Annotated in this window: 63 protein-coding genes (1 of these 63 only partly in view); 19 read left to right on the top strand and 44 right to left on the bottom strand. The window is 65.3% G+C overall.

What is annotated here, in order from left to right; translation table 11 throughout:
- Positions 1–326 carry the 5' portion of a hypothetical protein gene (locus tag WAS25_RS01290; RefSeq protein ID WP_422309535.1) on the bottom strand. It extends 196 nt beyond the left edge of the window, so 326 of the gene's 522 nt are visible here — the first part of the coding sequence; it begins with the start codon at positions 324–326; the stop codon falls past the left edge of the window.
- Between the two features lie 63 nt (positions 327–389).
- Between WAS25_RS01290 and WAS25_RS01285 the strand changes: the two genes are divergently transcribed.
- From WAS25_RS01285 to WAS25_RS01270, 4 genes are read left to right on the top strand one after another with little or no spacing between them, the layout of a single operon-like run.
- On the top strand, positions 390–1,133 hold the full coding sequence (locus WAS25_RS01285) for an ABC transporter ATP-binding protein (RefSeq protein WP_422309533.1): 744 nt from the start codon (positions 390–392) through the stop codon (positions 1,131–1,133).
- Positions 1,124–2,776: a hypothetical protein gene (locus tag WAS25_RS01280; RefSeq protein WP_422309531.1), complete on the top strand. Its 1,653-nt coding sequence runs from the start codon at positions 1,124–1,126 to the stop codon at positions 2,774–2,776. The genes WAS25_RS01285 and WAS25_RS01280 overlap by 10 nt, the downstream gene beginning before the upstream one ends.
- On the top strand, positions 2,773–3,594 hold the full coding sequence (locus WAS25_RS01275) for a hypothetical protein (protein WP_422309529.1): 822 nt from the start codon (positions 2,773–2,775) through the stop codon (positions 3,592–3,594). The genes WAS25_RS01280 and WAS25_RS01275 overlap by 4 nt, the downstream gene beginning before the upstream one ends.
- Before the next feature lie 27 nt (positions 3,595–3,621).
- Positions 3,622–4,971 (top strand): serine/threonine-protein kinase, encoded by a 1,350-nt coding sequence (locus tag WAS25_RS01270; protein ID WP_422309527.1) that lies wholly within the window; start codon positions 3,622–3,624, stop codon positions 4,969–4,971.
- 61 nt (positions 4,972–5,032) lie between these two features.
- Here WAS25_RS01270 and WAS25_RS01265 read toward each other — a convergent pair whose 3' ends face one another.
- The 4 genes from WAS25_RS01265 to WAS25_RS01250 all read right to left on the bottom strand — a co-directional run bounded on the left by WAS25_RS01265 (position 5,033) and on the right by WAS25_RS01250 (position 11,337).
- Complete coding sequence (locus WAS25_RS01265) at positions 5,033–7,234, bottom strand: multicopper oxidase family protein (RefSeq protein ID WP_422309525.1); 2,202 nt, start codon at positions 7,232–7,234, stop codon at positions 5,033–5,035.
- Between the two features lie 322 nt (positions 7,235–7,556).
- On the bottom strand, positions 7,557–8,960 hold the full coding sequence (lpdA, locus tag WAS25_RS01260) for a dihydrolipoyl dehydrogenase (RefSeq protein WP_422309523.1): 1,404 nt from the start codon (positions 8,958–8,960) through the stop codon (positions 7,557–7,559).
- Positions 8,961–9,019: 59 nt separating this feature from the next.
- Positions 9,020–10,060, bottom strand: coding sequence for an HDOD domain-containing protein (locus WAS25_RS01255; protein ID WP_422309521.1), 1,041 nt, complete (start codon positions 10,058–10,060; stop codon positions 9,020–9,022).
- Between the two features lie 125 nt (positions 10,061–10,185).
- Entirely contained in the window at positions 10,186–11,337 is a 1,152-nt protein-coding gene (locus WAS25_RS01250; protein ID WP_422309519.1) for an acyl-CoA desaturase, read from the bottom strand.
- A gap of 283 nt (positions 11,338–11,620) precedes the next feature.
- Here WAS25_RS01250 and WAS25_RS01245 point away from each other — a divergent pair, with 283 nt between their 5' ends.
- The 7 genes from WAS25_RS01245 to WAS25_RS01215 all read left to right on the top strand — a co-directional run bounded on the left by WAS25_RS01245 (position 11,621) and on the right by WAS25_RS01215 (position 19,010).
- Entirely contained in the window at positions 11,621–12,076 is a 456-nt protein-coding gene (locus WAS25_RS01245; RefSeq protein ID WP_422309517.1) for a cache domain-containing protein, read from the top strand.
- A 98-nt stretch (positions 12,077–12,174) separates the two neighbouring features.
- On the top strand, positions 12,175–13,770 hold the full coding sequence (serA, locus tag WAS25_RS01240; protein WP_422309515.1) for a phosphoglycerate dehydrogenase: 1,596 nt from the start codon (positions 12,175–12,177) through the stop codon (positions 13,768–13,770).
- Between the two features lie 19 nt (positions 13,771–13,789).
- Complete coding sequence (locus WAS25_RS01235; RefSeq protein WP_422309513.1) at positions 13,790–14,440, top strand: HAD family hydrolase; 651 nt, start codon at positions 13,790–13,792, stop codon at positions 14,438–14,440.
- Entirely contained in the window at positions 14,440–14,955 is a 516-nt protein-coding gene (moaC, locus tag WAS25_RS01230; protein ID WP_422309511.1) for a cyclic pyranopterin monophosphate synthase MoaC, read from the top strand. Before WAS25_RS01235 ends, moaC begins: the two co-directional genes overlap by 1 nt.
- A 142-nt stretch (positions 14,956–15,097) precedes the next feature.
- Positions 15,098–16,141, top strand: coding sequence for a LysM peptidoglycan-binding domain-containing M23 family metallopeptidase (locus tag WAS25_RS01225; RefSeq protein WP_422309509.1), 1,044 nt, complete (start codon positions 15,098–15,100; stop codon positions 16,139–16,141).
- 110 nt (positions 16,142–16,251) lie between these two features.
- Complete coding sequence (locus tag WAS25_RS01220; protein WP_422309507.1) at positions 16,252–18,180, top strand: hypothetical protein; 1,929 nt, start codon at positions 16,252–16,254, stop codon at positions 18,178–18,180.
- Positions 18,181–18,194: 14 nt separating this feature from the next.
- Positions 18,195–19,010, top strand: coding sequence for a purine-nucleoside phosphorylase (locus WAS25_RS01215; RefSeq protein WP_422309505.1), 816 nt, complete (start codon positions 18,195–18,197; stop codon positions 19,008–19,010).
- A gap of 75 nt (positions 19,011–19,085) precedes the next feature.
- On the opposite strand, the gene acs is transcribed toward WAS25_RS01215, so the two are convergent.
- Together acs and WAS25_RS01205 are read right to left on the bottom strand one after the other, a co-directional pair.
- Positions 19,086–21,038, bottom strand: a complete 1,953-nt coding sequence (gene acs, locus WAS25_RS01210) for an acetate--CoA ligase (protein WP_422309503.1) — start codon at positions 21,036–21,038, stop codon at positions 19,086–19,088.
- A 301-nt stretch (positions 21,039–21,339) separates the two neighbouring features.
- Positions 21,340–23,001 (bottom strand): MFS transporter, encoded by a 1,662-nt coding sequence (locus WAS25_RS01205; protein WP_422309501.1) that lies wholly within the window; start codon positions 22,999–23,001, stop codon positions 21,340–21,342.
- Between the two features lie 496 nt (positions 23,002–23,497).
- Between WAS25_RS01205 and WAS25_RS01200 the strand changes: the two genes are divergently transcribed.
- Positions 23,498–24,238 (top strand): metallophosphoesterase family protein, encoded by a 741-nt coding sequence (locus WAS25_RS01200; protein ID WP_422309499.1) that lies wholly within the window; start codon positions 23,498–23,500, stop codon positions 24,236–24,238.
- 3 nt (positions 24,239–24,241) lie between these two features.
- Positions 24,242–25,699, top strand: a complete 1,458-nt coding sequence (locus WAS25_RS01195) for a serine/threonine protein kinase (RefSeq protein WP_422309497.1) — start codon at positions 24,242–24,244, stop codon at positions 25,697–25,699.
- Positions 25,700–25,808: 109 nt separating this feature from the next.
- On the opposite strand, the gene rplQ is transcribed toward WAS25_RS01195, so the two are convergent.
- From rplQ to WAS25_RS01025, 34 genes are all read right to left on the bottom strand, one after another.
- Positions 25,809–26,201: a 50S ribosomal protein L17 gene (gene rplQ / locus WAS25_RS01190; RefSeq protein WP_422309495.1), complete on the bottom strand. Its 393-nt coding sequence runs from the start codon at positions 26,199–26,201 to the stop codon at positions 25,809–25,811.
- Between the two features lie 9 nt (positions 26,202–26,210).
- Positions 26,211–27,182 carry a DNA-directed RNA polymerase subunit alpha gene (locus tag WAS25_RS01185; protein ID WP_422309493.1) on the bottom strand — a complete coding sequence of 324 codons (972 nt, stop codon included), beginning with the start codon at positions 27,180–27,182 and terminating at the stop codon, positions 26,211–26,213.
- 9 nt (positions 27,183–27,191) lie between these two features.
- Entirely contained in the window at positions 27,192–27,824 is a 633-nt protein-coding gene (gene rpsD, locus WAS25_RS01180; RefSeq protein ID WP_422309491.1) for a 30S ribosomal protein S4, read from the bottom strand.
- A 15-nt stretch (positions 27,825–27,839) separates the two neighbouring features.
- The gene (gene rpsK, locus WAS25_RS01175; protein WP_300714986.1) at positions 27,840–28,247 is read right to left on the bottom strand and encodes a 30S ribosomal protein S11; all 408 of its coding nucleotides are present in this window, start codon (positions 28,245–28,247) and stop codon (positions 27,840–27,842) included.
- 12 nt (positions 28,248–28,259) lie between these two features.
- Positions 28,260–28,628: a 30S ribosomal protein S13 gene (gene rpsM, locus WAS25_RS01170; RefSeq protein WP_291204271.1), complete on the bottom strand. Its 369-nt coding sequence runs from the start codon at positions 28,626–28,628 to the stop codon at positions 28,260–28,262.
- Between the two features lie 9 nt (positions 28,629–28,637).
- A complete protein-coding gene (rpmJ, locus tag WAS25_RS01165; protein ID WP_243288424.1) occupies positions 28,638–28,754 on the bottom strand; it encodes a 50S ribosomal protein L36 in 117 nt (38 codons plus the stop codon).
- A 13-nt stretch (positions 28,755–28,767) separates the two neighbouring features.
- A complete protein-coding gene (gene infA, locus WAS25_RS01160; RefSeq protein WP_026852734.1) occupies positions 28,768–28,986 on the bottom strand; it encodes a translation initiation factor IF-1 in 219 nt (72 codons plus the stop codon).
- Positions 28,983–29,642 (bottom strand): adenylate kinase, encoded by a 660-nt coding sequence (locus WAS25_RS01155; protein ID WP_422309486.1) that lies wholly within the window; start codon positions 29,640–29,642, stop codon positions 28,983–28,985. Before WAS25_RS01155 ends, infA begins: the two co-directional genes overlap by 4 nt.
- Entirely contained in the window at positions 29,639–30,994 is a 1,356-nt protein-coding gene (gene secY / locus WAS25_RS01150) for a preprotein translocase subunit SecY (protein WP_422309484.1), read from the bottom strand. Before secY ends, WAS25_RS01155 begins: the two co-directional genes overlap by 4 nt.
- Positions 30,995–31,000: 6 nt before the next feature.
- Positions 31,001–31,462: a 50S ribosomal protein L15 gene (gene rplO, locus WAS25_RS01145; RefSeq protein ID WP_422309483.1), complete on the bottom strand. Its 462-nt coding sequence runs from the start codon at positions 31,460–31,462 to the stop codon at positions 31,001–31,003.
- Between the two features lie 3 nt (positions 31,463–31,465).
- Positions 31,466–31,663, bottom strand: a complete 198-nt coding sequence (locus WAS25_RS01140; RefSeq protein ID WP_285576771.1) for an uL30 family ribosomal protein — start codon at positions 31,661–31,663, stop codon at positions 31,466–31,468.
- A gap of 1 nt (position 31,664) precedes the next feature.
- The gene (gene rpsE / locus WAS25_RS01135; protein ID WP_422309479.1) at positions 31,665–32,189 is read right to left on the bottom strand and encodes a 30S ribosomal protein S5; all 525 of its coding nucleotides are present in this window, start codon (positions 32,187–32,189) and stop codon (positions 31,665–31,667) included.
- Positions 32,190–32,198: 9 nt separating this feature from the next.
- Positions 32,199–32,561 (bottom strand): 50S ribosomal protein L18, encoded by a 363-nt coding sequence (rplR, locus tag WAS25_RS01130; RefSeq protein ID WP_291204252.1) that lies wholly within the window; start codon positions 32,559–32,561, stop codon positions 32,199–32,201.
- 9 nt (positions 32,562–32,570) lie between these two features.
- A complete protein-coding gene (gene rplF / locus WAS25_RS01125) occupies positions 32,571–33,107 on the bottom strand; it encodes a 50S ribosomal protein L6 (protein WP_422309476.1) in 537 nt (178 codons plus the stop codon).
- A 48-nt stretch (positions 33,108–33,155) separates the two neighbouring features.
- Positions 33,156–33,551, bottom strand: a complete 396-nt coding sequence (rpsH, locus tag WAS25_RS01120) for a 30S ribosomal protein S8 (protein WP_422309474.1) — start codon at positions 33,549–33,551, stop codon at positions 33,156–33,158.
- A 12-nt stretch (positions 33,552–33,563) separates the two neighbouring features.
- Positions 33,564–33,749: a type Z 30S ribosomal protein S14 gene (locus WAS25_RS01115; RefSeq protein WP_257305892.1), complete on the bottom strand. Its 186-nt coding sequence runs from the start codon at positions 33,747–33,749 to the stop codon at positions 33,564–33,566.
- A gap of 17 nt (positions 33,750–33,766) precedes the next feature.
- Positions 33,767–34,330, bottom strand: a complete 564-nt coding sequence (gene rplE, locus WAS25_RS01110) for a 50S ribosomal protein L5 (RefSeq protein WP_422309471.1) — start codon at positions 34,328–34,330, stop codon at positions 33,767–33,769.
- Between the two features lie 187 nt (positions 34,331–34,517).
- Positions 34,518–34,796 (bottom strand): 50S ribosomal protein L24, encoded by a 279-nt coding sequence (gene rplX, locus WAS25_RS01105; protein WP_422309469.1) that lies wholly within the window; start codon positions 34,794–34,796, stop codon positions 34,518–34,520.
- Positions 34,796–35,164, bottom strand: coding sequence for a 50S ribosomal protein L14 (gene rplN, locus WAS25_RS01100; protein WP_026852746.1), 369 nt, complete (start codon positions 35,162–35,164; stop codon positions 34,796–34,798). Before rplN ends, rplX begins: the two co-directional genes overlap by 1 nt.
- Before the next feature lie 9 nt (positions 35,165–35,173).
- Positions 35,174–35,431 (bottom strand): 30S ribosomal protein S17, encoded by a 258-nt coding sequence (gene rpsQ, locus WAS25_RS01095; protein WP_422309465.1) that lies wholly within the window; start codon positions 35,429–35,431, stop codon positions 35,174–35,176.
- Positions 35,432–35,439: 8 nt separating this feature from the next.
- Positions 35,440–35,640 carry a 50S ribosomal protein L29 gene (gene rpmC / locus WAS25_RS01090; protein WP_026852748.1) on the bottom strand — a complete coding sequence of 67 codons (201 nt, stop codon included), beginning with the start codon at positions 35,638–35,640 and terminating at the stop codon, positions 35,440–35,442.
- Between the two features lie 5 nt (positions 35,641–35,645).
- Positions 35,646–36,065 carry a 50S ribosomal protein L16 gene (gene rplP, locus WAS25_RS01085; RefSeq protein ID WP_422309461.1) on the bottom strand — a complete coding sequence of 140 codons (420 nt, stop codon included), beginning with the start codon at positions 36,063–36,065 and terminating at the stop codon, positions 35,646–35,648.
- Positions 36,066–36,074: 9 nt separating this feature from the next.
- Positions 36,075–36,722 (bottom strand): 30S ribosomal protein S3, encoded by a 648-nt coding sequence (gene rpsC / locus WAS25_RS01080; RefSeq protein WP_422309459.1) that lies wholly within the window; start codon positions 36,720–36,722, stop codon positions 36,075–36,077.
- Between the two features lie 2 nt (positions 36,723–36,724).
- Entirely contained in the window at positions 36,725–37,081 is a 357-nt protein-coding gene (gene rplV / locus WAS25_RS01075) for a 50S ribosomal protein L22 (protein WP_422309457.1), read from the bottom strand.
- 2 nt (positions 37,082–37,083) lie between these two features.
- Positions 37,084–37,368 carry a 30S ribosomal protein S19 gene (rpsS, locus tag WAS25_RS01070; protein ID WP_422309455.1) on the bottom strand — a complete coding sequence of 95 codons (285 nt, stop codon included), beginning with the start codon at positions 37,366–37,368 and terminating at the stop codon, positions 37,084–37,086.
- Positions 37,369–37,379: 11 nt separating this feature from the next.
- Complete coding sequence (rplB, locus tag WAS25_RS01065) at positions 37,380–38,201, bottom strand: 50S ribosomal protein L2 (RefSeq protein ID WP_422309453.1); 822 nt, start codon at positions 38,199–38,201, stop codon at positions 37,380–37,382.
- A gap of 83 nt (positions 38,202–38,284) precedes the next feature.
- Positions 38,285–38,560, bottom strand: a complete 276-nt coding sequence (locus WAS25_RS01060) for a 50S ribosomal protein L23 (RefSeq protein ID WP_291204213.1) — start codon at positions 38,558–38,560, stop codon at positions 38,285–38,287.
- Positions 38,557–39,192 carry a 50S ribosomal protein L4 gene (rplD, locus tag WAS25_RS01055; RefSeq protein ID WP_422309451.1) on the bottom strand — a complete coding sequence of 212 codons (636 nt, stop codon included), beginning with the start codon at positions 39,190–39,192 and terminating at the stop codon, positions 38,557–38,559. Before rplD ends, WAS25_RS01060 begins: the two co-directional genes overlap by 4 nt.
- 1 nt (position 39,193) lies before the next feature.
- Entirely contained in the window at positions 39,194–39,820 is a 627-nt protein-coding gene (gene rplC / locus WAS25_RS01050) for a 50S ribosomal protein L3 (protein ID WP_422309449.1), read from the bottom strand.
- A gap of 13 nt (positions 39,821–39,833) precedes the next feature.
- Positions 39,834–40,160 carry a 30S ribosomal protein S10 gene (rpsJ, locus tag WAS25_RS01045; protein WP_257313441.1) on the bottom strand — a complete coding sequence of 109 codons (327 nt, stop codon included), beginning with the start codon at positions 40,158–40,160 and terminating at the stop codon, positions 39,834–39,836.
- Between the two features lie 255 nt (positions 40,161–40,415).
- The gene (gene fusA, locus WAS25_RS01040; RefSeq protein ID WP_422309446.1) at positions 40,416–42,524 is read right to left on the bottom strand and encodes an elongation factor G; all 2,109 of its coding nucleotides are present in this window, start codon (positions 42,522–42,524) and stop codon (positions 40,416–40,418) included.
- Positions 42,525–42,629: 105 nt separating this feature from the next.
- The gene (gene rpsG / locus WAS25_RS01035; RefSeq protein WP_285610103.1) at positions 42,630–43,100 is read right to left on the bottom strand and encodes a 30S ribosomal protein S7; all 471 of its coding nucleotides are present in this window, start codon (positions 43,098–43,100) and stop codon (positions 42,630–42,632) included.
- An 11-nt stretch (positions 43,101–43,111) separates the two neighbouring features.
- A complete protein-coding gene (gene rpsL / locus WAS25_RS01030; RefSeq protein WP_291204196.1) occupies positions 43,112–43,510 on the bottom strand; it encodes a 30S ribosomal protein S12 in 399 nt (132 codons plus the stop codon).
- 173 nt (positions 43,511–43,683) lie between these two features.
- Positions 43,684–43,953: an FmdB family zinc ribbon protein gene (locus tag WAS25_RS01025; RefSeq protein WP_422309440.1), complete on the bottom strand. Its 270-nt coding sequence runs from the start codon at positions 43,951–43,953 to the stop codon at positions 43,684–43,686.
- A gap of 55 nt (positions 43,954–44,008) precedes the next feature.
- Between WAS25_RS01025 and rfaE2 the strand changes: the two genes are divergently transcribed.
- Positions 44,009–44,497 (top strand): D-glycero-beta-D-manno-heptose 1-phosphate adenylyltransferase, encoded by a 489-nt coding sequence (gene rfaE2, locus WAS25_RS01020; RefSeq protein WP_422309438.1) that lies wholly within the window; start codon positions 44,009–44,011, stop codon positions 44,495–44,497.
- A 46-nt stretch (positions 44,498–44,543) separates the two neighbouring features.
- Here the strand turns inward: rfaE2 and WAS25_RS01015 are convergent, their stop codons facing one another.
- Positions 44,544–46,703 (bottom strand): glutamine synthetase III, encoded by a 2,160-nt coding sequence (locus tag WAS25_RS01015; RefSeq protein WP_422309436.1) that lies wholly within the window; start codon positions 46,701–46,703, stop codon positions 44,544–44,546.
- Between the two features lie 324 nt (positions 46,704–47,027).
- Here WAS25_RS01015 and nadA point away from each other — a divergent pair, with 324 nt between their 5' ends.
- The 4 genes from nadA (at position 47,028) to WAS25_RS00995 (ending at position 51,833) form a co-directional block, all read left to right on the top strand.
- Positions 47,028–47,996 (top strand): quinolinate synthase NadA, encoded by a 969-nt coding sequence (gene nadA / locus WAS25_RS01010; protein ID WP_422309434.1) that lies wholly within the window; start codon positions 47,028–47,030, stop codon positions 47,994–47,996.
- A 61-nt stretch (positions 47,997–48,057) separates the two neighbouring features.
- Positions 48,058–49,629: a sensor histidine kinase gene (locus WAS25_RS01005; protein ID WP_422309432.1), complete on the top strand. Its 1,572-nt coding sequence runs from the start codon at positions 48,058–48,060 to the stop codon at positions 49,627–49,629.
- Positions 49,630–49,731: 102 nt separating this feature from the next.
- Positions 49,732–50,460, top strand: coding sequence for a response regulator transcription factor (locus WAS25_RS01000; protein WP_422309430.1), 729 nt, complete (start codon positions 49,732–49,734; stop codon positions 50,458–50,460).
- A gap of 44 nt (positions 50,461–50,504) precedes the next feature.
- Positions 50,505–51,833 (top strand): class II 3-deoxy-7-phosphoheptulonate synthase, encoded by a 1,329-nt coding sequence (locus tag WAS25_RS00995; RefSeq protein ID WP_422309428.1) that lies wholly within the window; start codon positions 50,505–50,507, stop codon positions 51,831–51,833.
- Between the two features lie 27 nt (positions 51,834–51,860).
- Here the strand turns inward: WAS25_RS00995 and WAS25_RS00990 are convergent, their stop codons facing one another.
- Both WAS25_RS00990 and WAS25_RS00985 read right to left on the bottom strand, forming a co-directional pair.
- Positions 51,861–52,616 (bottom strand): hypothetical protein, encoded by a 756-nt coding sequence (locus WAS25_RS00990; RefSeq protein ID WP_422309427.1) that lies wholly within the window; start codon positions 52,614–52,616, stop codon positions 51,861–51,863.
- The gene (locus tag WAS25_RS00985) at positions 52,616–53,011 is read right to left on the bottom strand and encodes an acyl-CoA thioesterase (RefSeq protein WP_422309425.1); all 396 of its coding nucleotides are present in this window, start codon (positions 53,009–53,011) and stop codon (positions 52,616–52,618) included. The genes WAS25_RS00990 and WAS25_RS00985 overlap by 1 nt, the downstream gene beginning before the upstream one ends.
- Between WAS25_RS00985 and WAS25_RS00980 the strand changes: the two genes are divergently transcribed.
- A complete protein-coding gene (locus WAS25_RS00980; protein ID WP_422309423.1) occupies positions 53,010–53,429 on the top strand; it encodes a thiol-disulfide oxidoreductase DCC family protein in 420 nt (139 codons plus the stop codon). The two genes, WAS25_RS00985 and WAS25_RS00980, sit on opposite strands and share 2 nt — an antisense overlap.
- Positions 53,430–53,541 lie beyond the last annotated feature (112 nt).

The raw sequence follows: 53,541 nt of genomic DNA, 5'->3' as shown, positions 1-53,541 counted from the left end.
ACCGCGGCCTCATCGAGCTCGGTCCGGCCGCGGTCGGCCAGGCTGGGCTTGGGCGTCTTCGGACCGTCCAGGTCCTCGCCCAGGGCCGCATCAAGCAGCTGGACCTCGGCCGCGAGCCCTGCGCAGGTGGGATCCGCCGGCGGTGCGTACGGGGCCTGCAACGCCGTGAGCAGCACAGCCGGGATCTTGGTGCGAAGCAGGTTGAGATCGGACAGGGGCGTGACAACGGCCCCGGCCAGCTGGTGGGCCACCGGAGGCGTGGCCTCCGGCTTGGAGCAGGCTACCAGCGTCAGCAGCAGGGTCAGGGCAAGGCCGGGGGTCCGCATGGTCTCGGAGTATATCGGGACTGGACGCTCCGACGGTCGGGGGGCCACTGCTACCCTCAGGAGATGCTCGCTCTGGAACTCGATTCCCTCACCAAACGGTTCGGCGACAAGGCTGCGGTGGACGACCTTAGCCTGAGCCTCGAGGCCGGGGCCTTCCTGGGCCTGCTGGGCCGCAACGGGGCCGGAAAGTCCACCACCCTGAAGATGGTGACGGGTCTGCTGAAGCCCACCTCAGGCCACATCCGCGTGCTCGGCCTAGATCTCGAAGCCGACCCCCTGGCGGTGAAGCGGCAGCTCGGCGCCATGCCCGAGGACATGGCCCTGCTGGACATGCTCACGGGACCCCAGTACCTGCGCTTCGTGGGGCGCATGTACGGCATGCCTGATGCCCTCATCGACGGGCGACGCGAGGAGCTCTTCGACAAGCTGGACCTGGCGGTGGTGCCGAAGCAGCTCATCGCCGACTACAGCTTCGGCATGAAGAAGAAGGTGGCCCTCTGCGCTGCGCTCATCCACGGTCCGCGCATCGTGTTCCTTGATGAGCCCTTCGAGGGCATCGACCCCGTCACCAGCCGCACCATCAAGGACATCCTCCACAGCCTGCAGCAGAGCGGCGTGACGCTTGTGCTGACCAGCCACATCCTGGAGGTGGTGGAGCGCCTCTGCCCCCTTATCGCCATCCTAGACGACGGTCGCCTCAAGGGCTTCGGACCTCTGGAGGAGCTGCGACACGGCGACGAGAGCCTCGAGCAGCTCTTCGTCAACCTGGTGGGCGGCACCCAGAAGGGGGCGCTCTCGTGGCTGTGAGGCCTGGGCTCACGGCCTTCAGGGCCATGTTGCAGGCCCACTACCAGACGGCCATGAACCGCTCCGTTCGGGAGATGGGCCGCCAGGGTGTGTGGGTCATGGTGGTGCTGACCATCCTCATGGGCTTCTTCGCCATCGTGCCGCTGTTCCTGGGCATGGGGGGCGCTGGCTGGGCCATTGGCCGCCATCTCCCCAATCGCCTGGCGATCTTTTTCCTGGGTCTCGCAATGGCCACTCTCGGCCTGGGCGGCGGACTCTTCGGCGGCATCCTCGGGGGCGCCCGGCAGCTCAGCTGGGAGTCCTACCGCGGCTACCCGCTGAAGCTGCGCACCCTCTATCTGGCGGAACTGGCGGCGGGCCTTGCCGACCCGATGCCGTTGCTCCTGGGCCTAGGCTTCCTGGGTTTCCTGGCAGGGCTTGCCATCGGCTCCCCCAGCTCCATCCCGCTGCTGCCTCTCCTGCTCCTGGAGACCCTGGGCACCCTACTAGCCCTGCAGCTCCTGCTGGGCGGCCTGGCAGTCGCCCTGGTCAAACGGCTCCGCCTGGCGCTGCTCCTGCTCGGCGCACTGGCCTGGGTGGGCATCACCCTCGCCAGCGGGCAGATGCCCCGCCGGTCCCGACCCACCCCCCCGGCTACCGCGACCGACTCCCCGGAACTCACTCGGACCCGCGAGGCACGGCGGGCCCAGCAGCGGGCCCAGCTGGACCAGTGGGTGGGGCGCGCCGAGCGCATCTCCAGCTTCCTTCCCACCCACGCAGCGGCGCGGAGCCTGGCGCTGGCCCGGGAAGGACGCTGGATCCAGGCTCTGGCCGCACATGCCTACCCGCTGGGGCTGCTGGCCCTGCTCATGGTAGCCGGCGCACGGCTGGTGGCCCGGGAATCCACCGAATCGCCGCGGGCACCCGACGCTCGGGGGCCTGACCGGCTCTGGACCTTCGCCAATCCCGCCGAGGGCATCGGCCGGCTGCACTTCCGCACCCTCATGGCCAGCCAGCTGGGGCGTTTCGCCTTCCTCATGCCCATCATGACCCTGGTGCTGCTCAAGGGCCCCTTCGCCCAGTTCCGGGGGCAATCCCTATGGGCCGTGCCCATGGCCTTCGCCTACCTCTCGTTGGTGGGGAACAACGTCATGTTGAACCAGTTCGGCCTGGACCGGCACGGCATCAAGGCCCTGCTGCTGCTGCCCATCTCCGCGCAGGACCTGCTGAAGGGCAAGCTGCTGGGCATGGCCGTCCACCAGGGCCTGCAGGCGCTCCTGCTGGTGGTCCTCCTGGCGATCTTCGACCAGGCGGCCCCAGGGCCTCTCCTAGCTGGCGTCCTCATGCTGGGCTGCGTCTTCCTTGCCCAGAGCTCGGTGGGACAGTGGACCTCCCTGTGGGCTCCCCGGCCCATGGCCCTGGACAGCATGAAGAACGGCAACATGCCCTTCGCCGTGGGGATGCTGAGTCTGGCCACCTCCGGCCTCTGGACAGGGCTCTTCGGCGGCCTCTACGCCCTCACTGCTTGGCTGGCCCCAGCCTGGCTGGTGCCCGTGATGGGCCTGGCCTTCCTGCTGACCCTGGCCGCGCACTTCGCCCTGCTACCCACCCTGGCCGCTTTCCTCGATCGCCGCCGCGAGGTTCTGGTGGAGCGCCTCGGATGATGAACCCCGCCGCGCTGCAGCTGGCCGCAGAGCTGGGCGGCACCCTGCTGAGCGGAGCTGCCGGTGGGTTGGGCGGGGGACTCCTGCTGGTGGAGCGCAGCCAGGGCCACGGCCTGCCCCAGGTGGCGGTACTCGGGCGGGGCGCCGCCGATCTGATGGCTCCGCTTGACGTCGCCGAACGGCTCCAGGCCGGGGGTCTCCAACTGAACCTCCTGGCCCTGGTGCCGCTGCCCGGGTGCGACCTCCCCGCCGCCCTCGAATTTCATCGCCGCCGCCTCGGCGCCTTGGTGGCGGCCTTGGATGCCGGTCTCCCCTGGTTAGGGGGCAGGCCCATGCTGGCGCGCCGGCTGCCCGGTCGGATCCACTGCGCCGCCCCGGTGGCCCTCGACAAGGCCCCCATGGGCCCGCTCGAGAAGACAGAGCTGAAGGCCTTCCTCGCGGACTGGGAGAAGGACCTCCGCAAGAGGGTGTTCCGTCGTCCCGAGTGGCGCGAGGCCCAGGACCATACGGAACACGGCGGTTTCGTGACCGAACTCTGGCCCGGCGTGCCCCTGCCTGAAGGTGCCGATCTGGTGGTACCCCCCCTGGAGCTGCCCTTCGCCACGCCCCTGACCGATGCCCTCCGGGCCGCGCTCCGTACCGCCACTGGCCTCCCGGTGCCCATCCTTCCGCTGCCCGAGGATCCTGCCCCCTTGCACGCGCTGCGCGGACTTACGCCGGAGATCGCCGCCTTCCGTGGACCGGTGCGGGCCTGGGAGCTGGCCCTGACGACCCTCGCGGGCCTGCCGGCCCCACCCCATTTCTGCGCACGGTGCTGACAGCCGCTTCTGAGAAGATGGGGCACCATGCGCACCCACATTGGCAAGTTCGAGATCGTCCGCCTGCTGGGCCAGGGCGCCATGGGCGAGGTCTACCTGGGCCGGGATCCTGGCATCGGCCGCGAGGTCGCCATCAAGACCATCCGGCCCGCCCTCATCGGACTCGACGCGGGCGGCGATGTCCGGGACCGCTTTGCGCGCGAAGCGAAAGCTGCCGGCCTGCTCCACCACCCGAACGTGGTCACGGTCTTCGAATTCGGCACCGATGGGGACCTGCTCTTCCTAGTCATGGAATACGTGCCGGGCGATGACCTGGCCACGCTTATGGCGCGGGACGAATTGAACCCCTCCGACCTGCTCGAGATCCTTGCCCAGGTCTGCGAGGGGCTGGCCCAGGCCCACAAGCACGGCATCATCCACCGCGACATCAAGCCCACCAACGTCATGGTTCTGCGCGAGGACGGCGACCTGCGCGCCAAGGTCATGGACTTCGGCGTGGCCAAGCTGAGCGGCGGCGACGTCACCCGGACGGGCCAGGTGGTGGGCACCCTCGCCTACATGGCGCCCGAGTACCTGCGCACGGGCCACGCGGAACCGGCCTCCGATCTGTTCTCCGTGGGCGTGATGCTGCACGAAGGGCTGACCGGAGAAAAACCGTTCCGGGGCGGCACCACCGGCGCCATGGTCTACACCATCATCCACGACGAGCCACGGCCCCTGGAGGACACGGTCTTCGAGGGCGTGAGCCCCTCGGTGAAAGCGCTTGCCACTCGGCTGCTCGCGAAAGATCCCGCCGCCCGTTTTCCCGGTGCGGCCGAGGCCGCCAAGGCCCTCCGCGCGGCCAAGAATCCCACCTGGATTGCCCCCCTTGATGATGCGACGGTGGCCCTGCCGGGACGCACGGGTAGCCGGACCGGGTCTTCCGCTGGAGGACCGAAGCCCAGGCGTCCCTGGATGTTGGCTACCCTGGGGCTCAGCCTCCTGCTGGCAGGCACTGCGGGCTTCTGGTTCTTCCGGCGTCCTCCGATTCAACCCCTTCCCCAAGTGAACACCCACATCAACGACGTGGTGCTCAATGAGGCCGCCAACCAGCTGGATGCCCACCCCGAGCACGCCCTCAAGCTGGCGCAGGAGGTCATCGATGCCACGCCCGATGCCGTGCCCGTGGACGCGGACGCCTACGCCCTGAAGATCGCCGCCCTCTACAAGATGAACCTGCTAGAGCTGTTGGAGGCCGCCGTCAACGAGGCCCGCGACCGCAAGGTCAGCGGCCAGGAGATGCTCAAGAATGCCAAGCTCCGCGCCATGCTAGACCACGAGAAGACGAGGAGGAAACTCTCTCCGGAGCTGCGGGAGCGGCTGCTGAAGGGCCTCTGACTGGAAATGGAAAGGGCATGAACCGAAGTGAACGGTTCATGCCCTGCCTATTTGCTTGGAGTTACTGGACGACGAGTGACCGCATCATGTCGTGCTCTTCATGCTCGAGGATGTGGCAGTGCCAGACATACTCGTGGCCCCCGGTGCGCGTGCTGACCGGCACGGCGAAAGGCACCTTGGGGAGGTCGAACTTCATGATCACCCTGGTGACCTCTTCGGGATGCATCTGGATGGTTTCCTTCCATCCTAATTCGGTGGCAGCCGGACCACGTGCTGGCCCTGTGAAGGTGGGGAGGATGGCATCACCCTGAGCTGCAGCCAGGTAGGGAAGCACATCAAAGGGCTGGCGGGACAGGATCTGGGCATTCACCAGGTGGAAGTGAATGGGGTGCGTGTCGCCAGTAAGGTTCGCGATCTCCCAGACTTCGGTGGCACCGGCCGTGGGCGTCTCGGTGGCATCGGAGAGCGGATCGAGGGGGTCACCATAGGGCCGGGAGAAATCGCCGGCATACGTCGCGACGTTGGTGCCGAGCATCTGGGCCAAGCGAAGCTTGCCATCAAGAATCTCATTCAGAGTGAGCCGGCGCACGGTGACGCCTGAGCGCGTCGGGATGGGCAGGGGCGCTGTGGTGGCGTTCACCCAGTTCAAGGTCGAGGCGGCGGCCCCAGCGACGGGACCGGCCAAGGGCCGGTCGATCTTGGAAAGGTAATGACCAGCCAGGGGGAAGTTCTGAGCGTAGAAGGGTACATCCGCTGCGATGGCCGGGCTGTCCGCCTTGATCTCGAACCGCATGAGCACGGAGGTGTCACCAATGCCATTGGCGTTGGGGTAATCATTTTCCGGCCCACCATTTGGGTAGGGCCCGGGGGCATCGTTGAAGAGGATGTACTTCTTGCCCCCCTTCCCAGCGAAATCTACCACCACGTCGAGGCGCTCGCCTGGGGCCGTGATCAGGCTTCCACCTGGGGCAGCGGGGTTGACAGAACGAGCACCATCCTGGTCGACCGTAATATTGAGCTTGGCAGAGGGCACGGAGACTGGCTTGGCCAGGAAGCCGCCTTCGGTGCCGATCACCACCCAGTTGGGGCCGGGCTTGGTGAAATCGGGCTGTCCGGGTGTCACTGTGCTCTCTTCGTAGAGCTGGAGGTTGATGACGCGAGCATTGCAGGCATTCAGGATGCGGAAGCGGTACCGGCGGGGGTCCACGGTCGCCTTGGGATAGGCGGCGCCGTTGACCAGCATCGTGTCTCCGAACGCCTCGGGCACCACGGACACGGCCGGCGCCCCGCTGGGGCCCCAGATTGTCGGATCGTACTGGTAGGGGTACCACAGGTTCCCATGGCCCTGGGCAGACGCGGGGAAGGGAGTTGTCGGGACCGTGGCGTTCTGGAAGATCTTGTCCTGGAAGACCAGGGGCAGCTCGCGTCCCCCGTTCTCCACGAATTTGGGCAGGCCATAGTAACGGGCCAACTGGGCTTCGAAGTTGTCCCGGATGATGTAGGCCGAGGCGATTCCGGCGTAGGCATTCAGACGGGTGATGCCCATGGAGTGATCGTGGTACCAGGCCATGCGGGCACTCTGGTCGTTGGGATAGTAGTATTCCGCTTCTTTCACCCCAACCGTCTGCCCAGCGCGCAACACCTGATTTCCAACTGGAAAGGTCTCTCCATTATTTCCCTGGGGGTCCCAGAAGGCGAAGGGGCCGCCATCGCTGAACCAGGGCACCAGCCCGCCGTGCAGGTGCACGCTGGTCCGGTTGTGGGACACATTGACACCGGCACCCTCGATGCTGGTGTCAACCGGCAGGATGTGACTGTTGGGAAGGTTGTTGCGGAAGGTGATCTGGGTCGGCCGACCGCGCTGGGCAATGAGGATGCCGCCCAGGTGCTTCTGGGTGACCGCACCCCCAGCGGGCACGCCGAGCGCCCTGGAGGGGTTGTAGCCCCAGAGCGTGGTGGCAGGCATATCTGGATGCAGCTGGTCGGTGTACTGGTTGATGTCGATGGTGTAGTGGTCGGCAACGAGGGGCGTCGAAGTGACGGCTCCAGGCCAGGTCCGAGTGCCATCGGGAAGCGCGACGGGGATGAGTCCCGGGGCGCGCAGCTCCTGGGTGAACTTGGTCAGCACGGGGCTGGACTGCCAGTTCTGGGCCTGCGCCGGCGAGGAAGAGACAAGACATGCCGCCACCAAGGTGAGAATCGGAACGCCAATGCTCCGCTTGGTACGAGCAGTACTGCCTTTGAAGTCAGATCGTGGGATCACGCGACCCTCCGAGGAAGTCGATCGGTTTAATTCAAGGAGCCCTTAGGCGAAGGCCTGGCAGGCGTAGTGATTCGTGGGACAACTAGTCCTGTCAGCCTAGGTAGGGCTAGCCCATCCAGCTATGGGGGGAAACCCCCAATGTCCACCTAGGAATCACCTATCTGTAAGGTGTTTAGATATAGATTCTTTGAGACCGATTAAGAGTCTCAACTACAACATAAACACTGGATTCCCCAATTTCTCTGCCTAGGCGAGTTCCTGCCACAAAGCAGAGCCGCATTCGCCCGTGCATTAACCCGGTATTCCCCTTGATTGGGTCAGCCTACATGTTGAGCGCGCGCCCGTACACGGCCCGGGCCGCCTCGGGGAACACCTCGTTCAGCGTGGGATGCGGATACATGGTGTTGATGAGCTCGTCCACCGTGAACTCGCCACCGAGAAGCGCCACGCTGGAGGCCACCAGTTCCGTGGCCTTGGGGCCCAGGATGTGGATGCCCAGGATCTCGCCGTACTGCTTGTCGGCGACGATCTTGATGAAACCGTGGGGCTCGCCCACGATGTTGGCCTTGGCCATGGGCGCAAAGGGGAAGTTGCCCACCTGCACATCGTAGCCCTTGGCCTTCGCCGCCTTCTCGCTGAGCCCGATGGAGCCCACCTCAGGGTCGCAGTAGGTGCAGGCCGGGAAGCGGTCGTAGCGGATGGGGTGCGGATGCGCGTCCTTGCCCAGACTCTGGGCCGCGTGCTCGGCGGCCACGATCCCCTCGTCGCTGGCCACGTGGGCCAGCCAGGGCGTGCGCACGATGTCGCCGATGGCGTAGAGGCCGGGCTCCCCGGTCTGCATGAACCTGTCGATGACCACACAGCCCCTGTCCACCTGGGCCTTGGTGTTCTCCAGGCCGATGCCTTCGATCTTGGGCGCACGGCCCACGGCCACCAGCAGATGGCTGCCCACCACCTCGCCGGCGCTCTCCCCTTCCAGGTGGCAGACGACGCCGTCCGGCCGCTTCTCGATGCGGGTGATCTTGGTCCGGGTCCGCACGTCGATCTTGTAGGACTTGCGGAGGATCTTCGCCAGCTCCAGGCCGATGTCCTCGTCTTCCAGCGGCAGGATGGTCTCCATGAACTCCACCAGGGTCACCTTGGAGCCCAGCCGGCTGAACACGGATGCGAACTCCACACCGATGGCGCCAGCGCCCAGGATCACCAGGTGGGCCGGAAGTTCGGTGATGTCAAGGATGTGGTCGCTGTTGAGCACCTGGACGCCATCGGTCTCGAGGCCGGGGATGTCCTTGGGGCCAGAGCCGGTGGCCAGGATGATGCGCTTGGCCTCATGGACTTCACCTGCCACCTCCACCTTGCCGCTGCCCAGCAGCTTGCCGAAGCCCTTCAGCACCGTCACCTTGTTCTTCTTCATGAGGAACTCGATGCCCTTGGCGTTCTTCAGGACGATGCGGCCCTTGCGCTTCACGATGGCGGTCAGGTTGGGCTTGAGGGCCTTGCCGTCCACGCCGTCGATGCCGTAGGAGTCCGCGTCCTGCATCTGCTCGAAGCGGTGGGCGGTCTCCAGCCAGGTCTTGGCGGGAATGCAACCCCGGTGGAGGCAGGTGCCTCCGAGGGCTGGATCCTTCTCGACAAGGGCGGTGGTCAGGCCGAGCTGGGCAGCGCGGATGGCCGCGATGTAGCCGCCAGGACCGGAACCGATGACAAGGAGATCGAAAGAAGCCATGCAGTGCTCCAAAGAACAGGAGCTTCATGATCCCATAGGCCAGCGGTCCCCAGGAGGCCCTAGATGGGGAACATCTCCTTCACCCGCTCACGATGGACCATGATCCGCTGGAACAGGTCCCAGGCCCTGGTTCGATCAATCCCCAGGGCCCTGAGGCTCTGCCGGGTCTCGGAAGCGTGGCTGGGGTTGCTCGCATCCACTGCGAGGCGGTGCAACCCGGAGACCACGCGCAGGACGTGGAGGTTTTGCTGATCGTTCCCAGTCGGCACGGTGGGTTCGTGGTGCTCCGCGCAGATGGTTCTCAGATACGGAGGCAGGTCCCAGATGGCTTGGGCCGCAGCACCCATCTCAACATGGTTGCGCTCACACAAGGCATCTAGCGCGAGGGTGGGGAGGTTGTTGGGAACCTGGCCTGCCACCATGAGGGCGGCGAGAACCCGCAGGGACAGGGTGTGGCCGATGTCGTGGAAGATGCCGGCCAGGAACAGCTGGTGGGGCTTGCCAAGCCGACTCTGCTCCGAGAACTCGCGCGCCGCGAAGGCGATGCTGAGGGAGCCCTGGTAGAGGTCGCGCATGCGGGTGTTGAAGCGCTCCATCTCGGCCCGCAGGGAGGGGTCGAATAGGGTTCGCCCAGCGATCGCTGTGACCACCTCTCCCGTGGCCACCACACCCATCTTCATGACCGCAACCTGGAGGTCCTGGACCTCGCTCCCGCGATGATAGTAGACGGAGTTGGCCACCTGCAGCACTTGCATGGTGAGGGCCGGATCCTGGCTGATCAGACCGAGGAGTGCGGAGAGCTCCGGGTCCTCCTTCTCGAGCAGCGAGAGCACCTGGACCGCCACGGCAGGAAAGGCCGCCGGGGTCGGCGGGTCACTGGCGAAGTGCTCCTGAATCAAGGGTTGCAGAAGATCGATCAGGGTATGGGTGGATTCGCTGATGGGAGCGGGGTCCATCACCACGACCCCCTCCTCGGCAGCCTCCAGGGTGTTCCATGCCACGGCGAAGGCCTCGGTTCCTGGGGGCAGGTCCACTTCCGCACCGAGTTCCGTGTCGGTGGTGGGAAGGGCCTCATCTCCGGGGGAAACGGGCGGTGCCACCTCAGCCGAGGTCTTCCACCTTCTGGTCAACCAACCCAACATGGACCACATCCTGCGCGAGGCTCGGGGAGCAACTCTCCCTTCGGCACACGGTTCCCAGGAGATGAACTCCGATGCCGGATACGCTAGGCGTACACCAGGGCAGACCGGACTTCGAGACGGGCCGCCCTCCACTCGGCCCAGGCAGCTTTCAGTTCGGCCCGGTGGGTGGCCATCGAAGCCTGCCACTCCGCCTTCGCCTCCCGCCATACCTCGGCTTTGGCGGTCCCCTTGACCCGCCACTCGGCCTTCTTCTGGCCCCAGGCCTCATGCCGATCGTGGAGTGAAGCCAGGGCGGTATCGAGCTGAAGCCGGGCCGCAGCAAGCCGGGCCTGCATGGGAGTGGCGACGCCAGGACTGGCCAGGACCAACCGCTCACGGAGGCGCTTTTCCTCCATGTGGAGCCGCGCCCGGGTCATGGCCGCCTCAGACACTCGCCGGAACTGGCCCACCAGACCCATCCATCCGAGGAGGTTCAGCAGCCACTTGGTGGTGTCCCACTGGTACCAGAGGGCGCCGTTGCGGTAGTCCCACTGCCACTGGTGATGGAAGTTGTGGTAGCCCTCGCCGTAGGTGAGGGGGGCCAGCAGCCAGTTGTCCCGGGCCGTGTTGGCGTCGGTATAGGGGCGGCTGCCGAATTTGTGGGCTGCACTGTTGATGAAGAAGGTGGTGTGGTGCGTCAGCACGATGCGCAGCACCAGGCCGAAGACCAGGTGGCCAAGGAGGTTGCCTGTGGCGAGGCCGATCCAGAGAGGGATGGTGGCCACCACGGCCCCGATGAGGAAGTGGTGCCGGTGCTGCCACTGGACCAGGGGATCCTTCTCCAGATCCGCCACGCCTGCGATGGGCAGGGCCTTGTCCTCCATCACCCAGGTCCAGTGGGCGAACCAGAAACCTCGGCCGATGGTGTAGGGATCCTGGTCCGTGTCAACGTGCCGGTGGTGCACCCGGTGGTCGCTGGACCACTTGAGTGCCGAGTTCTCGAAGGCCGCCGCGCCCACGGAGAGAAACAGGAACCGCACGAGCCAGGAGGCCTTGTAGGCCCGGTGGCTGAAGAGCCGGTGATAGCCGCCGCTGATGGCCGTGCCGATGGCGAAGACCATGGCCAGACAGACGAGCGCCTCGCTCCACCGCAGGCCCGAGGTGGTCAGCCGCCAAGGAACGAGCACCAGGGCCAACCCCAGGGTCCCCGTGAGGAAGGTCGTGTTCAGCAGGTTCCAGCGTTTGGCCAGGGCCATTCCATTGACTCCAAAACAGAGTTCAATTCTACCCCGCCCCGTCCCCCAAGGCCCCATGCCATCCTTGCCCACCCTGCTAAACCTTCCAGCCGCGAGGCTTCTTGCTTCGGGGATGTCATCTCGGTCCGCTCCAGCCCTCACGCTCAGCAGCAGGGAAGAAGCTGGCCTGGTCGTGCGGCGGCTCTGAACCCCTGCCTGAGCGGGGACCCCCATGCATAGATGATTTTTCAACTTCTCCCACGCCAGGGTCGAAAGAAAAGGGAGAACCTCTCAAGGAGTTCCCATGCGCATGAATCACGCAACACTGCTTTGCCTACCCGCCCTCGTTCTGCCCCTGGCCGCCCAGGATGCCTCCCCGGCCGAGACTGAAACCCTGGTGAAGGAGGCCATCGCCTTCGCGAAGGCCAACGGCAAGGAGGCCGCCGTCAAGGAGATCACCAAGACCGGCGGCAAGTTCCACCGGCACGGTGGCGAGCTCTACGTCTTCATCTACGATATGGACGGCAAGGTCGTGGCCCACGGCCAGGGTGCCAGCAAGATCGGCGTGAACCAGATGAACGCCAAGGATCCCGACGGCGTGGAATTCGTGAAGGAGCGCATCAAGCTGGCCAAGGCCAAGGGCAAGGGCTGGCACGACTACCAGTACGTCAATCCCACGACCCAGAAGAAGCAGCCCAAGACCAGCTACATCGAGGTCTGGGACAACCTCATCTTCGGCGCGGGCATCTATAAGAAATAGTCATCGCCCAGCCCGTGACCTTGTCCGGGTGACGCTCCGCCGCTAAGGTAGTGGATTCCCTGCATGCCGCACTGGATCCGAACCCGACGGGGGACGCCATGAAGATCATCGTGACCGACGAGGTGACCGACGAGGGTCTAGCCCTACTCCAGCGGGACCCGCGGGTCACGCTGGACATCCGGCTGGGTCTGTCCAAGGCAGCCCTGCTGGACTGCATCGGTGAGTACGAGGCCATCATCACCCGCAGCGGCACCACGGTGGACAAGGCCCTTCTCGATGCGGCCACGAAGCTGAAGATCGTGGCCCGGGCGGGTGTCGGCATCGACAACGTGGACGTGGACTACGCCAGTTCCAAGGGCGTCATCGTGGTCAACGCCCCCTTCGGCAACACCAACAGCGCCGCGGAACACACCCTGGCGCTGCTGCTCTCGGCCTGCCGGCACATCCCCGCCGCCAATGCCAGCCTGAAGGCCGGCGAGTGGAAGCGCGCAAAGTTCACGGGCGTCGAGCTCAAGGGCAAGGTGGCCGGAGTCATCGGCCTGGGCAAAGTGGGCGGCCGGGTGGCCACGCGGCTGAAGGCCTTCGAGTGCGAAGTGCTGGGCTGCGATCCCTACATCGCCGCCAAGCGGGCCCAAGACCTCGGCGTCCGCCTGGTGGGCCTCGACGAGCTCTGCCAGACTTGCGACATCATCACCGTGCACACCCCCCTGAACGACGAGACCCGGGGCATGATCGGCGACCCGCAACTCACCCGCATGAAGCCCGGGGTCATCCTCCTGAATGTGGCGCGCGGCGGCATCCTCGAGGAAGGTCCGCTCCTCGAAGCCCTCAAGTCGGACCACGTCGCTCTGGCCGCCGTGGACGTCTGGTCGGAGGAGCCCCCGGCCACCCCGCTGCTCAAGGAACTCATCGCCCAGGAGCGCCTGGTTGTCACGCCCCACCTCGGCGCCAACACCCAGGAGGCCCAGGTCAACGTGGCCATCGACGTCTCCCGCGAGATCCTCAACCACCTGGACCGGATTCCCATGGAGAACGCCGTCAACCTGCCCCGCTTCGACCCGGCCGTCATGGACCAGATGCGGCCCTACTTCAAGCTCATGGCGGTGCTGGGCGAGTTCGGCCTGCAACTCATGAAGGGCAATCCGGACCGCATCACCTTCGGCTTCGATGGCGCCATCGCCCACCACGACTGCTCTCCGCTGACGGTCAGCGGCCTGGCCGCCCTGCTGGACCGGGTGGCGGATCAGCCCGTGAACATGGTGAACGCCGGGCTCGTGGCCGAGCGCATGGGCCTGGTGGTGGAGGAGCGCAAGTCCACCCAAGGCGGCGCCTTCTCCAACCTGGTCACCCTCAAGCTGGACGGGCCCGGCGGCTCCCGCGTCATCTCCGGCACCCTCTTCGAGGGCTCCCCCCGCATCGTGGGCCTGCGGGACTACGCCATGGACTTCATGCCCGAGCCGCACATGCTCCTGCTGAGCTACCAGGACCGCCCTGGCATGATCGGGAAGATCGGCACCGTGCTGGGCCAGCACGACATCAACATCGCTTTCATGAACCTGGGCAGGCGGGAGAAGAAGGGCGAGGCCATGGTGGTGCTCTCCGTGGACTCCCCCGTACCGCCGGCGGTGGTCGCGGAACTCTGCCGGGTCACCGAGGCCACCTTCGCCCAGGCCCTCCACCTGCCCTCGGCATAATGGAAGCCTGGAGGCTTCCTTGAAACTCATCGCCTGGGACTTCGACGGCACCCTGGTGGACAGCCGCCCCCTCATCGAGGCGGGCATGGCCCATGCCCTGGACGCCCTGGGCCAGCCGCGCTCGGTCATGGCCGAGTGGCTGAAATACGTGGGCCTGCCCGTGGAAGCCGGCATCCGCAACACCTTCGAGCCCCTTGGCCTGGACGGCCCGACGGTCCTGAAGGCCTACCGCAGCTTCGGCCATGCGGAGCACGAGCACATGATGCAGCCCTTCGCGGGCATCCCGGAGCTGCTGGCGGAGCTGAAGGGGCGCGGCCAGCGCATGGCCGTGGTCACCTCCAAGCGCCGCCTGCCCCTGCTCCGCCAGATGGCCCAGTGGGGCTGGGAGCCCCTCTTCGATCCCATCATCACGCCTGACGAAGTCACCCATGGCAAGCCCCACCCCGAGTCCCTGGAGCAGCTCCAGACCCTGACCGGTCTCGGACCGCAGGACATCCTCATGGTGGGTGACACGCCCTTCGACCTGGACATGGCCCGGGCCGCCGGGGTGCCCAGCCTGGCCGTGGGCCATGGCTTCTATTCCCAGGAGGCCCTGGCGGCCTGCGGTCCCCGGGCCTATGCCCCGGATACGGCCGCCCTGCGGGACATCCTCCTCGCCTGGAGCGACTGATGGCTGAGCTCACCCACCTCGATCCAGAAGGCCGACCCGTGATGGTCGACGTCTCAGCCAAGGCCATCACCCGCCGCGTGGCGGTGGCGGCCGGCTACCTGGAGCTGGACGAGCCGGCAGCCCAGGCCCTCGCCCAAGGCGGAGGCCCCAAGGGCGATCCCTGGTCCGTGGCCCGGATCGGCGCCGTGGGGGGCGTGAAGCGGACGGCGGACCTCATCCCCCTGGCCCACCCCCTGGCCATCGAGGCCGTGGTGGTGGCCCACCACTGGGATGCGGCCAACCGGAGGGCCTGGCTCCGAGTCCAGGTGAGCTGCGAGGGCCGCACCGGCATTGAAATGGAAGCACTGGCCGGCGTGACCATCGGGCTGCTGGTCCTCTACGACATGTTGAAAGCCGTCAGCCACCGCATGGCCATCGGCCCGGTCCGCCTCCTCCACAAGGAGGGGGGCCGAAGGGGCATCGTCACCTTGCCCTGGGCCGAGTGCCCCTGGAACCCCGGCCCCAGCGAAGGCTAGTTGGAAAACATTTGCATGTTCAAGGTTCCAGTGCCCCGGTAAGATAGGGGATTAACTGTTCCTCATTGAATGTCACCGGGGCCCTGACCCCCTCATGGAGGCCTAGCGAAGCAGGCTTTTCCGTTCCAGCCGGGAGTCCCCCATGCGCCATGCCGTTTTGACTTTAGTGCTTGCATCTCTTAGTTTAGGCCTGCAGGCCGCCCCAAAGCGAACCGCCAAGAAGGCGTCCTCCCGGCCCGCTGATGGCTCGGTCCATGTGATCAAGAAGGGCGAAACGGCCGCCCAGGTGGCCCGGGCCAACGGGCTGAGCCTGAATGAGCTCGCCGCGCTGAACCCCGGCAAGCCCTTGTCCAAGCTCGCCATCGGCACTCGGTTGAACCTCCGTTCCCCTCGCAGCTTGGCCCAGGCGGCCCCGCGAGGCGAGGACGTGAATGCTGAACCCCGGTCTCCCCTTTCGGCCCTGCCGAGCGCACCCGTGGTGGTCTCCACGCCCATGCCCCACCTCGAGCGCCTGCTGCCCTACCAGGTCCGCAGCCCCCGACCTTCCGAAGGACCCATCAGCTCGGCCCATGTCGACCCCCACCAGGCTCCCATTACCACGGCCCAGCTCCTAGCCCGCATGCAGCCGGTGATGCCGCCCGTGACCGACGCTGAACTCGCGGCCCTTCTACCCACCTACGCCCCAGCCGACCCGGAGCGACTGGACCTGCTGTGGCCCGTCGAGACCCGAACCATTAGCTCGGCCTGGGGCCCCCGCATGCGCACCAAGACCGTCCGCGTGAAGAACCAGCGGAAGAAGCGGGTGCGGTACAAGGGCCGTCATAGGGGTGTTGATCTGAATGCCCCCATCGGCACCTCGGTGTTCGCGGCCCTTGATGGGCAGGTGGTGCTCTCGGGGAAGCACAAGCAGTACGGCAACTATGTCGTGATCGAGCACGGCAATGGGGTCGCCACCCTCTACGCCCACCATCGCCTGAACCTGGTCCAGGCTGGCGAGATCGTGCGCCGCGGCCAGAAGATCGCCGAGGTGGGCCGGACCGGTAATTCCACGGGCCCCCACCTGCATTTCGAGCTCAAGGTCGACGGCGTGCAACGCAATCCTCTGCCCGTCCTGAATGACGAGGAGGAGATCCCGGCTGAAGTCGCCGCCCAGAACGCCCTGCTTGGATCGAATCCACACCGCTGAACTTCCACGCCCTCCGCGGCACAGTGATGAGAGCACGCCTCTCGATCCTCACGCGGGATCTGCTCAGGAGGCCGTGGTACACTGAGTCCTTTCGCCGTTTCGAGGTGGTCATGTCTTTGCCCCGAATTTCCCTCCAGACCTTGGGGGCCACAGTGCTTCTGGCCTTGGCCTTGGCCTGCGGCGGAAAGAGCAAGGACACCACCACCACCAGCACATCGGCCATCATCACGGGCTCTGTCACCTACTTGCGGGTCCCCCTTGCGGTCGACGCCGACGGGGTCCCCACGGGGCTGAAAGATGCCAGCGTGGCGGCCAACCTGAAGAGTCTGCCTGTCCGTGGGGTGGTACTGAGGGCCTATCAGCAGATTGAGCAGACCAAGCCCGACGGAACCAAGGAACTTCGCTGGGTGGTGGCCCGCACCACCGCCACAGACACTTCCGGGAACTACGCCATCGCAGTCACCAAGGACCGCCCCACCATGGTCGAGGTCCTCAGTTCCTTCGCAGGCGGTGGTGAGGTGCTGATCAATGTCGTCGCCGAGCCGGATGGCATCAACAGCACCACGGTGGCTCTCGACCGCCTTCGCTACGCCCTGCGAAAGGCCGCCGACGGCACTGCCCCGGCCAACAACAACACCCCGAGTTCCACGATTACCGGCGATGCCGTGGTCAATTTTTCCGTGGGCCTGAACGACGAGTGGTGGATGGTCAACCCATCCTTCAACCTCAGCAATACGGAGGCGCCGTTGACAGATCAGGCCGTGCTGGAAACCAGCGTGGCAGGGCGCACGGCCGGACTCGGCAGCGGCAGCCGGATCATGGGCATCGGCGACACCATTGCCACCTTTTTGGCCCAATACGGCTCCGCCACGCCAGGAACCAGTTTCGATATCCACTACCGGCCGGGCTGGTCCGAGCCGCGCGGCTCCTATGTGGAATACGATACGTCGAAGTTCCCCCAGTCCTTCGATTCCTCCACCGGAAAGTACCACTTCTTCGCTGCACTGCGCGGTGCTGATGACAACGACGACGCCTGGGATGAGGGGGTGATCCTGCCCATGCTGGCCAGGAACCGCCTCTATGCCAGCAACTCTGGCCGCACCTTCACGGTCGCAGCCAACCCCCTGCACCCCGCCGGGGTGGCCCTCACCGACCTGGTCCCCGACATGGCCCGCATTGAAGGCTTGGCCTATGTCATGGCCGCCAACATCCTCAAGTCCCCTTTCCTCGCCGACACCAAGGGCACGTCCCTGGCCTCACTGCTGGATATCCGGGACATCTCCGCCCTCAGCCCCGCCCAGTTGAGCCCCTACTCTGCGCCTGCCATCCGAGCCTTTGGCTGGGAGATCCTCCTCAAGGCGAATAGCCTGCCCACCCCAGGCGTCAGCTCGGACTGGGCCAAGATCGACCCACTGGCCACCCAGCGTTTCTTCCAGGCTCCAGCCTTGACGAAGATCGCCACAGAGACGAGCGATGCCCGTGACGTTGAGCCACTCAGCATCTACAACCAGCTCGACCGCCTCAAGGAAGCCAAGTCCGCCGCCGAGCCCGTGAATCTCGCTGGCGTTTTCACCGACGCGGTGCTGACCAGCCTCGCTGCGCCCTTTGGCATCACCTGGCCCCGCCCCACCACGGGGGCTGCTGCCTCCTTCGTGGCGGACTGGGGGACCAACCCCACGACCCCCTTCCCTCCCGTGGCCCTCAGCATGGCCAAGGCCACCCTGGTGAATGGCACCTATCCCAACCTGACTCCAGGCGAAGTGTTCTATGCCGGATTCAGCCTGAATGCGGACAAGCGCTGCACCCTCACCGCGACCATCGCACCCGCCCTCGGGCCGGATGCAAAACTCGAAGTGGACCTGCCCTGGATGGTTCAGACCTTCACCTTCACGGGCTCGGGTGGCACCACGGGGACGATCACCATTCCCGTGAACAGCACCCTGGTTCCCTACTACCACCCGATGCGCCTCCGCCTCAAGAGCCCCGCGACCCTCCAGCCGGATGTCGTGGTGACCTTGTCGCTCAGCCCCGCGCTCTGATTCCAGGGCCTGACATGACCTTCTCAGATGCATTGATGGTCCTGAAGGCGAAGGCACCCTTCATCCCTGAGCTGGTGATGGTGCTCGGATCCGGGCTGGGGGCCTTGGCGGACAGCCCCGAGGCGAAGGCCGGCCTGTCCATCCCCTTCACCGACCTGCCCGGATTCCCCGCACCCACGGTCGCGGGGCACGGCGGCAAGCTGGTCTTCTGCGAATTCGAGGGGCGCAAGGTGGCGCTCCAGGCGGGACGCTTCCATTTCTACGAGGGGCATCCGATGCACCTCGTGGTCGCACCCATGCGCCTCTATGGGCGCCTCGGAGCCAAGGCCGTGCTGCTGACCAATGCCGCCGGCGCCCTGAATCCGGCCTTTGGCGTGGGTGACCTCATGACCCTGACCGACCACATCAACCTGTTCGGGACGAACCCGCTCATTGGGCCGAATGTGGAACCTGGGCCGCGATTCCCCGACATGACCGCCGTCTACGACCCAGCCTTCCGTGAGCACTTGCAGGCCTGCGCCCGACAACTCGGCCAGACCCTTCGGGAAGGCGTCTACCTGGGACTGACCGGACCCAGCTACGAGACCCCCGCCGAGATCCGTGCCTTCCGCACGATGGGTGCCGACGCCGTGGGCATGAGCACCGTGCCGGAAGCCATCGTCGCCCGGCACGAGGGCATGCGGGTGGCCGGAATCTCCTGCCTCTGCAACATGGCGGCAGGGATCCTCCCCCAGGCCCTCACCCACCAGGAAGTCCTGGAGGCAGGCGCTGCCGCAGCCGATCGCTTCGAAGCCCTGATCCGCGCCTTCGTGCGGAACCTGCCGCAGTAGTCCCGGAACCCTTGACCGTGGACAAGCAGAAGCCCGGCTGAGCCGGGCTTCTGCGCGGGGGGCCCTCAGGTTACATCAGGCGTTGTGCTTCTGATGGTCCTCGATGAGCCGGCTGACCACGTCCGGTTCGGCCAGGGTCGATAGATCCCCCAGACCCTCATACTCCGCCGAGGCGATCTTGCGGAGAATCCGCCGCATGATCTTGCCGCTGCGGGTCTTGGGCAGTCCTGCCGCGATGTGGATGACATCGGGGGCCGCGAAGGCGCCGATGACCTGCCGGACCTGCTCCTTGAGGGCGCCGATGAGCTGCTGGTTGTCGCCGCCGCTGAATCCGCCGTTCAGGAGCACGTAGCAGTAGATGCCCTGACCCTTGATGGGGTGCGGGTAGCCCACCACCGCGGCCTCGGCCACTGCCTCATGGGCCACAAGGGCGCTCTCAACTTCGGCCGTGCCCAGACGGTGCCCGCTCACGTTGATCACATCATCGATGCGGCCCGTGATCCAGTAGTAGCCATCCTCGTCCCGCCGGGCGCCGTCACCCGTGAAGTAATAGCCCGGATACTGGGTGAAGTAGGTTTCCCGGAAGCGCTTGTGGTCTCCGAAGACGGTGCGGGCCTGGCCCGGCCATGGCGCACCCAGGCACAGGGCCCCTTCCACGCCATTGCCTTCGATGGGGATCCCGGTGGCAGGGTCCACGATGACGGGCTTCACCCCGAAGAAGGGCAGGGTGGCCGAGCCCGGCTTGGTGGGCGTGACGCCGGGCAGTGGCGTGATGAGGATGCCACCGGTTTCCGTCTGCCACCAGGTGTCGACCACGGTGCAATTCCCGTTGCCCACGACATCGTGGTACCAGCGCCAGACCTCGGGGTTGATGGGCTCACCCACGGTGCCAAGCACCCGCAGCGATTTCCGGCTGTACTTGCCGATCCAATCGTCCCCTGCCGCCGCCAGGGCCCGAAGCGCCGTCGGGGCGGTGTAGAAGATGGTCACGCCGAGGTCGTCGATGATCTGCCAGTAGCGGCCGGCATCCGGATAGAGAGGGGTCGACTCGAAGATCACGGAGGTGGCGCCATTGGCCAGGGGACCGTAGACGATGTAGCTGTGCCCTGTCACCCAGCCGATGTCCGCAGCGCAGAAGTAGATGTCATCCGGGTGGTAGTCGAAGACGTACTTGTGGGTGAATGCTGCATACGTGAGATAGCCGCCGGTGGTGTGCAGGAGGCCCTTGGGTTTGCCGGTGCTCCCCGAGGTGTAGAGGATGAAGAGGGGATCCTCGGCGCCCATCCACTCGTTGGTGCAGGTCGAACGCTGCTTGGCGGTCTCCTCGTCCAGCCACAGGTCACGCCCCGGCTGCATGGGGACATCCCCATCCGTGCGGCGGGCCACCAGGACGCACTCTACCAGGGACATGCCCTCGATGGCCCGGTCCACCGTGCGCTTCAAGGGCACCCGCTTGCCGCCCCGAAGGCCTTCATTGGCCGTGACCACGACCTTGCACTTGGCGTCCACGATGCGGTCACGCAGCGATTCCGCCGAGAAGCCCCCGAAGACCACCGAGTGCACGGCCCCGATGCGGGCGCAGGCCAGCATGGTGTAGACCAGTTCAGGGATCATGGTGAGGTAGATGCAGACACGGTCGCCCTTCTTGACGCCGTTGTGCAGCAGCACGTTGGCCACGCGGGCCACGTTGTGCTTGAGGTCCCGGTAGGTGATGTGGGTGTACTGGCCGGGCTCGTCCTGGGCCCAAATGATGGCGGTCTTGTCGCCCAGGGCCGGCAGGTGGCGGTCCACGCAGTTGAAGCAGGCGTTGATGCGGCCGCCCGAATACCAGGAAAAGTCCACTTCCTTGTAGTCGGCGTCGAACACCGACTGCCACGGGTGGAACCAGGTCAGCGCTTTGGCCTGCTCGCCCCAGAACCACTCCGGATTGTCCAAGGAAAGCCGGTAGAGCCGCTGATACTCCTCCATGGTCTTGATGTGGGCTCGCTCCCGGATGTGCGGTTTCACGGGGAAGAGGTCTTGGGACATGGGTCGGCTCCGTACCAGGGTTGATTCAGGGAGAAACAGGACGGAAGCGCCCGTGAAGGAATGTGGACACAGGGTCTTCCGAGCGGATCCGGGAGGGACGGGAAAGAAGCAAGCAGGGTTGGGTGGCGATCATTTTCCGGCTCGCGCCAACCCTTGTCCAGTGTTCGTTGCCGTGCGGCCAGAGGACCGGTGGGTCTGTCAATCCATGCAACAGTCCAGGGAAGACGAGGCCGGGCGATGGAATGATCCGCTCGCCCGGCCTCCTTCCTAGCTCCGGCGGTGGGACCGCCAGAGATTCACGTCAGTGCTGGTAGGTGCTGATGTCCCGATCCTTGGTTTCCTTCAGGAAAAGGAAGCCAATCACCACCGTCATGAGGGCCACAATGACGGGATACCAGAGTCCGTAGTAGATGTTGCCCTTCAGTGCCACGATGGCCGTGGCGATGAGAGGCAGCATGCCCCCGAACCACCCGTTGCCGATGTGGTACGGCAGGGACATGGACGTGTAGCGGATGTTGGTGGGGAATAGCTCCACCAAGAAGGCCGCGATCGGTCCGTACACCATGGTCACGTAGATGAGGAAGATGAACAGGATCAAGAGGGTCATCGGATAGTTGACCTTGGAGGTGTCGGCTTCCTTGGGATAGCCGAGATCCGTCAGCGTCTTCTTGAGGGTCGCTTCCGAAGCCGCGCTCCAACCTTCCACGCGGGTGGTAACGATCTGGCCCGTGGTGGGATTCTTGCCCGTGAGGGTGGCGACCACCATCTTGCCGGGTTCCGGCGCCACCTTGGTGAAGTTGAGGCCCTGCTTGCCGAAGAAGTCGTTCACCCGGTCCAGCTCGGAGAACTTGCTCCAGGGCCCCACGAAGAGGTTGAACGTCTCATTCTTGGGGTCGCCGGCCACCGTGATCTGGGTGGCGTACTGGAACGTCTCAAGGGCGGGGTTCACATAGTGTGTGAGCGCCTTGAACATTGGGAAGAAGGTGAGAGCGGCGATAAGGCAGCCCGCCAGGATGATCTTCAGGCGGCCGATCTTGTCCGACAGCCAGCCGAAGAAGATGAAGAACGGAGTGCCCATCAGCAGCGAGGCGCCGATCAGCATGTAGGTGGTCTTGAAGTCCAGCTTCAGCGTGATCTGCAGGAAGAAGAGCGCGTAGAACTGACCGGTGTACCACACCACGCCCTGGCCCGCGGTAGCGCCGAGGAGGGCGAGCAGCGCGTATTTGTTGTTGGGGTACTTGAGGAAGCTGTCGGTGAGGGGGGCCTTGGAACCCTTGCCCTCGGCCTTCATCTTGGTGAAGACGGGAGACTCGTGCAGCTTCAACCGGATCCAGACGGACACGCCCAGCAGGAAGATGGACATCCAGAAGGGAATGCGCCAGCCCCAGGTGGAGAAGGCTTCCTTGGTCATAGAGGTGCGGCAGAGGAGGATGATGCCCAGGCAGAGGAAGAAGCCCACGGTGGCCGTGGTCTGGATCCAGCTGGTGTTGTAGCCGCGGCGATTGGGCGCGGAGTGCTCTGCCACATAGGTGGCGGCGCCGCCGTACTCACCACCCAGGGCCAAGCCCTGGAGGAGGCGCAGGGTGACCATGATGATGGGCGCCCACCAGCCGATGGTGGCAAAGGTGGGCAGGAGGCCCACGCCGAAGGTCGAGAGACCCATGACGACGATGGTCACTAGGAAGGTGTACTTGCGACCGATCAGGTCACCGATGCGACCGAAGACCAGGGCGCCGAAGGGGCGAACGAGGAAGCCCGCCGCGTAGGCCGCGAAGGCCGAGAGCAGGGCGGCCGTGTCATTCCCCTTGGGGAAGAACAGGGTCGCGAAGAAGGGCGCCAGCGTCGCGTAGAGGTAGAAGTCGTACCACTCGAAGACGGTGCCGACCGACGAGGCGACGATCACCATTCGTTCTTCTTTGGTGAGCGGGGTCTTGGCTGCGACTTGCTCGGTTGCAAGAGCCATACGTGGTGCCTCCTGGGAAAAGGGAAGTGAAATGAGAACTCAAAACGGGTGGAGACGGGCGCTGGCACTAGTCGTGACAACAACCCGAATCGCCCGTGATTAGGGGGCGAAGGGAGCAACTTGCTATGAGAACCGAGATGGGTTCGCCATCATTCGGGACGCTTGGTTTGGGTAGGCTGCCCTTAGCTAACGCTTTCCCTGGGGTAAGGTCAAGCGAGTTCCAAGAAAAATTTCACAATCTTCGCGGTAGGAAAAGACGACCCAACCCCTGAATACAAATGATCTTTGGATCGTCTTTTTGTTTTCAACACGGCCTTCCGAATACCATGGTTATGACAGGCATCAGGTCGAATGGCATTTTCCCGGTAGTTTCAGGTGCATCCACCGTCTTACTCTCCCGCACCTCCATCAATCGACATAACGGGCGGGAGTTCGAGGGCTTTGTCGCCTGCCCGGCTCTTATCATGGTTCTGGATCCCCACGCCTCAGGACGCTCATGCGCATTTCACTCATGGCCGACATCCACGCCAACCGGCGTGCGCTGGATGCCTGCCTGGCCCACGCCAAGGCCCAGGGTGCAACCCGCTCTGTTTTTCTCGGCGACTATGTCGGCTACGGCCCGGAACCACATGACGTGGTGGAGCGGATCATGGAAGCCACGGCCCGCGGGGCCATCGCGGTGGCCGGCAACCATGACCATGCGATTGCCGAATCCCGCGAAAGCATGACCTCCGACGCTGAGATCGCCATGGCCTGGACACGTGGACAGCTCGGACCGAACGAGCGTGAGTTCCTGGCCAGCCTCCCCATGCGCTTCGAAGACGACACACGACTCTATGTCCATGCAAGCCCCCAGACCTACCCGGACTGGACCTATGTAAACGATGGCCCAGCGGCCAAGCGGGCCTTGGAAGCCAGCCGCGCCCAGACCGTGTTCTGCGGACACACCCACCTCCCGGCCCTGCATGGCATCACCGCCACGGGACAACTGGTGTCTTTCCAGCCCGTGCCATCGGTTCCCGTGCCACTCCCTCGCCACCGTCGCTGGCTCACCGTGGTGGGAGCCGTTGGCCAGTCGCGGGACGGCGATCCCAGCGCCGCCTATGCCATCCTTGACACGGACCGAGCTGAGATCACCCACTTCCGCGTGCCCTACGATGTGGAGGCAGCTGCCCTTGCCATCCTTCGCGCGGGCCTCCCCCCCTCCCTGGCGCACCGGCTTACGAAAGGGCGCTGAACCATGAACCGGGCGCACATCGAAAGTGGGGCCACGCTCGATGGTTACCTCATCGGGGAGCGACTCCACCGCGGCGTCATGGCCTCGATCTGGAGCGTGAGCCACCCGGACCTCAGCGGGCCCCTGGTCATGAAGGTGCCCCTGATGTCGGAGGGCATCGATCCCGCGGCCATCGTCGGCTTCGAGATGGAGGCGATGATCCTGCCACGGCTGTCTGGCCCGCATGTCCCCCGCTTCCTCGCCCAAGGGGATTTCGGCGTCCAGCCCTATCTCGTCATGGAGCGGATTCCTGGCCCATCCCTTCTGCCCACGCTGCTCCGGCTGCCCCTTCCCTGGACGGAAGTCGCCTCGCTGGGCCGGAGCATCGCCACGGCCCTGGACGACATCCACCGGCAGCACGTGGTGCACCTCGATGTGAAGCCCTCCAACCTGCTGACCCGACCCACCGGGGAACTGGTCCTGGTCGATTTCGGCCTCTCCCACCACGATGAGCTCCCGGACCTCATGGGTGAGGAGTTCCGCCTGCCCTACGGAACCGCTCCCTACATGGCCCCGGAGCAGGTGCTGGGCCACCGCAAGGATCCCCGCAGCGACCAGTTCGCCCTGGGCGTCCTGATGTATTTCTTCCTCACCGGCGTCCGCCCCTTCGGGGACCCCCAGCGCCTCTCCGGGCTCAAGCGGCGCCTATGGCGGGATCCGGTGCCGCCCCGCAGGCTGGTCCCGGATTGTCCGCCCTGGCTGCAGGAGGTCATCCTCCGGTGCCTCGAGGTCCATCCAGCCTGGCGATTCCCGACTGCCGGCCACCTCGGTGTGGCCTTGCAGCACCCGGACCAGATCAAGCTGACCACCCGCTCAGAGAAGCTGAGACAAGATCCCTTCCTGACCGTCATCCGGCGACGCTTCGCGGACCACCAACTCGCCCTTCCTAAAGCGAAGGCCCCGGCCCGCCATGACGGAGATGCCCCCATCCTGGCCGTGGCCATCGACCTGTCAGTGGAGGCGGCTCCCATCGCGGAGACCCTCCGCACCATGGTCTCCCGGATGCTCCCAACCCTGCCCGGGGCTCGGGTCGCCTGCATCAATGTCCTCAAGCAGGGGCGCATCACGCTGGACCAGACCCTGGATGCCCAGGGACGCAACATCCACCACCAACGACTGGTGGAGCTACGCAGCTGGGCCATCCCCCTGGACCTTGAAGAGGCCCGGATCACCTACCACGTGCTCGAATCACCCGACCCGGCCTCCGCCATCCTCCAGTACGCGAACGCCAACCATGTGGACCACCTTGTCATCGGGGCCCGGGCCAGCTCGCTGCGCCGATCCCTCCTGGGCAGTGTGTCCAGCCAGGTCGCTGCCCAGGCACCCTGCACCGTGACCGTGGTTCGGTCGCGACGCCTGAGGAAGGCGCTGGTCCTCGACGATTCAGAAGAAGAATCAAGCGGCTCCTGGACCGTGGGGTGAGGTTCGAGGGTGCCCGCAGGGAAAAAGCCAAGGCCCGGCTGGGCCGGGCCTTGGCTTGCAGGCTTCGGGGAGGTTCGCGTAGCGCGACGCCCCCGAATGGGTTGTCGTCCTACTCCGCGTCCTCGGCCTTCGGCTCGGGGAGGGTGTAGTCCACGAACTCGATGAGGGCCATGTCAGCCGCGTCGCCAAGGCGATGGCCAACCTTGAGGATGCGGGTGTAGCCACCGGGACGGCTCTCGAAACGCTTGCGGAAGTCGGCGCCGAACAGCTTCTGGACCGCGTCCTTGCTTCCGAGACGGGCCATCGCCAGGCGACGGTTGGCCACGGTGTCATCCTTGGCGAGGGTGATGAAGGGCTCCACATACATGCGGAGTTCCTTCGCCTTCACCAGGGTGGTCTCGATGCGCTCGCTCTCGATGAGGGCGGTCGCGAGGTTCTTCATGAGGGCCTTGCGCTGGTTGGTGGTGCGGCCCAGGCGCTTGCCGGAAACGTTGTGACGCATGGGGGCTCCTTACACTTCCTGCTCGAGCCGCATGCCGAGGGAGAGGCCGATACGAGCGAGCTCGTCCTTGATCTCCTGGAGCGACTTCTTGCCGAAGTTCTTGGTTTTCATCAGCTCGGCCTCGGTCCGCTGGACCAGCTCGCCGATGGTGGTGATGTTGGCGTTGCGGAGGCAGTTGTTGGCCCGCACGGAGAGTTCGAGTTCCTCGACGGACTTGCCGAGCCAGGTGTTGGCGGCTTCGCTGCCGAGGGTGGCGGCACCCATTTCCATCTCAGTGAAGTCCTCGTCCTGACGGGCGAACACGAGGAAGTGATCGCGCAGGATGAGGGCCGCATCGGAGACGGCTTCCTTGGGATTGACGGCGCCGTTGGTCCAGACCTGGAGGGTGAGCTTTTCGTAGTCCGTGCTCTGGCCCACTCGGGCGGGTTCGACGATGTAGTTCACCCGGATGATGGGGCTGTGGTTGGCGTCCATGGGAATGAAGCCGAGGCCCAGGGTCTCGCTATGGTTGCGGTCCGCGGTGATGAATCCGCGGCCCAGGCTGACCACCATCTCGATCTCCAGTTCACCTTCTTCGCCCAGGGTGGCGATGTGGATGTTTGGATCCACGACTTCCACGTTCTGGTTGCAGCGGATGGCGGCTGAGGTCACGGTGCCCTCACCCTTGGCGGAAATGGTCACCGTCTGGGGCTCGCTGCTGTGCAGCTTGAAGGGCACTTCCTTGAGGTTCAGCAGGACGTGGGTGATGTCCTCCCAGACCCCGGGAAGGGTGGTGAATTCATGCATGACGCCCTTGATGCGGACGTTGGTGATGGCAGCGCCCTGGATGCTGCTGAGCAGCACCCGCCGGACGCTGTGCCCGACGGTCGTGGCGAAGCCACGCTCGAAGGGGTAGGCCACGAACTCCCCGTAGGAGTCCGTGAGGGACCCGGGGGTCACCTCGGCAAAACGCGGCCTCTGGAAATCGCTGAGATTCAGCATCCGTCCCCCTTACTTGGAATACAGCTCAACGATCAGCTGCTCGTTGATGTCGAGGGTGATGTCCTCACGGGTGGGTGCGGCTAGCACCTGTCCCTTGAAGGCGGCGGCGTCCAGGGTGAGCCACTTGGGAATGCCACGGCCAGCGGAGGTCTCGACGGAGGACTTGACGCCGTCGTTCTCCTTGGCGCGCGTGCCCAGTTCCACTGCCTGGCCAGGCTTGACCTGGAAGGAGGGGATGTCCACCCGCTTGCCGTTGACCAGCACGTGGCCGTGCATGACCATCTGGCGCGCGGCGGACCGGCTGGAGGCGAAGCCCAGGCGGTAGATCACGTTGTCCAGGCGGCATTCGAGGAAGCCGAGCAGGTTGTGGCCGGTGACGCCCTTCTTGGCGTCGGCCTTCTCGAAGTAGTGGCGGAACTGCTTCTCGAGCACCCCGTAGATGCGCTTGACCTTCTGCTTCTCGCGAAGCTGCAGGGCATAGCCGGTGGGCTTCTTGATCTTCCCCGCGCCATGCTGGCCGGGGATCTTGCCCTTGCGGGTTTCGAACGAGCACTTCTCCTTGAAGCAGCGCTCGCCCTTGAGGTAAAGCTTCATGCCCTCGCGGCGGCAGAGGCGGCAAACGGCGTCGGTGTAACGTGCCATGTCTCTCCTCCTCTCTTAAACCCGGCGCCGCTTGGGCGGCCGGCAGCCGTTGTGGGGGATGGGGGTGACGTCGCGGATGCTGGTCACCTGGATGCCTGCGGCGTTGAGGGCGCGGATGGCGCTCTCACGACCGGCCCCGGGGCCCTTGACGCGAACGTCCACGGAACGAACGCCCTGCTCCTTGGCGGCTTCGGCAGCGACGCCGGCGGCCACCTGAGCGGCGAACGGCGTGCCCTTGCGGGTGCCACGGAAGTTCTGGTTGCCGCTGGAAGCCCAGCAGAGCATGTTCCCCATCGGATCGGAGATGGAGATGATCGTGTTGTTGAAGGACGCCTGGACGTGAGCCACGCCATGGGGAACGTTCTTCTTCTCTTTCTTCTTGACCACCTTTTTACCGGCGGTCCGGGTCTGAGTCTTGGCCATGTGCTCCTCGCCTTACTTCTTCTTGCCGGCTACGGTGCGTCGCTTGCCCTTGCGGGTGCGGGCGTTGGTGTGCGTGCGCTGGCCACGGACGGGAAGCCCCTTCCGGTGACGCAGGCCGCGGTAGCAGCCGATGTCCATGAGCCGCTTGATGTCCAGAGAGATGTTCTTGCGGAGGTCGCCCTCAACCGTCTCTTCGGACGTGATCACGCGGCGGATGCGGCCGACCTCGTCTTCGGTCAAATCGCGCACCTTGGTGCCGAAATCAACCTTCGCGCGCGTCAGAATGCTGTGCGCCTTGGCGCGCCCGATGCCGAAAATGTAGGTGAGCGCGATCTCGATGCGCTTGCCGATGGGCAGATCAATGCCTGAGATGCGTGCCATCGTTTCTCCTTAACCCTGACGCTGCTTGTGCTTGGGGTTCTTCTTGCAGATGATCCGGTTGATACCTTCACGCCGGACCACTTTGCAGTGCTCGCACAGCTTCTTGATGGAGGGCCGTACTTTCATGGTGTCCTCTCGTTTACTTGAATCGGTAGATGATGCGGCCACGGGTGAGGTCGTAAGGGGTCACCTCGACGAGGACCCGGTCACCGGGAAGGATGCGGATGAAGTTCTTGCGCATCTTTCCGCTGATGTGCGCCAGCACCTGGTGTTTGTTCTCCAGTTCGACCCGGAAGACTGCGTTGGGCAAGGCCTCGACCACTGTGGCTTCCAGCTCAATGGCTTCTTCTTTGCTCAAGCGTGTTCTCCGAAGACGTGACGCAGCGATTCAAACACCAGCTCCGGTGGGCGATTGCCATCCACGCTCCGGAAGTTCGGCCGATGCTTGTAGAAGCCCAGAAGGGGCTGGAAGGTCGAGTTGAACTCGCCCATCCGGCTCTGGAAGGCCTCTGAGGTGTCGTCGGTGCGGTGCTTCAGGGGACTTCCGCACACATCGCAGACACCGCCTTGCTTGGGGGGCTTGGACTCCAGGTGGTAGATGGCGCCGCAGGCATTGCTGCTGCAGACGCGTCGGCCCACCACACGGGCTTCCAGGACCTCCTGGGGGACATCGACCAATACCACGTGCCCGACCTTCATGCCTTTGGAGGAGAGGAAGTCTTCCAGGGCTTGAGCTTGCTGAAGGGTGCGTGGGTAGCCGTCAAACAGCACGTCAGAGGTCTCGTCCAGCAGCCGCGCAAAGACAAGTCCGTTGACGGTGTCGTCGTCCACCAGTTTTCCCTCGGCCATGATGGCTTTCGCCCTCAGGCCGATCTCCGTCCCTTTCGAGACGGCATCTCTCAGAATGTCACCGGTTGACAGGTGAGTCAAAGAGAATGTTTCCACCAGGCGCTTGGCCTGAGTGCCCTTCCCAGAGCCCGGGGCTCCGAGGAGAATGCTCGCCGTCAGGGTCATGCGCCCCCCCCGCGGGTGGAGCGACCGCGAATGCGGCCCTTCTCAAGGAAACCGTCGTAGCGGCGCATGACCAGCAGGCTTTCCAGCTGGGCGGCGCTGTCCATGGCCACGCCCACCACGATCAGCAGACTGGTGCCGCCGAAGTAGAAGTTGAGGCCCTGGATGTTATTGGTGATGAGCAGGGGCACCAGGGAGACCAGGGCGAGGTAGATGGCGCCCACGAAGGTCAGCTTGGACAGGATTCCATCCATGAAGATGCTGGTCTCTTTCCCGGGGCGGATGCCCGGGATGTAGCCCCCGGACCGCTTCATGTTCTCGGCGGTCTCATCGGGATTGAAGACGATGCTGGTGTAGAAGAAGGCGAAGAAGATCACCACGCCCACGAAGACCGGGGTGTAGACCCAGAAGTGGGTCTGCGGGCTCACGTAGGCCGCGGCCTTGGCCAGCCACTCCCAGCGGGTGAACTGGGCGATGGTCGCCGGGAAGAAGATCACCGAACTGGCGAAAATGACGGGCATGACGCCGGCGGTGTTCACCTTCAGGGGCATGTAGGAGCTGCGCTGGCTGGACATTCCGGCGGAGTCGGCCCGGCGGGCATAGTGGATGGGAATGCGTCGGTAGGCGTTCTCCACCAGGACCACGGCCAGGAGCACCACGATCATGGCTGCGATGAGCAGGATGAAGATGCCCGGAGGCGGGACGTTGGCACCGCCCTTCAAGGACTGGGTGATCATCACCGTGAGGGTGGTGAGTGCCTGGGGCAGACCCGCCACGATGCCGGCGAAGATCAGCAGGCTGATGCCGTTGCCGATGCCCCGTTCGGTGATCTGCTCGCCGATCCACATGACGAACATGGTGCCCACGGCCAGGGTGAAGGCAGCCAGGAAGCGGAAGGCCGTCGGGGAGATGGAACTGGTCACGACTTCCAGGCCAGGGGCGTTCTGGCTCTGGGCCAGGGAGGCGATGCCCAGCCCCTGGACGAAGGCCAGGGCGACGGTCAGATAGCGGGTCCACTGGTTGATCTTCGCCCGGCCGGCCTCGCCTTCCTTCTTCTGGAGGTTCTCCAGGTAGGGAACGACGGCGCCCATCAACTGCAGCACGATGCTGGCCGTGATGTAGGGGGCAATGCCGAGGGCGAAGACCGAGAACTTCTTGAAGGCGCCGCCTGAGAAGAGGTCGATGACGTCAAAAAGTCCGCCACCGCCACGACGAAGCGCGGCCGCCAGGTTCTCGGCGTTCACCCCGGGCACGCTGACGTGCACGCCCAGCCGGTAGATGGCCAGGAGGAGCAGGGTGAACAGGAGCCGCTTGCGCAGCTCCGGAATCGCGAAGAGGTTCCTGAGGCGGTTCATGGGCAGTTACTCGGCCAACTTCGCGGCGGGCTCCTGGATGGTGCCGCCCTTGGCCAGGATGGCTTCCCGGGCGCCCTTGGTGATGCGGTCGGCGACAACGTTCACCTTGGTGGTGAGTTCCCCGCTGGCCAACACCACGATCTTCTCCACACGGGAGTTCACGAGCTTCTTGTCGCGGAGCGCCTCGAGGGTCACCGACTCGCCATCCTTGAAGTGGATGGAGATGAGGCTGAGGGTGATCTCCTTGGTTTCCGGAGCGAAGATGTTGGTGAAGCCGCGCTTGGGCAGGCGACGGACGAGGGGCATCTGGCCGCCCTCGAAGCCGCGCTTGCCGCGATAGCCGGAACGGGACTTCTGGCCCTTCTCGCCGCGACCGGAGGTCTTGCCGGTGCCCGAGCCTTTGCCGCGGCCGAGCCGCTTGCGGTTCTTGGTGGCGCCCTCAGCAGGGCGGAGTTCGTTGAGCTTCATGGTCTACCCCTTCACCTTGACGTCGATGAGATGGGGAACGAGCTTGACCATCCCGTGGACGTTGGGGGTGTATTCGCATTCGCGGGTGTCGCCGGGGCGCTTCAGGCAGAGGGTCTGCATGAAGGCGCGGTGCTTGGGAGTGGTGCAGATGATGGAGCGCTTGAGGGTCAGCACCACCTGCTTGCCGATGAACTGCGACATGTTAAGCCTCCGCCTGATCCAGGCCCCGATTGGTCAGGACCGTGTAGGGATCCATGAGTTCCCGCAGCCCTTCGAACGTGGCGCGAACCACGTTGTGTGGGTTGGAGGAGCCCAGGCTCTTTGTCATCACGTTGTGGATGCCGGCTGCTTCCATGATCGCGCGGACCGCGGCGCCGGCGATGATGCCGGTGCCCTCGGGGGCGGGCTTCAGCAGCACGCTGCCGGAGCCGAAGATGCCCGTCACCGGGTGCGGCAGGCTGCCGTTCGGGGTGAGGGGGACCCGGATCATGTTGCGCTTGGCGCTCTCGATGCCCTTCTTGATGGCGGAGGGCACTTCGAGGGCCTTGCCGAGACCGAAGCCGACCTTGCCATTGCCGTCGCCCACAACCACCAGCGCGGAGAAGGAGAAATTCTTGCCCCCCTTCACCACCTTGGTAACGCGGCCCACGTAGATGACCTGGTCCTTGAACTCACCAGCTTCGGAGTTGCGGGATTCCCTGTTGTCTTTGACTTCTGCGATCGCCATGGTCATCCCCTAGAACTGAAGCCCGGCTTCGCGGGCGCTGTCAGCCAGCGCCTTGACGCGGCCGTGGTAGACGTAGCCGTTCCGGTCGAACACCACCGAGGTGATGCCCTTCTCCTTCAGGCGGGCGGCGATGCTGGCACCAACGGCCTTCGCGGCCTCGATGTTCGCGCCGTTCTTTAGTGAAGCGCGCAGGTCCTTCTCCAGGCTGCTGGCGGACGCAAGGGTGATGCCCTTGGTGTCGTCCACCGCCTGCACATAGATGCGCTTCAGGCTCTTGTAGATGGTGAGGCGGGGCCGCTCGGGCGTGCCGCTCACACGGCCCCGGATGCGGGCCTTGACTTTGTCGCGTCGAATCTGGATCTCGTTCGCCATGGGTTCCCCTTACTTCCCGGTCTTGCCGGCCTTGCGGCGGATGACTTCGCCGGTGTACTTGACACCCTTGCCCTTGTACGGCTCGGGCTTGCGGAACTTCCGGATGTCGGCCGCGACCTGGCCCACGAGCTGCCGGTCAATGCCGGTCACCACGATGTGGGTGGTCTTCTCGACGGCCATCTCAATGCCGGCGGGGGCCTCATAGTTGATGGGGTGGCTGTAGCCAAGTTCGAGCTTGAGCTTGGCCCCCTCCATGGCGGCCTTGTAGCCGACGCCGACGATGTCGAGTTCCTTCTTCCAGCCCTCGGTCACGCCGGTGACGGCGTTGCCAAGAAGAGCACGGGTCAGGCCATGGTAGGCCCGGTTCTGGGCCTCGTCATTGATGCGGGAGAGGACAACGGAGTCGGCCTGAATGTCGAGCGTGATCCCAGCGGGGATCGGGCAGCTGAGCTTGCCCTTGGCGCCCTCGACAATGGCCTCGGACCCGGCGACTGTGACCTTCACGCCCTTGGGCAGCGTCACGGGCTTCTTTCCGATTCGAGACATGGGTGATTCCTTAGATGAGGGCGGAGATTCCGCCCATTTCAGGATGGGTTACCAGACGTGGGCGAGGACTTCGCCGCCGACGTTCTGCTTCTTGGCGTCCTTGCCCGTCAGGAGACCCTTCGGGGTGGACAGGATGGCGATGCCGAGGCCGCCGTGGACGTCCGTGATGTCCTGCGCACCGGTGTAGATGCGCAGACCGGGACGCGAGACGCGGCGCAGGCCGTGGATCACGTTCTCCTTGTCCTTCACGTACTTCAGGTTGACGATGAGGTAGTCACGCCCCTCATGCTCCACCTGCTTGAAGGAGTGGATGTAGCCTTCCTGCTTCAAGATGCCGCAGAGACCGGCCTTGATCTTGGAGGCGGGCACCACCACGGCATCGTGACCGGCCATGATGCCGTTCCTGATGCGGGTGAGGTAATCAGCGATGGGATCGGTATTCATTGGTCCCCTCTCCTACCAGCTGCTCTTCTGGACGCCCGGCAGCTCGCCATTGAGGGCGAACTTGCGGAAGCACAGACGGCAAAGTTCAAACTTGCGCATATAACCTCGGGGCCGGCCGCAGCACTTGCAACGATTGCGGTGCTGGGTCGAGAACTTCGGCTTGCGCGAATCCTTGACGATCTTGGAAATCTTGGCCATCGGTATGATCTCCTTGGCTATTTGCGGAAGGGCATACCGAGGTGGGCCAGCAGGGCCCGCGCTTCGGCGTCGTTGGCAGCGGTGGTCACGAACGTGATGTTCATGCCCTTCATCTTGTCCACCTTGGAGTAGTCGATCTCCTGGAAGATCAGCTGGTCCTTGAGGCCCAGGGTGTAGTTGCCGCGGCCGTCGAAGGACTTGGTGGGCACGCCGCGGAAATCACGGACACGGGGCAGGGACAGGGTCACCAGGCGGTCGAAGAACTCCCACATCCTGGGACCGCGCAGGGTCACCATGCAGGCGATGGGCATGCCGGCGCGCAGCTTGAACTGGGCGACGCTCTTCTTGGCCTTGCGGACCACGGCCTTCTGGCCTGCGATGGCAGTGAGCTCGTCCACGGCCACATCCAGCACCTTGATGTTCTGGATGGCGTCGCCGACGCCCATATTGATGACGATCTTCTGCAGGCGCGGCACCTGCATGGCGGAAGAGAAGGCAAACTCTTCCTTCAGCTTGGACGCCACCTCCTGGTGGTATCGCGCCTTGATGCGGGGCTCCGCATGGCCTTGCGTGGCAGTCATGGATTCCTCCATTTCCGAGGGGCGGCTATGCCCCAGGGGTTCGGGAGAGCGGGGGGGCTTGGGACGGCGGTCCGGCCCGTTTCCCCCCAACCTCGGTTGTCATGGCGCGGAATGCGCCCAGGATGCCCACCCCGCGCACGGGGCAGAACGACCATCCTCCCACGAAAGCGGAAGGATGGAAAGCGAATTACTGAGGACGCTTGCGGGTGCCCTTGCCCGTCTTCGGGTCGAGGAGCATCACGTTGGAGGCGTGGATCGGGGCCTCCTTCTCGATGATCCCGCCACCCTCGCCGGTCTGGGGGTTGGGCTTGGTGGCCTTCTTGATCATGTTCAGGCCGGCCACGAGCACGTGGTTGGTGGCGGGGCTGACCTTGGTGACGGTGCCCGTCTTGCCCTTTTCCTTGCCGGCGATGACCACGACCTGGTCACCCTTCTTGAGCTTCATCTTGGTGGTGGTGGCTTCCATTACAGCACCTCAGGGGCGAGGGAGACGATCTTCATGTACTTCCGCTCGCGCAGCTCGCGGGCCACGGGGCCGAACACGCGGGTGCCGACGGGCTCGCCGTCCTTCTTGATGATGACGGCGGCGTTTTCGTCAAAGCGGATGTACGAGCCATCCTTGCGGCGGTAGGCCTTGCGCTGGCGGACGATGACGGCCTGGACGACAGCCTTCTTCTTGACGGTGCCGCCGGGGATCGCTTCCTTGACGGAGGCGGTGATCACGTCGCCAAGCTGGGCGATCTTGCCCACACCGCCGCCCAGGGGCAGGATGCAGCAGATCTTCTTGGCGCCGGAGTTGTCGGCGACGGTGAGCATGGTTCCCATCTGGATCATTGGAGCTCCTTACTCGCCGGCCTTCTGGACGATCTCGAGGACGGCCCAGCGCTTGCGCTTGGAAAGGGGGCGGGTCTCCACGATTTTGACCACATCGCCGATGGAGCAGGCGTTGGTCTCGTCGTGGGCCATGAACTTGGCGGTCTGCTTGACGGTGCGGTGGTAGAGCGGGTGCTGGAACTTGCGCTCCACCTTCACTACCACGGTCTTGTCGGCCTTGTTGGAGACCACAATGCCGTTACGGGTCATCTTGTTTTCGAGGCTCATGGGATCTCCTAGGCCAGCTTGGTAGCCAGGGCGGTTTTGACACGGGCGAGCTCACGGCGAGTCTTGCGGATCTCGGCGGTGTTCTCGACCTGGCCCACGGCGTGCTGGAAGCGGAGGGTGAAGCGCTTGGCGGCCAGTTCGGCCTCCAGCTGCGCGAGTTCCTCGACGCTCTTGCCGGTCAAATCGGAAAAGGGGTTCTTCTTGGTCATGGCTCTCACTCCTCCGGCGGCGTGCGGGTGATGAACTCGGACGCCACGGACAGCTTCATCTGGGCCAGGCGCAGCGCCTCGCGCGCGATTTCCTCGGTCACGCCCTCCATCTCGAAGAGGATGCGACCGGGGCGGATCACCGCCACCCAGCCGTCCGGAGCCCCCTTGCCGGAGCCCATGCGGGTTTCCGCGGGCTTCGAGGTGGTGGGACGATCGGGGAAAATGCGGATCCAGATCTTGCCGCCGCGCTTGATGTGGCGGGTCATGGCGATACGGGCGGCTTCGATCTCACGGTTGGTGAGCCAGCAGTGTTCCATCGCCTTGAGGCCGAAATCGCCGAAGGCGAGATCGTTGCCACGGGTGGCGACACCGCGGGTGCGGCCCTTCTGAACTTTGCGGTTTTTGACCTTCTTGGGCATCAGCATGGATTCACCTCAGCGCTTCACGGTCTCGGCGACCAGGTCACCCAGGTTCACCCAGACCTTAATGCCGATGATCCCGTAGGTCGTGTGGGCTTCGGCAAAACCGTAGTCAACGCCCGCGCGGATGGTCTGCAGGGGCATCTGGCCGGAGAGGTAGTCCTCGGTCCGGGCGATCTCCGCGCCGTTCAGGCGGCCGGAAACCTTGATCTTGAAGCCCTTGGCGCCGAAGCGGATCGCGGCCTCCTCCGCCTTGCGCATGGCGCGGCGGAAGGCGATGCGGCGCTCGAGCTGCTGGGCGACGCCCTCGGCCACGAGCTGGGCATCAACCTCAGGCTTCTTGATCTCCTGGATGTCGACGGACACGGGACGGTTCAGGCGCTTCTGGAGGTCTTCGCGGAGCTTGTCGATCTCGGCGCCCTTGCGGCCGATCACGATGCCTGGCCGGGCAGTGTAGATGCGCACGGTCACCTTGTCGGCGGCGCGCTCGATGTCGATCTTCGAGATCATCGCGTTCAGGCTGTGCAGCTGCTTCTTCAGTTCGCGGCGGAGCTTGATGTCCTCATGAAGCAGGAGGGCGTAGTCCCGCTTGGAGAACCACTTGCTGTGCCAGTTCTTCTGGTAGATGAGACGGAACCCGTACGGGTGGACCTTCTGACCCATGACTACTCCTCCCCGGCCGCGGACGCGAGCTGGATGGTGATATGGCAGGTGCGCTTCTGAACCCGATAGGCACGACCCATGGGCGCAGGGCGGACGCGCTTCATGCGGAAGCCTTCGTCCACGAACGCGGTCTGCACCAGAAGCTGGTCCGGATTGACAGAGGGATTCTTGTCGATGGCGTTGGCCACGGCAGAATCGAGCAGCTTGCGGATGGGGGCGGCGGCGTACTTCTTGGCCTGCTGAAGCACCCACTGGGCCTCGCCGACATGCTTGCCGCGGATGAGGTCCACCACGAGGCGGGCCTTCTGGGCCGAGCCGCGCAGGTGGCGAACGGTGGCGGTGGAAACGATATCAGCCATCGCTATTTCCCCTTCGCCTTGGTGTCGGCCTTGCCAGCGTGACCCTTGAACGTGCGGGTCAGGGCGAACTCGCCCAGCTTGTGGCCGACCATGTTTTCGGTGACATACACAGGAATGAACTTGTTGCCGTTGTGCACGGCGAGGGTCAGTCCGATCATCTGCGGAACGACCGTCGACCGACGTGACCAGGTCTTGATCACGCGCTTGTCGTTGGACGCCGAGGCGACTTCCACCTTCTTTTGGAGGTGGGCGTCAATGAACGGACCTTTTTTCAGGGATCGTGCCATTGTCGTGTCTCCTAGTTGATCCGCTTGACGATGAACTTGTCCGTGCGACGGTTGCCACGGGTCTTGTATCCGCGAGTCGGCTGGCCCCAGGGCGTCACGGGGTGACGACCACCGGACGTGCGACCCTCGCCGCCACCATGCGGGTGGTCGACCGGGTTCATGACCACGCCGCGGACGGTCGGGCGGATGCCCTTCCAGCGGGTGCGACCAGCCTTGCCGATCTGGATGTTCTCGTGCTGAAGGTTGCCGACGGTGCCGATGGTCGCGTAGCACTCGAGGTGGATCTTGCGAATCTCACCCGAGGGCATGCGGAGCTGGGCGTAATCGTCTTCCTTGGCCACGAGTTGGGCGAACGTACCAGCGGCACGGGCGATCTGGCCACCCTTGCCGGGCTTCATCTCGATGTTGTGGACGGTGTTGCCGACCGGGATGTTCCGGAGGGGGAGGGCGTTGCCCACCAGGATGTCGGCGTTCTTGCCGGCCACCACGGTGCGGCCCACTTCCAGACCGTCCGGAGCCAGGATGTAACGCTTCTCGCCGTCGGCGTAGACCAGCAGGGCGATACGGGCGGTGCGGTTGGGGTCGTACTCGATGGTCGCGACCTTGGCGGGGACTTCCAGCTTGTTGCGCTTGAAGTCGATGATGCGGTACTGGCGCTTGTGGCCACCGCCGATGTGGCGGGTGGTGATCCGGCCGGTGTTGGAGCGGCCTCCAGTTCGGTTTCTCTTGGCCATCAGGGAACGCTCAGGCGTATCCGTGGTGATTTCCTCGAAACCGGACTTGGACATGCCGCGCTGACCGGGGGTCGTGGGCTTGAGCTGCTTGATGCTCATGGTTGTCCTCTTGCCTCAGGGTTGAAAGGGGCGGGCGATAGTGGGCAAAGCTTTTCCGTCCGCCGGAGAGAGTCGGATTCGCCTTACTCGGACGCGGGTGCGCCCTCGGCGAGTTCGACATAGGCCTTCTTGCGGGGATTGGAGGTCCCGACAAAGCGGCCCAGGCGCTTGGTCCGGCTGGGGATCCGCACGGTGCGGATGGCCTTCACCTTGGACTGGAGCAGGAGCTCCACAGCTTCCTTGATCTGGTGCTTGGTGGCCCAGGTGGCCACCTCGAACACCTGGATGTTCTTTTCGCGCAGGATCTGGCCCTTCTCGGTGAGCAGGGGCTTGCGGATCACGTCAAAGATCTTGGTCATGGCTTCACCACCTCTTGGAGGGCCAGGACGGCTTCCTTGGAGAAGATCACCTGGTCGTACTTGAGGAGCTCGTAGACGTTGACGCCCAGGCTCTCGACGGTCTGCAGCTGCGGGTTGTTGCCGGCGGCCAGCGTGAGCTTCTCACTGGCCTCGGTGCCGACCAGGAGGGCGGAACCGGTGACGCCGAGCTTGCCGAGGGTCTGGATCAGGGACTTGGTCTTGTGGGACGCGACATCCCAGTTCTCGACCACCAGGATCTGGCCGCTGGCCAGCTTGGCGGAGAGCGCGTTGCGGAGGGCGGCGCGGCGGGCCTTCTTGGGGAAGGCGTAGTCGTAGGAGCGGGGGTGCGGACCATGAGTGGTGCCGCCGCCCTTCCACAGCGGGCTGCGGATGGAGCCCACGCGGGCGCGGCCGGTGCCCTTCTGCTTCCAGAGCTTCTTGCCGGAGCCGCTGACTTCCCACTTGTCCTTGGTCTTGGCGGTGCCGGAGCGCCGCTTGGCCAGGAAGTGGCGGACCGCTTCCCAGATCAGGTGCTGGTTCAGGTCTTCGAGCTTGAACACTTCGGGCAGCAGATCAACGGTGCCCGCGGGCTTGTTCTCGAGGTTGACGACGGGGTGCTGGAACGCTGCCATCCTAGGCCTCCTGCTTGATGACGATGTACCCACCCTTGGGGCCGGGGACGGCACCCTTGATGAGCAGCAGGTTGTTCTCGACATCCACCTTCGCGATTTCCAGGTTGCGCACGGTCACCTGGGCATCGCCCATGTGGCCGGGCATGCGCACGCCGGGGAACACGCGGCTCGGGTAGCTGGACTGGCCGATGGAGCCGGGCGCGCGGTGGAACATGGAGCCATGGGTCGCGCGGCCGCCGGCGAAGTGGTGCCGCTTGATGACGCCTGCGAACCCCTTGCCCTTGCTGATGCCGGTGACGTTGACCTTGGTCTTCGCCTCGAAGGCGCTGGCCAGGACGCTGTCGCCTGCCTTGGACTCGTCCGTCGCGTCGACTTTGATCTCGCGGAGCACGCGGACCGGAGCGACACCCTGCTTCTCGCAGTGGCCCTTCTCGGCCTTGGAGGCACGCTTGCCGCCGTTGGGATCCACGAAGCCGATCTGGATGGCCTCGTAGCCGTCCTTGGCGGAGGTCTTGCGCAGCACGACCACGCAGGGACCGGCCTGGATGACCGTCACGGGGACGATCTGGCCCTGCTCATTGAAGATCTGGGTCATTCCCAGCTTCTTTCCGATGATTCCTTTGGACATGTTTTCTCCCCCTCTACCGGTTGCCCTGACGGCTGAAGACCTTGATCTCCACGTCGACGCCAGCGGGCAGGTCCAGGCGCATGAGGGTGTCCACGGTGTTCTGGGTCGGGTTCAGGATGTCAAGGAGCCGCTTGTGCGTGCGGATCTCGAACTGGTCCCGGCTCTTCTTGTCCACGTGGGGGGAACGGTTGACGGTGTACTTGTTCGTCCGGGTGGGGAGGGGGATGGGTCCCGCCACCGAGGCGCCCGTGCGCTTGGCGGTGTCCACGATCTCACGGGTGCTCTGGTCGAGCAGACGGTGGTCGAAGGCACGCAAACGGATGCGGATGTTGTCTTTCATGCTCACTCCATTGGGACGGTGACCGTCCATAGACGTGGGGCGCTGACCGCCCATGTAAATCCGTCCCAACGACAGGGACAGGGCTGATCAGCATAACAAAAGCCGCTGGAAAATCAACGGCTATTTGAGAGAACGCACGACCCCCCGGAGGGAGAAGCGGTGGATCAAGAGGCCCGGCAACCTTGCGGTTCGAAGGATGGCCTCACCCCGAGAGGGGCTGGAACAGCGGGTAAAATGGTGAATCGAAATCTGTAATTACTTGGCGCCCTTGATTTTGGCAACAATTTCTTCAGCCACGTTTCGGGGAGCTTCTTCGTAGTGCGAGAACTGCATGGTGTAGTTGCCGCGGCCCTGGGTCATGCCGCGGAGGGTGGTCGAATAGGCGAACATCTCGGCCAGGGGCACCTTGGCGGTGACCACCTTGACGCCGGCCCGGTCTTCCATGTTCTCGATGCGGCCACGGCGGCTGTTCAGGTTGCCGATGACATCGCCCATGTAGTCCTCGGGGACCACGACCTCGACAGCCATGATCGGTTCGAGGATTACGGGGGAAGCCTTCTCGCAGCCGTTCTTGAAGCCCATGGAGCCCGCGATCTTGAACGCCATCTCGTTGGAGTCCACATCGTGGTAGCTGCCGTCGTAGATGGTGATCTTGATGTCGACGCAGGGGTAGCCCGCGAGGACGCCGGACTGCATGGCCTCCTGGATGCCCTGGTCGATGGGCTTGATGTATTCCTTGGGAATGACACCGCCCTTGATGTCGTTGATGAACTCGTAGCCCTTGCCGGCCTCGTTGGGCTCGACATACATCCGAACGTGGCCGTACTGGCCGCGGCCGCCGGACTGACGGACGAACTTGCCTTCGGCGTCCACGCGCTTCCGGATCGTCTCGCGGTAGGCCACCATGGGCTTGCCCACGTTGGCTTCCACCTTGAACTCGCGCATCATGCGGTCGACGATGATCTCGAGGTGAAGCTCGCCCATGCCGGCGATGATGGTCTGGTTGGTCTCGGGGTCCGACTTCACCTTGAAGGTGGGGTCCTCCTGCGCCAGGCGACTCAGGGCCACGCCCATCTTCTCCTGGTCGGCCTTCGTCTTGGGCTCGATGGCCACCTGGATCACGGGATCCGGGAAGTCCATGCTCTCGAGGATCACGGGGTGGTTCTCGTCGCAGATGGTCTGGCCGGTGAGGACTTCCTTCAGGCCCACGGCAGCGGCGATGTCGCCGGTCCGGACTTCCTCGATGTCCTCGCGCTTGTTGGCGTGCATCTGCAGCAGGCGGCCGATGCGCTCACGGCGGCCCTTTGCGGCGTTGTAGACGCCGGAACCCGCGGAGAGGACGCCGGAATAGACGCGGATGAAGGCCAGCGAACCCACGAAGGGGTCGGCCATGATCTTGAAGATGAGGGCCGAGAAGGGCTCCTTGTCCTCTGCCTTGCGCTCGACCTCGTTGCCATCGGAGTCGACGCCCTTGATGGCGGCAATGTCCAGGGGCGAAGGCATGTAGCTCACGACCGCGTCGAGCATGGGCTGCACGCCCTTGTTCTTGAAGGCGGAGCCGCACATCATCGGCGTGAAGGTGAGGTTGATGCAGCCGGTGCGGATGCCCGTGCGGATCTCGTCCTCGGTCAGCTCTTCGCCGCCGAGATACTTGTCCATGAGCGCATCGTTGGTCTCGGCGACCATCTCGATCATCTTCTCGCGCCATTCCTTGGCGGTCTCCACGAGATCCGCGGGAATCTCACCGTAGATGACCTTGAAGCCCTTGTCGCCCTCGTCGAAGGTCAGGCCCTTCATCATGACGAGATCGACGATGCCCTTGAAATCCTCTTCGGCGCCGATGGGGATCTGGATGGGCATGGGACGCGCCTTCAGGCGGGTCTTCATCATCTCGACCACGCGGAAGAAGTCGGCCCCGGGGCGGTCCATCTTGTTCACGAAGGCCATGCGGGGAACGCCGTACTTGTCGGCCTGGCGCCACACGGTCTCGGACTGGGGCTCGACGCCGCCCACCGCGCAGAACACGGCGCAGGCGCCGTCCAGCACGCGCAGGGAGCGCTCGACCTCGGCCGTGAAGTCCACGTGGCCAGGGGTGTCGATGATGTTGATGCGGTGCTCGATGCCCTTCAGCTGGCCCGTCTGGGCGGTCCAGGCGGCGGTGATGGCGGCGGAGGTGATGGTGATGCCCCGCTCCTGCTCCTGCACCATCCAGTCGGTCGTCGCAGCGCCTTCATGCACCTCGCCGATCTTGTGGATCTTGCCGGTGTAGAAGAGGATGCGTTCCGTCGTGGTGGTCTTGCCGGCATCGATGTGCGCCATGATGCCGATGTTCCGGTAGCGCTCGAGGGGGGTCTGACGGGCCACAGCGGCCTCCTGAAAGGGTCAAAACGGAAACAGATCCGGGTGTGCTTCAAAGACCTTCGCGGAAGGAGCCGCCCAGGAGGCGGCTCCTTCCGGTCAGATGGGCTGCTACCAGCGGAAGTGAGCGAAGGCCTTGTTGGCCTCGGCCATCTTGTGGACGTCGTCCTTCTTCTTGATGGCGGCGCCACGGAAGTTCATGGCGTCCAGGATCTCGCCGGCCAGCTTGTCGCGCATGGTGCGCTCGCCGCGGGAGGCGGAGTAGGTCTTCAGCCAGCGCATGGCCAGGGACTGGCGGCGGTTCTGGGGAACCTCCACGGGCACCTGGTAGGTGGCGCCGCCCACGCGGCGGGACTTCACTTCCACCGAGGGCTTGATGTTGTTGAGGGCCTTCTGGAAGGCCTCCAACGCCTCTTCCCCGGACTTCTTGGCGACGATCTCGAGTGCTCCGTAAAGGATGCGCTCGGCGGTGGCCTTCTTGCCGCGCTCCATGAGGATGTTCACGAACTTGGAGACGGTGAGGCTGTTGTAGACGGGATCCGGGAGGATCTCACGCTTGGCGGGTGCATTGCGACGAGCCATGGTCTACCTCCCTACTTCTTCTTGGCCGGCGCAGCGCCAGCCTTGGGGCGCTTGGCGCCATACTTGGAACGGGACTGGTTGCGACCGGCGACGCCGGTGGCGTCGAGAGTGCCGCGCACCACGTGGTAGCGCACGCCCGGCAGGTCCTTCACGCGACCGCCGCGGATGAGCACGATGCTGTGCTCCTGCAGGTTGTGGCCTACGCCCGGGATGTAGGTCGTGCACTCGATGCCGTTGGTGAGGCGCACGCGGGCCACCTTGCGAAGCGCGGAGTTCGGCTTCTTGGGGGTGGTGGTGAACACGCGGGTGCACACGCCGCGCTTCTGCGGGCAGGCGTCGAGCGCGGGGCTCTTGGTCTTGTTGATGAACGTCTTCCGCCCAAAGCGGATCAGCTGATTGATGGTAGGCACACCATCCTCCTAGGAAGGCACCGGTGGATCCGGGCCTGGGCCCGAGAGGTTCGCCGGGCACGCCGGGGAACGTCGGACGGATGAAATCCTGCGCCGACCCACAGGGCCGGAACCATCTAGGCTATCGGAAAGCCCCCGAAAGTCAACGCATCAAGTGTGAATTGAGGCGGACATCACCCGGCCAGGGGACAGCCGCAACCCCCGGCCGCACAGCCGTGGGCAGGCTTGGTGGCCTCGGTCTTGGCCGGAGGGGCCGCTGGTTCCGAGGCCGCGCCCTTGTACCAGCCGGCCCCCGCGAGCGCGAAGGCGGCCACGGACAGCTGGCGCTTCATCCCATCCTGGGCACCGCAACTGGAGCAGCCATGCGAGGTCGGAGCCGAGAGGCTCTCCAGCTTCTCTTCGGGCTGGTCACAAGCTTCGCAACGGTATTCATAGAGGGGCATGGCAGACTTCTCCCGGGAATCGTCCCCGAACCGATGATTTTATCCAGGTACTTTGATGCCGTCACTGCCCCGTTTCTTCCAGACCCCCGAAGCCTTCCTTGAGGCAGTGCCCCGGCCGGTGACCCTCTGTTTCACCAACGGCTGCTTCGACCTCATCCACCCGGGCCACGTGCAGTACCTCGCCGATGCCCGGGCCCTGGGCGATTTCCTGGTGGTGGGCCTCAACAGCGACGCTTCCGTGGCCCGGCTGAAGGGATCTTCCCGGCCCCTCCAGGACGAGGCGGCCCGCGCCGCCATACTACTGGGGCTGCGCAGCGTGGATGCCGTGGTGCGCTTCGAGGAGGACACCCCCCTCGAGCTCATCCGGGCCCTGCGTCCCGACGTGCTGGTGAAGGGCGGCGACTACACCCCGGAGACCGTGGTGGGCCGGGACCTCGTGGAGGGCCTGGGCGGAAAGCTGGTGCTCATCCCCTTCCTGCCAGGCCACAGCACGTCGCGGATCGAACAGCGCATCCGCAGCGGGCGCGGTGTGACCCTCGAATAGACAGAACGGGCCGCAGAAGCGGCCCGTTCTGAGTGGGTGCGGACGATTAGAGCAGGGGGGACAGCAGCTGCCAGTACTTCGGCAGGGGCCAGAGGTCGGCGTCGCAGGCATCCTCGAGGGCATCGAGCACTTCCCGGAGGGCGTGCTTGGACTGGTTGACTTCGTTGCCGAAGGCCTCGGTGCGGGCGTGCAGATCCTCGAGCGCCTCGGCCTTGGCCAGGGCGGCCTTCATGGCGGCGAGCCGGGCCTGGGCCTCGCCCGCCAGGGTGGCCTGGGTCTGCAGGGCGGCTTTCAGGGTCTCGGGAACCTCGATGCCGGCGGCGGCCAGCTTGCCCAGGCTGTCGGCCCGGGCGCCCAGGTCGGCGGTCACGGAAGGCAGGATCTGGGTCTCGGCCATCTGGCGCAGGACCTGGGTCTCGATGGCGATGACCTTCTGGTACTCCTCGTGCCGGATGTGCAGCCGGGACTCCTGCTCACCCTCAGAGAGGATGCCAGGTCCGGCGAGCACGGCCTTGACCGCAGGCTGCTCCCAGATATGGAGGGCCGCCACGGTGTCCTTGGCATGGGGCAGGCCGCGGCGCTCGGCCTCGGCCTTCCACTCTTCGGAGTAGCCATTGCCCTCGAAGCGGATGGCCTTGGTCTCGATGATGGCCTGGCGCACCACGGAGAGGACTGCGGCCTTGTGCTCCTTGCCGGCCTTGAGCTCGGCTTCCAGCTTGGCGTTCAGGCCGTCCAGGGCCTCGGCCACTGCGGCGTTGATCACCGTCAGGGGCAGGGCGATGGGCTGGCTGGATCCCACGGCGCGGAACTCGAACTTGTTGCCAGTGAAGGCAAAGGGGCTGGTCCGGTTGCGGTCCGTGGCGTCCTTCTCGATGCGCGGCAGGTTGCCGATGCCGAGATCGATGATCTTCTGGCTGGAGGCGTCGGCGGCATCGCCCTTTTCGATGGCATCCAGGATGTGGTTCAGCTGGGCGCCGAGGAAGGCGGACATGATGGCCGGGGGCGCCTCGTTGGCGCCTAGGCGGTGGTCGTTCCCCGCGAAGGCGATGGAGGCCCGCAGCAGGCCGCCATGGGTGTGGATGGCTTTCAGGGTGGCGCTGAGGAAGTAGAGGAACTGCAAGTTCTCTTCAGGCGTGTTGCCAGGCTCCAGCAGGTTCTGCCCTTCGTCCGTGGCGATGCTCCAGTTCACGTGCTTGCCGCTGCCGTTGACGCCGGCGAAGGGCTTCTCGTGCAGGAGGATGGCGAGGCTGTGACGCTCGCCCACGGACTTGAGGATCTCCATGAGCAGCTGGTTGTGGTCACTGGCCAGGTTGGCCGCCTCATAGATGGGGGCGATCTCGAACTGGTTGGGGGCCACCTCGTTGTGGCGGGTCTTGGCGGGGATGCCGAGCTTGAAGCATTCCAATTCCACGTCCTGCATGAAGCCCAGGACGCGCTCCTTGATGCTGCCGAAGTAGTGGTCCTCCATCTCCTGGCCCTTGGGAGGCCGAGCGCCCTGGAGGGTCCGGTTCGCGAACATCAGGTCGGGGCGCTGCTGGGCCAGGTCAATATCGACCGCGAAGTACTCCTGCTCGGGGCCGCACTGGGCGACCACGGATTCCGCGTTCACGCCGAAGTGGCTGAGGGCCTTCTTGGCCGCCACGGAGACCACGCCCATGGAGCGGAGGAGGGGCACCTTGTGGTCCAGCGCCTCGCCGTGATACCCCACGAAGGCTGTCGGGATGCAGAGGGTCTTGCCCAGGGGGCCTTCCATGATGAAGGCCGGGCTGGCAGGGTCCCAGGCAGTGTAGCCGCGGGCCTCGAAGGTGGCGCGCAGACCGCCGCTGGGGAAGGAACTGGCGTCGGGCTCGCCCTGGATGAGCTGACTGCCGCTGAACCGCTCGATCACGACCCCGGGTTCGTCCCAGGTGATGAAGGCGTCATGCTTCTCGGCGGTGGCGCCGGTCATGGGCAGGAACCAGTGGGTGAAGTGGGTACACCCCTGCTCCAGGGCCCACTCCTTCATGGCGAGCGCCACGCTCTTGGCCACTTCGGGCGACAGTGCCTCGCCGCGCTTCAGCGCCTGGCGGTAGGCCTTGTACACATCCTTCTGCAGCCGTTCGCGCATGGTGCGCTCGCTGAACGTATTGCAGCCGAAGTACTGGCTGATCTTGATCTGATCCAGCCGTGAGATGCTGGAAGTGTCTGGCGCCTGCGCCTTGGCCATGTGTGCCCCCCTGGAATGGTGATTAGGCATGAATCCAAATAGACGGGGTCCGATGTCCGCCCAACCGGGGCGGCCATCGGATTCCCATATCCACCTGGACCCTGCGATCCGCCCCCAGGATAACGGAAACCTTCCTGTGGCAACAAGGTGTGATGCATGTGAACGGGCACTGGCTCTTCTCGAAAACCTCCAAAGACACCAGCAGGGCCTCCCGCGAAACCCGGCGCTGGCCTGGGAGCGGGCGATCTTCGCCGAAGCGTTCGACCATCCGGAACCCGGGCTCCGAATTCGTCGGTTTCTGGACAAGGACCTAGAATGAGTGCCATGGACCTGACCGCCCCCTACGTCCCCGACCTCGAGAGCATCCCCGCCGGCATCGACCTAGTGGCAGAGATCCGGCGCCTCAAGGCCGAGCGCAAGGCGGTGCTCCTGGCCCACTACTACCAGGAGCCCGAGATCCAGGACCTGGCTGATTTCGTAGGCGACAGCCTCCAGCTGAGCCAACAGGCCGCCAAGGCCGACGCCGACGTCATCGCCTTCTGCGGCGTCCACTTCATGGCCGAGACCGCCAAGATCCTCAACCCCACGAAGACCGTGGTGATTCCGGACATGGACGCGGGCTGCAGCCTGGCGGACCGTTGCCCGGCTGATTACTTCGCCGAGTGGCTGAAGCAGTACCCGGATCACGACGTGGTGAGCTACATCAACTGCTCCGCCGGCGTGAAGGCCCTCAGCACCGTCATCTGCACCAGCAGCAACGCCGTGCGGGTGGTGGAGAGCCTCCCCAGGGACCGCAAGCTCGTCTTCGCGCCGGACCGTCACCTGGGCAAGTGGGTCATGAAGCAGACGGGCCGGGACATGGTGCTGTTCCCGGGCTTCTGCATCGTCCACGAGCAGTTCACGGCCAAGCGCCTGGCGGCCCTCAAGGCCCTGCATCCCGAGGCCAAGCTCATCGCCCATCCAGAGTGCGACGCCACCGTGAGCCAGCTGGCGGACTTCGTGGGCTCCACGGCCGCCCTGCTCAACTTCGTGGCCAAGGACAACGCCCAGGCCTTCATCGTGGCCACGGAGGCGGGCATCCTCCACCAGATGCACCAGCGGCGGCCCGAGGCCACGCTGATCCCCGCCCCGGCCGACAGCGGCTGCAACTGCAGCCTGTGCCCCTACATGAAGCTGAACAGCCTGGAGAAGCTCTACCTCTGCCTCCGGGACCTCAAACCCGAGATCCTCCTGGACGAGCCCCTGCGGCGCCGCGCCCTCCAGCCCCTGGAGCGGATGCTGGCCCTGGGCTGATCGCTTGGCGACGCCCGCAGTCCAGGCGGTAACCTGAGGGGAACCTTCGCCCCGGGCCGCCATGTATCGCCATCGAACCTCCCGCTACCGCGCCCTGCATCCCGGCATGGGTCCCTCCCGCTGGCAGCGGCTCCAGCAGCGCAGCGGCATCGTGCTGCTGATCCTCGCGGGCCTCGCCACGGCCGCGATGCTGATCATGGCCCCCCGTCTCGACCGCCTGGATCAGCTGGACAAGGGGCGGAACACCTTCATGGAGTCCCACTGGGTGGACTTTGAGCTGGTCGAGCGGCACTGGAAGACCCTGCCCATCCTCCAGGCCGTCCGGACCGGCGATGAGGCCGACGTCCGGCGATTCCTGGCCGATCAGCCGCTCACCGTGGCGCTGCTGGACCGCTTTGATGGCCGCCGCCTCTGGATCCGCCAAGGCGACCGGCTGGTCGAGCCCTGGGATCCCGCCCTGACCCAGCGGTATCTGGGATGGTTCTCCCATGCAGAGATGGCCCAGCGCTTCGAATGGAACCCCCCCAAGGGACAGGACCCCGACTTTGGAAAGATCGCCACGGTGGTCCTCCTCTCGGACCGCTGGCTGGTGATCAAGCGATGGCGACCGGGATCGCCAGAGGTCGAGCTTGCGCTGGGCAAGGCCCTGGCTCCCAACCGGGCGCTCCGGATGGGCCTCGTGCAAGAGGCGGACCTGGAACGGTTCGATTTGAAGCTGGAGCCCTGGGGCGCCGAACCCAACCTCCAGGTGGATGCGGAGCGGCTCTCGACCCTCCCGCTGGGCAGCGCCACCAAGACCAATGCCTTCGGGGATGGGTGGATGCTCGCCGGCGTGGGCTTCGACCAGCAACAGGCAACCTTCCGGAAGCACTTGCGGCGGCGCTACTGGCTGACCTCCGGCGTGTCGGTCCTGGTCGGCACGGCCATCCTCCTGGGCCTCTGGCTCCGGCACCGCAGTCGGCGCAAGGCGGTCCTCGACGCGGACCGGCTCGCCTCCATGACCCACAGCCTCAAGACGCCCCTGGCCATCCTCAAATTCCGCTGCGACTCCCTCCGGCTTGGCCGGCTCAGCGCGGATCGCGCGGACGAGGAGCTCCTGAAGATCGGGGAGGAGGTGGATCACCTGACTACCATCATCGAAAGCGGTCTCCGCGTGATCCGGGGTGGGGGACCCTCCAGTCCCCGCGATCAGGCGACCCGGGATTGGTTCGTCGAAGTTGCCGACGACCTCAGGCCCGCCTTCGAACTGGAGGAACGGCAGCTGGACCTGAGCCTGACCGAAGAGACCGGCCATGCCCCCCTGCCCTCCCTGCGGGCGGCCCTGCTCACCCTCCTGGAAAACGCCCTCGGCCACGGCCGGGGCCGCGTCAGCCTTCAGACCTGGCGCAACCGCCGGCGTTTCTGCATCCAGGTCAGTGACGAAGGCGAGGGGCTCGAGCCCCACCAGCTGAAGGCCCTCGGCAAGCCCTTCCAGCGGCTGCGCGAGCAAGGCAAGGAGGGGTTTCAGCGGGAGGGCCAGGGCCTCGGCCTGAGCCTGCTCATCCAGGTGGCCGAGCAGGAAGGCTGGGGCCTCACCTTCTCCTCAGCCCCGGGGGAAGGGTTTGTCGCCCTGCTCGAGGTCCCTGCTTCGTGATGGTCGGCCGGATCTGCCCCTCGATGTGGATATTTCCGTGATCAAATCATGAGGCTTAGGAAATAATTTCATTTGAACTTGTCATTCCCAACGAAGGTCGCCATGGTGAACCACCCGGTCCTTGAGCGAGATTCCGTGACCCACATCCTCGTGGTGGAGGATGAACCCTCCCTCTGCCAGCTCCTCGTGAACAACTTGAGCTTCGAAGGCTATTCCGTGGAGGCGGCAGGAGACGGTGTGCCTGCCCTGGCGGCCCATGCCGCCCACCGGGCGGACCTGATCGTTCTGGACCTGATGTTGCCCCAGATGGACGGGTTCGAAGTGCTCCGGACCCTCCGGGAGGGCAAGGACGAGGTGCCCGTCCTGATGCTGACGGCCCGGGGCGAGGAGACGGATCGCGTGCAGGGGCTGAGCCTCGGCGCGGACGACTACCTGGTGAAGCCCTTCTCGGTCCTTGAGTTGATGGCCCGGGTGAAGGCCATCCTGCGCCGCACCCGCCCTGTGGATCGTCCGCCCCTGCTGCGCTCCGGGCCGTTCCGGTTCGACCTGCCTCGACTCGAAACCCGACGCGATGGCCGCCTCCTGGACCTGACCCCGCGCGAGTTCCGCCTGCTGGAGATCCTCATCACCCACCCGGGCCGCACTCACAGCCGGAAGGAGCTGCTGCAGCTGGCCTGGGAGCAGGATGCCCGGCCCAGTGCCCGCACCGTGGACGTCCACATCGCCAACCTGCGCCGGAAGCTGGGCGAGGAGCAGGGCTCGCCCTGGATCACCACCGTGGGCGGGGAAGGCTACCGCTGGATCACCCAGGTGGAATCCGAGTCCGCCTAGCGGAGCCATTGGCCTCGAATGCGTGATCCAGGCCAGAATGGGGCATGACGCCCTGGAACCCCCACAGCTGGCAGCGCTACCCGGCCCAACAGCAGCCGGCCTATGATGATCCCTCTGAGCTGGAGGGGATCCTGGCCCGCCTGCGCCGGATGCCACCGCTCGTGGTGCCCGAAGAGGTGGACCGGCTCCGCGGCCTTCTGGCGGAAGCGGCCGCCGGGCGTCGTTTCCTGCTCCAGGGCGGGGACTGTGCCGAGCAGTTCAAGGACTGCACGCCGGAGTCCATCGAAGGCAAGCTGCGGGTGCTGCTCCAGATGTCCGTGGCCCTCACCCACGGGGGGCGCAAGCCCGTCGTCCGGGTGGGCCGCATTGCTGGTCAGTTCGCCAAACCACGCAGCAAGCCAACCGAGCTGGTCCAGGGCCGGGAACTGCCCAGCTACCGGGGCGACCTCATCAACGGTTTGGACGCGGACGCCGCCGCCCGCCGGCCCGATCCCGGGCGCATGCTCGAGGCCTACTTCCATGCCTCCGCCACCCTGAACCACCTCCGGGCCCTCACCGCCGGGGGCTTTGCCGACCTCCACCACCCCGAGCGCTGGGAGCTGCCCGGCGGCACGGGGGAGGTCCCCGCCTACCGTCGCACCCTCGACCAGGTGCGCGAGTCGCTGGACTTCCTCGAGGCCCTCGGCGGCGTCCAGCGGGACGTGCTCGAGCGTATCGACTTCTTCACCAGCCACGAGGCCCTGCTGCTGCCCTACGAGGAAGCCCTCACCCGCTGGATCCAGGAAGACGGCAGCTACTACAACCTGGGGGCGCACACGCTTTGGGTGGGGGAACGCACCCGCCAGCTGGACGGCGCCCACCTCGAGTACCTCCGGGGCATCCGCAACCCCATCGGCGTGAAGGTGGGCCCCAGCGCCACCCCGGAGCACCTGGTGGCACTGCTGGCCCAGCTCGATCCGGATCGGGAACCCGGCCGCATCACGCTCATCTCCCGTTTCGGCGCCACCAGGATCCAGACTGCCCTGCCCCCGTTGCTGAAGGCCGTGCAAACCACGGACCACCCCGTGCTCTGGAGCTGCGACCCCATGCACGGCAACGGCACCGAGAGCGCCACGGGGCTCAAAACCCGGGAGTTCAGCGCCATCCTCTCCGAGCTGCGCCAGGCCTTCGAGCTCCACCGCGCCCACGGTTCCCACCTGGGCGGCGTCCACATCGAGCTCACCGGCGAGGCCGTCACCGAGTGCACCGGCGGCACCGAGGGCCTCGCGGAAGCGGACCTCGCCAAGGCCTATGAAACCGGCTGCGATCCCCGGCTCAACGGCACCCAGAGCCTCGAGATGGCCTTCCTTATTGCGGAGATGATGCGGGGCTGAGGCAGCTCCACCCGAACCCGGCGGGGACTACTGCACGGTGGGATGGACGCCCTCGGGCCCCAACCGCAGCACCAGCTGGTCGAACCCGGCGCTGAGGCGCACTTCCGTCCCTCCAACGAGTTCGGAAAAGGGCTTCAACCTCGGCGGCGGAAGCAGCATCACTTCGCCCGCCCGCAAGAGAGGAAGCTCGAGACCTTCCCAGGCCTTCAAGGGGGCCGTGCGGCGGGCGGCGCCCACCTTCAGCTCCAGTTGTCCCGCGGGCCACTCATCCGTCAACCAGGCGCCCAGCACGGCGCTTCCAGCCTCTTCCAGGGCGAGGCAGTATCCGGCCATGCCGCCTCCGGCCAGACCCAGGGCGGCCAGGCCGGGCTGCGGGGGCGCCGTCAGCTCCGCTCCGGGTCCCCGGACGGCCAGGCGATCCAGCCAGCTTCCATCCAGGCGCCGCAGCGCCGTCGGCCGGGGCAGGCAGGGCAGCAGCTCCACGGCTTCCGGCGACGGAGCCAGAGTGGCCGGCAGAGTAGCCCGCCGATCCCATTTCTCCGCATAGGCCCAGGTCTGGCGGGCCCGGGCCAGGGCCCGGGGACCGCCTTCCAGCAGGCGGCGGAGGCTGGCAGGCACCAGTGCCTCGGCCAGACGCTCGGGTTCCCCTTCGCCCAGCTTCCGCAGGCGCATCACTTCGATGCGGTTGAGGTCCGCCAGCCGGCCTGAGGCGAGGCGCGCGACCAGGGCTCGGCGCTCGCCAGGTCCCTCGCTCCATACGGCGGTTCCCAGCAACATCGGCATCAGGCCTGGGCCTCGAGCCACTCCCGCGTGGCATCCACGAGGGGCCTGGGCCGGTTGGTGGTGAAGTCGAGCATGACCTGGATGGTCTTGCCTTCGGCGAAGAGTTCGCCGCCGAGCCCCCGGGTGATCCGGTAGCTCAGCTCGAAGGAGCTGTTGCCCACCTTGGTGCAGTGCAGCTCCACCCGCACGTCGTCGCCCAGGAGGATCGGCATCCGGTAGTCCACTTCGGCGCGGGCGATGAGGAAGCCCTCCTCCTGGAACTTCCGTGCCCCCAGGAAGCTCCGCCACCACTGGAACCGGGCCTGCTCCATGTAGCTCACCACCACGGCATTGTTCACGTGACCCATGGCGTCCAGATCGCTGAACCGCACCTCGATGGGATGGGAAAAGGCCATGGCGACTCCTCGGTTCCAACATACCCGCATCCCGTGGCATCCTGCGCCCATGGCTGCGCCCCTCCTCCTCGCCTACGACCCCGCCTGCACCCTCTGCTGCCGCATGGCCCTGTGGCTGGCCCGCCGGGACCGCCGTGGCCTGCTCCTCATCCTCCCGGTGCGCGACCCCGAGCTGCTGATCCTCGGGCCTGAACTCGGCGGCAAGCCGGTGGAAACGGAGATCCACGGCCTGGACCTGGTCACCCGGGAGGTCTGGGCCGGGGCGGATCTGCTGCGGCCCATCGCCCGCCGCCTGCCGGGCTGGCAATGGGCGGGCCCAGTCCTGGCCATCCCAGGCCTTCCGAGGCTGCTGAACCGCATCTACCTCCGCTGGGCCGTCTGGCGCTTCCGGCGCACGGGCCGCCAACCCTTCGCGTAGCCTGGAGGCATGGCCTCCGAAACCCCATCCTCCTGGCAGCCCCACCGCAGCTGGGCCGATCCTCTCATCGCGCTGCTGGCGCTGCTGGCGCTGCTGGCCGCCGGCTTCACCC

Origin of the sequence: Geothrix sp., from assembly GCF_049292215.1 — a bacterium.
Taxonomy (GTDB): Bacteria; Acidobacteriota; Holophagae; order Holophagales; family Holophagaceae; genus Geothrix.
This window is presented reverse-complemented; position numbering and strand designations above follow the sequence as displayed.

Excerpts from the sequence above, each read along its gene's own strand:
- rpmC (WP_026852748.1), bottom strand. The coding sequence starts at position 35,640 with ATGACCAAGAAGAACCCCTTTTCCGATTTGACCGGCAAGAGCGTCGAG.
- WAS25_RS01225 (WP_422309509.1), top strand. The coding sequence starts at position 15,098 with ATGCGCCATGCCGTTTTGACTTTAGTGCTTGCATCTCTTAGTTTAGGC.
- rpsM (WP_291204271.1), bottom strand. The coding sequence starts at position 28,628 with ATGGCACGCATCTCAGGCATTGATCTGCCCATCGGCAAGCGCATCGAG.
- WAS25_RS00995 (WP_422309428.1), top strand. The coding sequence starts at position 50,505 with ATGACGCCCTGGAACCCCCACAGCTGGCAGCGCTACCCGGCCCAACAG.
- WAS25_RS01025 (WP_422309440.1), bottom strand. The coding sequence starts at position 43,953 with ATGCCCCTCTATGAATACCGTTGCGAAGCTTGTGACCAGCCCGAAGAG.
- serA (WP_422309515.1), top strand. The coding sequence starts at position 12,175 with ATGAAGATCATCGTGACCGACGAGGTGACCGACGAGGGTCTAGCCCTA.
- rplP (WP_422309461.1), bottom strand. The coding sequence starts at position 36,065 with ATGCTGATGCCCAAGAAGGTCAAAAACCGCAAAGTTCAGAAGGGCCGC.
- WAS25_RS01185 (WP_422309493.1), bottom strand. The coding sequence starts at position 27,182 with ATGCTGAATCTCAGCGATTTCCAGAGGCCGCGTTTTGCCGAGGTGACC.
- rplO (WP_422309483.1), bottom strand. The coding sequence starts at position 31,462 with ATGAAGCTCAACGAACTCCGCCCTGCTGAGGGCGCCACCAAGAACCGC.
- rpsJ (WP_257313441.1), bottom strand. The coding sequence starts at position 40,160 with ATGAAAGACAACATCCGCATCCGTTTGCGTGCCTTCGACCACCGTCTG.
- rplD (WP_422309451.1), bottom strand. The coding sequence starts at position 39,192 with ATGGCAGCGTTCCAGCACCCCGTCGTCAACCTCGAGAACAAGCCCGCG.
- rpsC (WP_422309459.1), bottom strand. The coding sequence starts at position 36,722 with ATGGGTCAGAAGGTCCACCCGTACGGGTTCCGTCTCATCTACCAGAAG.
- WAS25_RS01005 (WP_422309432.1), top strand. The coding sequence starts at position 48,058 with ATGTATCGCCATCGAACCTCCCGCTACCGCGCCCTGCATCCCGGCATG.
- WAS25_RS00985 (WP_422309425.1), bottom strand. The coding sequence starts at position 53,011 with ATGGCCTTTTCCCATCCCATCGAGGTGCGGTTCAGCGATCTGGACGCC.
- rpsS (WP_422309455.1), bottom strand. The coding sequence starts at position 37,368 with ATGGCACGATCCCTGAAAAAAGGTCCGTTCATTGACGCCCACCTCCAA.
- WAS25_RS01270 (WP_422309527.1), top strand. The coding sequence starts at position 3,622 with ATGCGCACCCACATTGGCAAGTTCGAGATCGTCCGCCTGCTGGGCCAG.
- WAS25_RS01275 (WP_422309529.1), top strand. The coding sequence starts at position 2,773 with ATGATGAACCCCGCCGCGCTGCAGCTGGCCGCAGAGCTGGGCGGCACC.
- WAS25_RS01155 (WP_422309486.1), bottom strand. The coding sequence starts at position 29,642 with ATGACCCTGACGGCGAGCATTCTCCTCGGAGCCCCGGGCTCTGGGAAG.
- WAS25_RS01250 (WP_422309519.1), bottom strand. The coding sequence starts at position 11,337 with ATGGCCCTGGCCAAACGCTGGAACCTGCTGAACACGACCTTCCTCACG.
- rpsQ (WP_422309465.1), bottom strand. The coding sequence starts at position 35,431 with ATGAGCCTCGAAAACAAGATGACCCGTAACGGCATTGTGGTCTCCAAC.
- rpsH (WP_422309474.1), bottom strand. The coding sequence starts at position 33,551 with ATGAATACCGATCCCATCGCTGATTACCTCACCCGCATCAGGAACGGC.
- WAS25_RS00980 (WP_422309423.1), top strand. The coding sequence starts at position 53,010 with ATGGCGACTCCTCGGTTCCAACATACCCGCATCCCGTGGCATCCTGCG.
- WAS25_RS01245 (WP_422309517.1), top strand. The coding sequence starts at position 11,621 with ATGCGCATGAATCACGCAACACTGCTTTGCCTACCCGCCCTCGTTCTG.
- rplV (WP_422309457.1), bottom strand. The coding sequence starts at position 37,081 with ATGGCTGATATCGTTTCCACCGCCACCGTTCGCCACCTGCGCGGCTCG.
- rplE (WP_422309471.1), bottom strand. The coding sequence starts at position 34,330 with ATGACTGCCACGCAAGGCCATGCGGAGCCCCGCATCAAGGCGCGATAC.
- WAS25_RS01205 (WP_422309501.1), bottom strand. The coding sequence starts at position 23,001 with ATGGCTCTTGCAACCGAGCAAGTCGCAGCCAAGACCCCGCTCACCAAA.
- rplQ (WP_422309495.1), bottom strand. The coding sequence starts at position 26,201 with ATGCGTCACAACGTTTCCGGCAAGCGCCTGGGCCGCACCACCAACCAG.
- rplR (WP_291204252.1), bottom strand. The coding sequence starts at position 32,561 with ATGGCGAACGAGATCCAGATTCGACGCGACAAAGTCAAGGCCCGCATC.
- lpdA (WP_422309523.1), bottom strand. The coding sequence starts at position 8,960 with ATGGCTTCTTTCGATCTCCTTGTCATCGGTTCCGGTCCTGGCGGCTAC.
- rplB (WP_422309453.1), bottom strand. The coding sequence starts at position 38,201 with ATGAGCATCAAGCAGCTCAAGCCCACGACCCCCGGTCAGCGCGGCATG.
- WAS25_RS00990 (WP_422309427.1), bottom strand. The coding sequence starts at position 52,616 with ATGCCGATGTTGCTGGGAACCGCCGTATGGAGCGAGGGACCTGGCGAG.
- rplN (WP_026852746.1), bottom strand. The coding sequence starts at position 35,164 with ATGATCCAGATGGGAACCATGCTCACCGTCGCCGACAACTCCGGCGCC.
- WAS25_RS01215 (WP_422309505.1), top strand. The coding sequence starts at position 18,195 with ATGACCTTCTCAGATGCATTGATGGTCCTGAAGGCGAAGGCACCCTTC.
- rpsD (WP_422309491.1), bottom strand. The coding sequence starts at position 27,824 with ATGGCACGTTACACCGACGCCGTTTGCCGCCTCTGCCGCCGCGAGGGC.
- secY (WP_422309484.1), bottom strand. The coding sequence starts at position 30,994 with ATGAACCGCCTCAGGAACCTCTTCGCGATTCCGGAGCTGCGCAAGCGG.
- moaC (WP_422309511.1), top strand. The coding sequence starts at position 14,440 with ATGGCTGAGCTCACCCACCTCGATCCAGAAGGCCGACCCGTGATGGTC.
- WAS25_RS01285 (WP_422309533.1), top strand. The coding sequence starts at position 390 with ATGCTCGCTCTGGAACTCGATTCCCTCACCAAACGGTTCGGCGACAAG.
- acs (WP_422309503.1), bottom strand. The coding sequence starts at position 21,038 with ATGTCCCAAGACCTCTTCCCCGTGAAACCGCACATCCGGGAGCGAGCC.
- nadA (WP_422309434.1), top strand. The coding sequence starts at position 47,028 with ATGGACCTGACCGCCCCCTACGTCCCCGACCTCGAGAGCATCCCCGCC.
- rpsG (WP_285610103.1), bottom strand. The coding sequence starts at position 43,100 with ATGGCTCGTCGCAATGCACCCGCCAAGCGTGAGATCCTCCCGGATCCC.
- rpsK (WP_300714986.1), bottom strand. The coding sequence starts at position 28,247 with ATGGCCAAGACTCAGACCCGGACCGCCGGTAAAAAGGTGGTCAAGAAG.
- WAS25_RS01060 (WP_291204213.1), bottom strand. The coding sequence starts at position 38,560 with ATGACCAAGATCTTTGACGTGATCCGCAAGCCCCTGCTCACCGAGAAG.
- rplF (WP_422309476.1), bottom strand. The coding sequence starts at position 33,107 with ATGTCTCGAATCGGAAAGAAGCCCGTGACGCTGCCCAAGGGCGTGAAG.
- WAS25_RS01000 (WP_422309430.1), top strand. The coding sequence starts at position 49,732 with ATGGTGAACCACCCGGTCCTTGAGCGAGATTCCGTGACCCACATCCTC.
- rfaE2 (WP_422309438.1), top strand. The coding sequence starts at position 44,009 with ATGCCGTCACTGCCCCGTTTCTTCCAGACCCCCGAAGCCTTCCTTGAG.
- rpsE (WP_422309479.1), bottom strand. The coding sequence starts at position 32,189 with ATGGCGATCGCAGAAGTCAAAGACAACAGGGAATCCCGCAACTCCGAA.
- WAS25_RS01200 (WP_422309499.1), top strand. The coding sequence starts at position 23,498 with ATGCGCATTTCACTCATGGCCGACATCCACGCCAACCGGCGTGCGCTG.
- WAS25_RS01015 (WP_422309436.1), bottom strand. The coding sequence starts at position 46,703 with ATGGCCAAGGCGCAGGCGCCAGACACTTCCAGCATCTCACGGCTGGAT.
- rplX (WP_422309469.1), bottom strand. The coding sequence starts at position 34,796 with ATGGAAGCCACCACCACCAAGATGAAGCTCAAGAAGGGTGACCAGGTC.
- rplC (WP_422309449.1), bottom strand. The coding sequence starts at position 39,820 with ATGTCCAAAGGAATCATCGGAAAGAAGCTGGGAATGACCCAGATCTTC.
- rpmJ (WP_243288424.1), bottom strand. The coding sequence starts at position 28,754 with ATGAAAGTACGGCCCTCCATCAAGAAGCTGTGCGAGCACTGCAAAGTG.
- WAS25_RS01115 (WP_257305892.1), bottom strand. The coding sequence starts at position 33,749 with ATGGCCAAGATTTCCAAGATCGTCAAGGATTCGCGCAAGCCGAAGTTC.
- WAS25_RS01195 (WP_422309497.1), top strand. The coding sequence starts at position 24,242 with ATGAACCGGGCGCACATCGAAAGTGGGGCCACGCTCGATGGTTACCTC.
- WAS25_RS01140 (WP_285576771.1), bottom strand. The coding sequence starts at position 31,663 with ATGTCGCAGTTCATCGGCAAGCAGGTGGTGCTGACCCTCAAGCGCTCC.
- WAS25_RS01220 (WP_422309507.1), top strand. The coding sequence starts at position 16,252 with ATGTCTTTGCCCCGAATTTCCCTCCAGACCTTGGGGGCCACAGTGCTT.